Origin of the sequence: Mesorhizobium mediterraneum, from assembly GCF_002284565.1 — a bacterium.
GTDB classification, from domain to species: domain Bacteria; phylum Pseudomonadota; class Alphaproteobacteria; order Rhizobiales; family Rhizobiaceae; genus Mesorhizobium; species Mesorhizobium mediterraneum.
Genome location: NZ_NPKI01000051.1, coordinates 110,455 through 164,782, shown reverse-complemented (window position 1 = coordinate 164,782; position 54,328 = coordinate 110,455). Strand labels below are relative to the sequence as shown.

At 62.6% G+C, this 54,328-nt stretch carries 62 protein-coding genes and 1 pseudogene (2 of these 63 running past the window's edge); 37 read left to right on the top strand and 26 right to left on the bottom strand.

Annotated elements, in window-relative coordinates; genetic code table 11:
* The 8 genes from CIT25_RS34870 to CIT25_RS34835 all read left to right on the top strand — a co-directional run.
* Positions 1 to 931, top strand: partial view of a cupin domain-containing protein gene (locus CIT25_RS34870; RefSeq protein WP_245330145.1) — the 3' portion only. It extends 215 nt beyond the left edge of the window; 931 of the gene's 1,146 nt are visible here — the last part of the coding sequence; its start codon lies beyond the left edge, outside the window; it ends in the stop codon at positions 929 to 931.
* 76 nt (positions 932 to 1,007) lie between these two features.
* Positions 1,008 to 2,141: an LVIVD repeat-containing protein gene (locus CIT25_RS34865; protein WP_095489585.1), complete on the top strand. Its 1,134-nt coding sequence runs from the start codon at positions 1,008 to 1,010 to the stop codon at positions 2,139 to 2,141.
* Between the two features lie 9 nt (positions 2,142 to 2,150).
* Positions 2,151 to 2,558, top strand: coding sequence for a RidA family protein (locus CIT25_RS34860; protein WP_029353627.1), 408 nt, complete (start codon positions 2,151 to 2,153; stop codon positions 2,556 to 2,558).
* Between the two features lie 25 nt (positions 2,559 to 2,583).
* A complete protein-coding gene (locus CIT25_RS34855) occupies positions 2,584 to 3,204 on the top strand; it encodes a glutathione S-transferase family protein (RefSeq protein WP_095489584.1) in 621 nt (206 codons plus the stop codon).
* Positions 3,204 to 4,133, top strand: coding sequence for a 5-formyl-3-hydroxy-2-methylpyridine 4-carboxylate 5-dehydrogenase (gene fhmpcd1 / locus CIT25_RS34850; RefSeq protein WP_095489583.1), 930 nt, complete (start codon positions 3,204 to 3,206; stop codon positions 4,131 to 4,133). The genes CIT25_RS34855 and fhmpcd1 overlap by 1 nt, the downstream gene beginning before the upstream one ends.
* A 127-nt stretch (positions 4,134 to 4,260) precedes the next feature.
* Entirely contained in the window at positions 4,261 to 5,103 is an 843-nt protein-coding gene (locus CIT25_RS34845) for an ABC transporter ATP-binding protein (RefSeq protein WP_095489582.1), read from the top strand.
* Positions 5,100 to 5,915 carry an ABC transporter permease gene (locus CIT25_RS34840; RefSeq protein ID WP_095489581.1) on the top strand — a complete coding sequence of 272 codons (816 nt, stop codon included), beginning with the start codon at positions 5,100 to 5,102 and terminating at the stop codon, positions 5,913 to 5,915. The genes CIT25_RS34845 and CIT25_RS34840 overlap by 4 nt, the downstream gene beginning before the upstream one ends.
* Positions 5,916 to 5,952: 37 nt before the next feature.
* Positions 5,953 to 6,963, top strand: coding sequence for an ABC transporter substrate-binding protein (locus CIT25_RS34835; protein WP_095489580.1), 1,011 nt, complete (start codon positions 5,953 to 5,955; stop codon positions 6,961 to 6,963).
* Positions 6,964 to 7,002: 39 nt separating this feature from the next.
* Here the strand turns inward: CIT25_RS34835 and CIT25_RS34830 are convergent, their stop codons facing one another.
* Positions 7,003 to 7,428, bottom strand: coding sequence for a hypothetical protein (locus tag CIT25_RS34830; RefSeq protein WP_095489687.1), 426 nt, complete (start codon positions 7,426 to 7,428; stop codon positions 7,003 to 7,005).
* Between the two features lie 136 nt (positions 7,429 to 7,564).
* On the opposite strand from CIT25_RS34830, the gene CIT25_RS34825 reads away from it, so the two are divergent.
* The 10 genes from CIT25_RS34825 (at position 7,565) to CIT25_RS34780 (ending at position 16,796) form a co-directional block, all read left to right on the top strand.
* Positions 7,565 to 8,554 (top strand): putative B6 ABC transporter substrate-binding protein, encoded by a 990-nt coding sequence (locus CIT25_RS34825; RefSeq protein WP_245330143.1) that lies wholly within the window; start codon positions 7,565 to 7,567, stop codon positions 8,552 to 8,554.
* An 80-nt stretch (positions 8,555 to 8,634) separates the two neighbouring features.
* Complete coding sequence (locus CIT25_RS34820; RefSeq protein WP_095489578.1) at positions 8,635 to 10,203, top strand: putative B6 ABC transporter ATP-binding protein; 1,569 nt, start codon at positions 8,635 to 8,637, stop codon at positions 10,201 to 10,203.
* Entirely contained in the window at positions 10,200 to 11,297 is a 1,098-nt protein-coding gene (locus CIT25_RS34815) for a putative B6 ABC transporter permease subunit 2 (RefSeq protein WP_095489577.1), read from the top strand. The genes CIT25_RS34820 and CIT25_RS34815 overlap by 4 nt, the downstream gene beginning before the upstream one ends.
* A 4-nt stretch (positions 11,298 to 11,301) precedes the next feature.
* Positions 11,302 to 12,237: a putative B6 ABC transporter permease subunit 1 gene (locus tag CIT25_RS34810; protein WP_095489576.1), complete on the top strand. Its 936-nt coding sequence runs from the start codon at positions 11,302 to 11,304 to the stop codon at positions 12,235 to 12,237.
* 49 nt (positions 12,238 to 12,286) lie between these two features.
* Positions 12,287 to 13,093, top strand: a complete 807-nt coding sequence (gene pldA, locus CIT25_RS34805; RefSeq protein ID WP_095489686.1) for a 4-pyridoxolactonase — start codon at positions 12,287 to 12,289, stop codon at positions 13,091 to 13,093.
* 24 nt (positions 13,094 to 13,117) lie between these two features.
* Positions 13,118 to 14,296, top strand: coding sequence for a pyridoxamine--pyruvate transaminase (gene ppaT / locus CIT25_RS34800; RefSeq protein ID WP_095489575.1), 1,179 nt, complete (start codon positions 13,118 to 13,120; stop codon positions 14,294 to 14,296).
* A 40-nt stretch (positions 14,297 to 14,336) separates the two neighbouring features.
* Positions 14,337 to 15,083, top strand: a complete 747-nt coding sequence (gene pldH, locus CIT25_RS34795; protein ID WP_095489574.1) for a pyridoxal 4-dehydrogenase, SDR-type — start codon at positions 14,337 to 14,339, stop codon at positions 15,081 to 15,083.
* A gap of 248 nt (positions 15,084 to 15,331) precedes the next feature.
* On the top strand, positions 15,332 to 15,565 hold the full coding sequence (locus CIT25_RS37975; RefSeq protein WP_245330142.1) for a hypothetical protein: 234 nt from the start codon (positions 15,332 to 15,334) through the stop codon (positions 15,563 to 15,565).
* Between the two features lie 119 nt (positions 15,566 to 15,684).
* Positions 15,685 to 16,350, top strand: coding sequence for a GntR family transcriptional regulator (locus CIT25_RS34785; RefSeq protein ID WP_245330141.1), 666 nt, complete (start codon positions 15,685 to 15,687; stop codon positions 16,348 to 16,350).
* Positions 16,347 to 16,796, top strand: coding sequence for an OsmC family protein (locus tag CIT25_RS34780; protein WP_185928224.1), 450 nt, complete (start codon positions 16,347 to 16,349; stop codon positions 16,794 to 16,796). Before CIT25_RS34785 ends, CIT25_RS34780 begins: the two co-directional genes overlap by 4 nt.
* A gap of 47 nt (positions 16,797 to 16,843) precedes the next feature.
* On the opposite strand, the gene CIT25_RS34775 is transcribed toward CIT25_RS34780, so the two are convergent.
* A complete protein-coding gene (locus CIT25_RS34775) occupies positions 16,844 to 18,088 on the bottom strand; it encodes a multidrug effflux MFS transporter (protein ID WP_095489572.1) in 1,245 nt (414 codons plus the stop codon).
* Positions 18,089 to 18,261: 173 nt separating this feature from the next.
* Positions 18,262 to 18,597: a Grx4 family monothiol glutaredoxin gene (gene grxD / locus CIT25_RS34770; RefSeq protein WP_095489571.1), complete on the bottom strand. Its 336-nt coding sequence runs from the start codon at positions 18,595 to 18,597 to the stop codon at positions 18,262 to 18,264.
* 163 nt (positions 18,598 to 18,760) lie between these two features.
* Here grxD and CIT25_RS34765 point away from each other — a divergent pair, with 163 nt between their 5' ends.
* On the top strand, positions 18,761 to 19,555 hold the full coding sequence (locus tag CIT25_RS34765; protein ID WP_095489570.1) for a phosphodiester glycosidase family protein: 795 nt from the start codon (positions 18,761 to 18,763) through the stop codon (positions 19,553 to 19,555).
* A gap of 22 nt (positions 19,556 to 19,577) precedes the next feature.
* On the opposite strand, the gene CIT25_RS34760 is transcribed toward CIT25_RS34765, so the two are convergent.
* The 3 genes from CIT25_RS34760 to CIT25_RS34750 all read right to left on the bottom strand — a co-directional run bounded on the left by CIT25_RS34760 (position 19,578) and on the right by CIT25_RS34750 (position 23,702).
* Positions 19,578 to 19,811, bottom strand: a complete 234-nt coding sequence (locus CIT25_RS34760; RefSeq protein WP_023674714.1) for a BolA/IbaG family iron-sulfur metabolism protein — start codon at positions 19,809 to 19,811, stop codon at positions 19,578 to 19,580.
* Between the two features lie 86 nt (positions 19,812 to 19,897).
* A complete protein-coding gene (purL, locus tag CIT25_RS34755) occupies positions 19,898 to 22,138 on the bottom strand; it encodes a phosphoribosylformylglycinamidine synthase subunit PurL (RefSeq protein ID WP_095489569.1) in 2,241 nt (746 codons plus the stop codon).
* A gap of 148 nt (positions 22,139 to 22,286) precedes the next feature.
* Positions 22,287 to 23,702 (bottom strand): aminotransferase-like domain-containing protein, encoded by a 1,416-nt coding sequence (locus tag CIT25_RS34750; protein WP_095489568.1) that lies wholly within the window; start codon positions 23,700 to 23,702, stop codon positions 22,287 to 22,289.
* Positions 23,703 to 23,795: 93 nt separating this feature from the next.
* Between CIT25_RS34750 and CIT25_RS34745 the strand changes: the two genes are divergently transcribed.
* Entirely contained in the window at positions 23,796 to 24,041 is a 246-nt protein-coding gene (locus tag CIT25_RS34745) for a DUF1127 domain-containing protein (protein ID WP_095489567.1), read from the top strand.
* Between the two features lie 10 nt (positions 24,042 to 24,051).
* Here the strand turns inward: CIT25_RS34745 and CIT25_RS34740 are convergent, their stop codons facing one another.
* The 6 genes from CIT25_RS34740 to purC are packed head-to-tail and all read right to left on the bottom strand — an operon-like array spanning position 24,052 to position 27,199.
* Positions 24,052 to 24,714 (bottom strand): Pr6Pr family membrane protein, encoded by a 663-nt coding sequence (locus tag CIT25_RS34740; protein WP_095489566.1) that lies wholly within the window; start codon positions 24,712 to 24,714, stop codon positions 24,052 to 24,054.
* A gap of 4 nt (positions 24,715 to 24,718) precedes the next feature.
* Complete coding sequence (locus CIT25_RS34735) at positions 24,719 to 25,135, bottom strand: hypothetical protein (protein ID WP_095489565.1); 417 nt, start codon at positions 25,133 to 25,135, stop codon at positions 24,719 to 24,721.
* 47 nt (positions 25,136 to 25,182) lie between these two features.
* A complete protein-coding gene (gene purQ, locus CIT25_RS34730; RefSeq protein WP_095489564.1) occupies positions 25,183 to 25,851 on the bottom strand; it encodes a phosphoribosylformylglycinamidine synthase subunit PurQ in 669 nt (222 codons plus the stop codon).
* On the bottom strand, positions 25,848 to 26,102 hold the full coding sequence (locus CIT25_RS34725) for a hypothetical protein (RefSeq protein ID WP_091591367.1): 255 nt from the start codon (positions 26,100 to 26,102) through the stop codon (positions 25,848 to 25,850). The genes purQ and CIT25_RS34725 overlap by 4 nt, the downstream gene beginning before the upstream one ends.
* 18 nt (positions 26,103 to 26,120) lie before the next feature.
* The gene (gene purS, locus CIT25_RS34720) at positions 26,121 to 26,363 is read right to left on the bottom strand and encodes a phosphoribosylformylglycinamidine synthase subunit PurS (RefSeq protein ID WP_095489683.1); all 243 of its coding nucleotides are present in this window, start codon (positions 26,361 to 26,363) and stop codon (positions 26,121 to 26,123) included.
* Between the two features lie 41 nt (positions 26,364 to 26,404).
* Positions 26,405 to 27,199, bottom strand: a complete 795-nt coding sequence (gene purC, locus CIT25_RS34715; RefSeq protein ID WP_023674725.1) for a phosphoribosylaminoimidazolesuccinocarboxamide synthase — start codon at positions 27,197 to 27,199, stop codon at positions 26,405 to 26,407.
* Between the two features lie 274 nt (positions 27,200 to 27,473).
* Between purC and CIT25_RS34710 the strand changes: the two genes are divergently transcribed.
* Together CIT25_RS34710 and CIT25_RS34705 are read left to right on the top strand one after the other, a co-directional pair.
* Positions 27,474 to 27,794 (top strand): DUF1476 domain-containing protein, encoded by a 321-nt coding sequence (locus CIT25_RS34710; RefSeq protein ID WP_095489563.1) that lies wholly within the window; start codon positions 27,474 to 27,476, stop codon positions 27,792 to 27,794.
* A gap of 120 nt (positions 27,795 to 27,914) precedes the next feature.
* Positions 27,915 to 28,688: an HpcH/HpaI aldolase family protein gene (locus CIT25_RS34705; RefSeq protein WP_095489562.1), complete on the top strand. Its 774-nt coding sequence runs from the start codon at positions 27,915 to 27,917 to the stop codon at positions 28,686 to 28,688.
* On the opposite strand, the gene CIT25_RS34700 is transcribed toward CIT25_RS34705, so the two are convergent.
* On the bottom strand, positions 28,685 to 29,233 hold the full coding sequence (locus CIT25_RS34700; protein ID WP_095489682.1) for an RBBP9/YdeN family alpha/beta hydrolase: 549 nt from the start codon (positions 29,231 to 29,233) through the stop codon (positions 28,685 to 28,687). The genes CIT25_RS34705 and CIT25_RS34700 overlap by 4 nt on opposite strands.
* 250 nt (positions 29,234 to 29,483) lie before the next feature.
* Between CIT25_RS34700 and CIT25_RS34695 the strand changes: the two genes are divergently transcribed.
* Positions 29,484 to 30,296, top strand: coding sequence for a VOC family protein (locus CIT25_RS34695; protein WP_095489561.1), 813 nt, complete (start codon positions 29,484 to 29,486; stop codon positions 30,294 to 30,296).
* A 16-nt stretch (positions 30,297 to 30,312) separates the two neighbouring features.
* Here CIT25_RS34695 and CIT25_RS34690 read toward each other — a convergent pair whose 3' ends face one another.
* From CIT25_RS34690 to CIT25_RS34675, 4 genes are read right to left on the bottom strand one after another with little or no spacing between them, the layout of a single operon-like run.
* Positions 30,313 to 30,885 carry an RBBP9/YdeN family alpha/beta hydrolase gene (locus CIT25_RS34690; protein WP_095489560.1) on the bottom strand — a complete coding sequence of 191 codons (573 nt, stop codon included), beginning with the start codon at positions 30,883 to 30,885 and terminating at the stop codon, positions 30,313 to 30,315.
* The gene (purB, locus tag CIT25_RS34685) at positions 30,885 to 32,192 is read right to left on the bottom strand and encodes an adenylosuccinate lyase (RefSeq protein ID WP_095489559.1); all 1,308 of its coding nucleotides are present in this window, start codon (positions 32,190 to 32,192) and stop codon (positions 30,885 to 30,887) included. Before purB ends, CIT25_RS34690 begins: the two co-directional genes overlap by 1 nt.
* A 59-nt stretch (positions 32,193 to 32,251) precedes the next feature.
* Entirely contained in the window at positions 32,252 to 32,770 is a 519-nt protein-coding gene (locus CIT25_RS34680; protein ID WP_095489558.1) for a hypothetical protein, read from the bottom strand.
* Positions 32,767 to 33,492: a DUF2259 domain-containing protein gene (locus tag CIT25_RS34675; RefSeq protein ID WP_095489557.1), complete on the bottom strand. Its 726-nt coding sequence runs from the start codon at positions 33,490 to 33,492 to the stop codon at positions 32,767 to 32,769. Before CIT25_RS34675 ends, CIT25_RS34680 begins: the two co-directional genes overlap by 4 nt.
* Before the next feature lie 139 nt (positions 33,493 to 33,631).
* Between CIT25_RS34675 and CIT25_RS34670 the strand changes: the two genes are divergently transcribed.
* On the top strand, positions 33,632 to 33,886 hold the full coding sequence (locus CIT25_RS34670; RefSeq protein ID WP_095489556.1) for a DUF2171 domain-containing protein: 255 nt from the start codon (positions 33,632 to 33,634) through the stop codon (positions 33,884 to 33,886).
* A 46-nt stretch (positions 33,887 to 33,932) separates the two neighbouring features.
* Here the strand turns inward: CIT25_RS34670 and CIT25_RS34665 are convergent, their stop codons facing one another.
* Positions 33,933 to 34,952 (bottom strand): P1 family peptidase, encoded by a 1,020-nt coding sequence (locus CIT25_RS34665; protein ID WP_095489681.1) that lies wholly within the window; start codon positions 34,950 to 34,952, stop codon positions 33,933 to 33,935.
* Positions 34,952 to 36,025 carry a branched-chain amino acid ABC transporter substrate-binding protein gene (locus CIT25_RS34660; RefSeq protein WP_095489680.1) on the bottom strand — a complete coding sequence of 358 codons (1,074 nt, stop codon included), beginning with the start codon at positions 36,023 to 36,025 and terminating at the stop codon, positions 34,952 to 34,954. The genes CIT25_RS34665 and CIT25_RS34660 overlap by 1 nt, the downstream gene beginning before the upstream one ends.
* 191 nt (positions 36,026 to 36,216) lie before the next feature.
* Here CIT25_RS34660 and CIT25_RS34655 point away from each other — a divergent pair, with 191 nt between their 5' ends.
* The 7 genes and pseudogenes from CIT25_RS34655 to CIT25_RS34620 all read left to right on the top strand — a co-directional run bounded on the left by CIT25_RS34655 (position 36,217) and on the right by CIT25_RS34620 (position 42,900).
* Positions 36,217 to 36,711 carry a flavin reductase gene (locus CIT25_RS34655; protein ID WP_095489679.1) on the top strand — a complete coding sequence of 165 codons (495 nt, stop codon included), beginning with the start codon at positions 36,217 to 36,219 and terminating at the stop codon, positions 36,709 to 36,711.
* 28 nt (positions 36,712 to 36,739) lie between these two features.
* Entirely contained in the window at positions 36,740 to 37,669 is a 930-nt protein-coding gene (locus tag CIT25_RS34650; RefSeq protein WP_095489555.1) for an AAA family ATPase, read from the top strand.
* 4 nt (positions 37,670 to 37,673) lie between these two features.
* Entirely contained in the window at positions 37,674 to 38,924 is a 1,251-nt protein-coding gene (locus CIT25_RS34645) for a vWA domain-containing protein (RefSeq protein ID WP_095489554.1), read from the top strand.
* A gap of 28 nt (positions 38,925 to 38,952) precedes the next feature.
* The gene (locus CIT25_RS34640) at positions 38,953 to 39,291 is read left to right on the top strand and encodes an XdhC family protein (RefSeq protein ID WP_095489553.1); all 339 of its coding nucleotides are present in this window, start codon (positions 38,953 to 38,955) and stop codon (positions 39,289 to 39,291) included.
* Between the two features lie 87 nt (positions 39,292 to 39,378).
* Positions 39,379 to 40,083, top strand: coding sequence for an XdhC family protein (locus CIT25_RS34635; RefSeq protein WP_095489552.1), 705 nt, complete (start codon positions 39,379 to 39,381; stop codon positions 40,081 to 40,083).
* Positions 40,080 to 41,679: pseudogene (locus tag CIT25_RS34630) on the top strand (NTP transferase domain-containing protein); the annotation flags it as partial. The gene CIT25_RS34635 and the pseudogene CIT25_RS34630, both read left to right, overlap by 4 nt.
* Before the next feature lie 369 nt (positions 41,680 to 42,048).
* On the top strand, positions 42,049 to 42,900 hold the full coding sequence (locus CIT25_RS34620; RefSeq protein ID WP_095489550.1) for an alpha/beta hydrolase: 852 nt from the start codon (positions 42,049 to 42,051) through the stop codon (positions 42,898 to 42,900).
* Here CIT25_RS34620 and CIT25_RS34615 read toward each other — a convergent pair.
* On the bottom strand, positions 42,897 to 43,946 hold the full coding sequence (locus tag CIT25_RS34615) for a DUF1176 domain-containing protein (protein ID WP_095489549.1): 1,050 nt from the start codon (positions 43,944 to 43,946) through the stop codon (positions 42,897 to 42,899). The genes CIT25_RS34620 and CIT25_RS34615 overlap by 4 nt on opposite strands.
* Before the next feature lie 123 nt (positions 43,947 to 44,069).
* Here CIT25_RS34615 and CIT25_RS34610 point away from each other — a divergent pair, with 123 nt between their 5' ends.
* Positions 44,070 to 44,576, top strand: coding sequence for a DUF1993 domain-containing protein (locus CIT25_RS34610; RefSeq protein WP_095489548.1), 507 nt, complete (start codon positions 44,070 to 44,072; stop codon positions 44,574 to 44,576).
* Between the two features lie 42 nt (positions 44,577 to 44,618).
* Here the strand turns inward: CIT25_RS34610 and CIT25_RS34605 are convergent, their stop codons facing one another.
* A complete protein-coding gene (locus CIT25_RS34605) occupies positions 44,619 to 44,783 on the bottom strand; it encodes a hypothetical protein (protein WP_095489547.1) in 165 nt (54 codons plus the stop codon).
* Positions 44,784 to 45,162: 379 nt separating this feature from the next.
* On the opposite strand from CIT25_RS34605, the gene CIT25_RS34600 reads away from it, so the two are divergent.
* A complete protein-coding gene (locus CIT25_RS34600; protein WP_095489546.1) occupies positions 45,163 to 46,230 on the top strand; it encodes an aldo/keto reductase in 1,068 nt (355 codons plus the stop codon).
* A gap of 59 nt (positions 46,231 to 46,289) precedes the next feature.
* On the top strand, positions 46,290 to 47,555 hold the full coding sequence (locus CIT25_RS34595; protein WP_095489545.1) for a cysteine desulfurase-like protein: 1,266 nt from the start codon (positions 46,290 to 46,292) through the stop codon (positions 47,553 to 47,555).
* An 18-nt stretch (positions 47,556 to 47,573) separates the two neighbouring features.
* Here the strand turns inward: CIT25_RS34595 and CIT25_RS34590 are convergent, their stop codons facing one another.
* Genes CIT25_RS34590 through CIT25_RS34570 form a run of 5 tightly spaced genes read right to left on the bottom strand, consistent with a single transcriptional unit; the run spans position 47,574 to position 53,118 of the window.
* A complete protein-coding gene (locus CIT25_RS34590; protein WP_095489544.1) occupies positions 47,574 to 48,605 on the bottom strand; it encodes a histone deacetylase family protein in 1,032 nt (343 codons plus the stop codon).
* Positions 48,602 to 49,126: a GNAT family N-acetyltransferase gene (locus tag CIT25_RS34585; protein ID WP_425351776.1), complete on the bottom strand. Its 525-nt coding sequence runs from the start codon at positions 49,124 to 49,126 to the stop codon at positions 48,602 to 48,604. Before CIT25_RS34585 ends, CIT25_RS34590 begins: the two co-directional genes overlap by 4 nt.
* Before the next feature lie 47 nt (positions 49,127 to 49,173).
* Positions 49,174 to 50,094 carry a 3,5-dioxohexanoate:acetyl-CoA acetone transferase gene (kce, locus tag CIT25_RS34580; RefSeq protein ID WP_095489543.1) on the bottom strand — a complete coding sequence of 307 codons (921 nt, stop codon included), beginning with the start codon at positions 50,092 to 50,094 and terminating at the stop codon, positions 49,174 to 49,176.
* 2 nt (positions 50,095 to 50,096) lie between these two features.
* Entirely contained in the window at positions 50,097 to 51,476 is a 1,380-nt protein-coding gene (locus CIT25_RS34575; protein ID WP_095489542.1) for an aminotransferase family protein, read from the bottom strand.
* Between the two features lies 1 nt (position 51,477).
* Positions 51,478 to 53,118, bottom strand: a complete 1,641-nt coding sequence (locus CIT25_RS34570; RefSeq protein WP_095489541.1) for a N,N-dimethylformamidase beta subunit family domain-containing protein — start codon at positions 53,116 to 53,118, stop codon at positions 51,478 to 51,480.
* A gap of 157 nt (positions 53,119 to 53,275) precedes the next feature.
* Between CIT25_RS34570 and CIT25_RS34565 the strand changes: the two genes are divergently transcribed.
* The 3 genes from CIT25_RS34565 to CIT25_RS34555 all read left to right on the top strand — a co-directional run.
* Positions 53,276 to 53,524, top strand: coding sequence for a ParB N-terminal domain-containing protein (locus tag CIT25_RS34565; RefSeq protein ID WP_095489540.1), 249 nt, complete (start codon positions 53,276 to 53,278; stop codon positions 53,522 to 53,524).
* A gap of 139 nt (positions 53,525 to 53,663) precedes the next feature.
* The gene (locus tag CIT25_RS34560) at positions 53,664 to 54,149 is read left to right on the top strand and encodes an SRPBCC family protein (protein WP_095489677.1); all 486 of its coding nucleotides are present in this window, start codon (positions 53,664 to 53,666) and stop codon (positions 54,147 to 54,149) included.
* A 26-nt stretch (positions 54,150 to 54,175) separates the two neighbouring features.
* A protein-coding gene (locus tag CIT25_RS34555) for an alpha/beta fold hydrolase (RefSeq protein WP_095489539.1) crosses the window boundary here: on the top strand, positions 54,176 to 54,328 show its start. Its footprint extends 804 nt past the window's final position; only the first 153 of its 957 coding nucleotides appear in the window; the start codon lies at positions 54,176 to 54,178; its stop codon lies beyond the right edge, outside the window.

Genomic DNA, 54,328 nt, shown 5'->3' with positions numbered 1-54,328 from the left:
GGTCACCATGGACGATAGCGAGCGCCGCTCGCTGATCCTGGTCAATCCCGGTCTTGCGCCCAAGCGCGCATCGGTCAGCACGATGTACACCGCCTATCGCCTGAATGATCCAGACGAGATCATGCCGCCGCACAAGCACTCGCCGAGCGCCATACGTTTTGGCCTGACCGGAAAGGGCAACTTTACCGGCGTCGAAGGCGAGGATGTGGTTTTCGGCCCCGGCGACATGGTGCTGACACCCAATGATGCCTGGCACAATCACGGCACTGTCGGCGGCGAGCAGGCAGTCAACCTTTCGGTTCTCGACCTGCCGCTGGTCGAGACACTGCACGCCGTGCATTTCGACCACAAATACACCGAGATGGTCGACGGCAAGGAAGTCGAGAAGAAGGTGCAGACCGCCCGTTTCCCGAGCGATTATTCGCAACGCATCTATGGGGAGGGCGGCCTGATGCCGCGCTTCGTCGACCACAAACGCGGCGGCGGCCTGTCGTCGCCGATGTATGTCTATCGCTGGGAGAAGATGGAAGCGATCCTCGATGCCCACAAGGATTGGGACGGCGATCCGCACGAAGGTATCGTCATCGACTATGTCGACCCCACCACCGGCGGCCCGGTCTTCCACACGATCAACTTCTACGTCCAGATGTTGCGGCCGGGCGAAAAGACGCTGCCGCAGCGCGAGACCGCCAGCCTGCTGTTGGCGCCGTTCCGCGGCAATGGCCATTCAATCATCGACGGCAAACGCTACGACTGGAACCAGTTCGAGACGATCGCCATACCGGGTGGTTCCTGGGTCGAGCACGTCAATGGCTCCTCGTCCGAGCCGGTCATCTTCTTCGGCGCGACCGATGCGCCGACCCAGAAGGCGCTGCTCCTCTACAAACGCTGGGGCCGCAACCAGGCCGGCGATCTACTCCGCATCGTCTAGCTTTTGCAGCGGAAACCTGTCCGCGCCGCCATAGCGGCGCGGACACCGAAAAAGACGTTTTCAGCAGCAAGGGCGTATGCATTTGGTTTCGGCGTTCAACACAAAGCTGATCGGCCATATCGACTGTCCGGGCGGTGGTCAGGTCTGGGTCGACCGCAACATTCTCTATATCGGCCACATGCGTCCGCCGAGCGGCACGACGCTGGTCGATATTTCCGATCCGCGCAATCCGAAGAAGATCGCGACGATCGATGTTCCGCCGGGTTGGCATTCACACAAGGTGCGCGCCCAGGACGGTCTGATGATCATCAACCACGAGCGCTTCGGCGATGCGGGCCCTGCCGATTTCGGCGGTGGCCTGGCGCTTTACGACACGAGCCGGCCGGCAGAGCCGAAGCTCATCTCGAAGTGGATAACCGGCGGCCATGGCGTGCATCGCTACGACTATGACGGCCGCTACGCCTATATCTCGCCAACCGCCGACGGCTATGTCGGCAACATCGTAATGATCCTCGACCTGATCGATCCGGCGAGCCCGGTCGAGGTCGGGCGCTGGTGGATACCAGGCCAGTGGACCGGCGGCGGTGAAGAGTATCCGTGGCATGACTACGTCACGCCACGCTGCCACCATCCGCTGCGCATGGGCGACCGGCTCTATGTCAGCTACTGGCATCACGGCCTGTTCATCCTCGACATTTCCGACATTTCGAAGCCGAAGCTTGTCTCGCATATCAATTCGAGCCCAAGTTTTCCGCATCCCACGCATACGTGCCTGCCGATCCCGCAGCCGCTCAAGGGCCGCAACATCATGGTGGTGGCGGACGAGGATGTCGCCAAGCTCCGGCCTTCGCCGCCGGCTTTCACCTGGATCTATGACATCACCGACGAGACGAATCCGCTGCCGATCGCGACCTTCCAGGTGCCCGGCCTCGACCCGGACGGCGCACCGCAACCGCCGATGACCGGCTGCCATCAGCCTTCCGAACGGTTCAAGGGCACCATCATTCCGTTTGCATGGTTCGCGCAGGGGCTGCGGCTGGTCGACATCGCCGACCCGTTCGCACCCAAGGAGGTCGGCCATTTCATGCCCGATGCGCCTGAAGGCGCCGAGCGTTCCTCTTCCAACGACGTCACCATCGACGACCGCGGCATCGTCTACCTGATCGACCGTATCCGTGGCGTCGATATCATCGAAACCAGCGTTCTCTAGGGGGATAGGTTGAGCGACAGCACGCGAAAATCCGCCAGCCACTACGCCATCGGCAAGAAGAATCCGAACCTGCCGTTTCATCCGGCGGTGCGTGCCGGTGATTTCATTTTTGTCTCCGGCCAGGTGCCGAAGGACGAGAACAACAACATGATCAGCGGCACGATCGAGGAAGAGACGCTGGCGACGCTGAAGACCATCGCGCGCGTCATTGCCGACGAGGGTGCAACGCTCTCCGATGTCGTGCGGATCACCACCTATCTCGAGGATACGCGCGACTTCGGCCGCTACAACAAGGCGTTCCTCGAAGGGATCGGTGACGCGGTGCTGGCACGCACGACCGTCGAGGCAAAGGCGGTCATCAACACCAAGATCGAAATGGATGCCATCGTCTACAAGCCGCTGCCGGCCGGCAAATAGGCCACGACACAATCGAGGAGACGACATGTACAAGCTTTTGGGACGCCAGACATCGGGCAACGTTCAAAAGGTGCTCTTCATGCTCGAAGAGCTTGGTGCGCTATATAAGCGCGAGGATTACGGCCGCCAATTCGAAAACACCCAGACGGCCGAATACAAGGCACTCAACCCGACGTCCAAAGTCCCAACGCTGGTCGACGGCGACATCGTGATCTGGGAGTCCAACACCATCCTGCGCTATCTCGCGGCATCCGGCGGCGAACAGCTGAACGGCGCCACCCCTGCCGAAAAGACCGAGGTCGAGCGCTGGATGGATTTTCTGCTGGCGGCGGTCAATCCCGGTTATCTGGCCGCCTTCAAGGGTGCGAAGCTGACGCCCGAAGAGCAAACCGCCGAATATAAGGAACAGGTGAAGGACCTTGTGGCGCAACTCAAGATCATTGACGGGCATCTGGCCGGCAAGGATTTCCTGGCGCTGGGCAAGCTGACCATTGCCGACATCGCCTGCGCGCCGATCCTGAAGCGCTGCATCGACTTCAAGATCGACCGGCCGTCGCTGCCGAATCTGGAGCGCTGGGTGGCCGCAATCGCCGCTCGGCCGGCCTTCAAGGCGGCGACCGCCGCGGCTCCCGCAAAGGCCGCATGATGATCAAGCGCGCCGCCCTCATCGGACTGGGAACGATGGGTCCGGGCATCGCCGCGCGGCTTTCGCGCGGCGGGCTCGACGTGGCGGCGTATGATGTTTCCGAAGTTGCGGTCGAACGCGCCCGCGGCATGCTCGATTTGGCCGGCGGGGTTCTGGACCGGCTCGACATCAAGGGGCCGACTGCGGGCGCGGGCACGGCGCGGTTCGTCCGCACCCTCGCCGAGGCTGTCGATGGTGCGGAGCTGGTCATCGAGAACGTGCCTGAGAATATCGACATCAAGGCCGAGACCTATCGCGCCATCGACCCGCTGATCGGTTCTTCGGTGATCGTCGCCTCGGATACCTCAGGCATTCCGATCACCAAGTTGCAGGCCCATATCTCCCATCCCCAACGAATGGTCGGCATGCACTGGTCGAACCCGCCGCACATCATTCCAATGATCGAGGTGATCGGCGGCGAGAAGACCGCGCCTGAAACCGTGGCGACCATACGCGAGCTGATCCGCTCGATCGGCCTGTTGCCGGTGGTGGTGAAGAAGGACGTTCCCGGCTTCGTCGAAAATCGCGTGCTCTATGCGCTGCTGCGCGAAGCGGTCGATCTGGTTGAGCGCGGCGTCATCGAGCCGGAGGATCTCGATACCTGCGTCTCCTGGGGCATCGGCTACAAGATCGCCGTTATCGGGCCAATGGCGCTGCTCGATATGGCCGGCCTCGATATCTACAAATCCGTCTCGTCGTTCCTCAACGCCGATCTTTCCAATCGTGATGATGTCGCGCCGATGGTTCTGGAGAAGACCGGCGCATCGAAGTTCGGCATCAAGTCGGGCGAGGGCATGTTCTCCTACACGCCCGAGCAGATTAAGGCGCTGCAAGGCGAACGGGCGCGCAAGCTGGTCGCCGTGCGCCGCATCCTCGAAGGCCGGGAGTAGGCAATGGCACAAGTTGCGCGCAGCCGGGTTGGGAAGTTCTGCCGGTTGGCCGCTTGTGCGCATGGGGCCGGGAACATCGCCGTGAAGGCGGATGTTCAAGCAACGAACGTGCGTGGGACGACAAGCCATGCAGGTTGAAACCATTCGACCCGCCGGTGGCAGATCGACCCACATCCGCCACGACGACTTGATTTCCGCCAAGGGCGTTTCGGTGGTCATGGGCACCGATCAGAACCGGCAGCTGATCCTTAGGGATATTGACCTTTCGGTTCCGAAAGGTTCGTTCGTATCCCTCATCGGCCCTTCGGGTTGCGGCAAGAGCACATTGCTCAAAGTGCTGGCTGGGCTGGTCAGTCCGAGCAGCGGCAGCGTCTCGGTCGCCGGCGTTTCACCAGGCGAGGCGGCGCGCAAACGGATGATCGGTCTCGTCTTCCAGGACGCCAATCTGCTGCCGTGGAAAAACGCCGTCGACAATGCCTCGATGCTGCTCGGTATCGCCGACAAGTCGATGTCGCGCGCGGCGCTGCGAGCGCGTGGGCAGGAGATGCTGGAACTGGTCGGGCTTGGCGATGCCGCCCACAAGCGCCCAAACGAACTGTCTGGCGGCATGCGTCAGCGGGTGGCCATCGCCCGGGCTTTGGCGCTCGATCCGGCGGTCTTGCTGATGGACGAGCCGTTTGGCGCGCTTGACGCGATCACGCGCGATTCGATGGGCCAGTCGCTGCTGGAGATATGGCAGCGGACCGGCAAGACGATCGTCCTGGTGACGCATTCGATCGACGAAGCCATTCAGTTATCGCGCCAGGTTCATGTGCTGGGAATCAACCCAGGGCGCATTACCCAGAGCCTGGACATTCCGCTGCCTTATCCGCGCGACACTTCCGTGACCGAAGTCCCCGAATTCGTCAGGCTGGTGCTTCAGCTTCGGACCATGCTGCGATCCAGTCATGAGCCAGGAGACGCGACGTGAGCGAGCAACCTCTCATGAACCTCTCCCAGCCACAGCCGGTTTCCGGCTGGAACGCGGCGACAAGCAGCTGGCTTCCGGCGGTCATCCTTTTGCTGGTGACGATCGTGTTGTGGGAAGCCGCGGTGCGGATATTCTCCATTTCCTCCTTTATCGTTCCTGCCCCATCCGAGATTGCGAAATCGCTGGTCGCGCAATGGGGCACTCTCATGCAGGCGACGGTGGTCACGGCGGGCGAAATCCTGTTTGGCTTTCTTGTCTCGGTCATAGTCGGCATTGCGCTTGCTCTCGTCATCGTGCGTTTCGACTGGCTGGGCCGCGCTCTATACCCGCTCGTCGTGTTGTTCCAGAACGTGCCGAAAGTTGCGCTGGCGCCGATCTTCATCCTCTGGTTCGGCTACGGGCTTGCACCCAAGATAGGTCTGATCCTGGTCATCGCCTTCTTCCCGGTGACGCTGTCGATGCTGGCGGGCATGCAATCGGTCGACCGGTCGCTTCTGTCGCTGGTGAATTCGGTCGGTGCCAGCCCGACCCAGATCCTGTTCAGGATCCGCGTTCCCCACTCGCTTCCGAGCCTGATGGCCGGGACCAAGATCGCGGCAACCCTGAGTGTGATCGGCGCGATCGTCGGCGAATTTGCCGGAGCCTCGGACGGGCTCGGCTACGTCATCCAGTTCGCGTCGACCCAACTCGACACGCCCTTGGTCTTTGCGGCGCTGCTGCTCGTTTCCGTGCTCGGCATCGCCTTCTACTACGCAGCCGAAATTCTCGAACGCATCGTGGTGCCGTGGGCGCCGAAATTCAGCCAGGCCTAGGCTTCTCGAACAACCAAGATCAAAGAAGGGAACAAACATGCTGAGACGCTCTCTTATCAAGGCAGCCACCTTTGCGGCGTTTGTCGGCGCGCTTGGCTTCTCGAACGCGGCGCTGGCGGCGGATAAGGTCAACGTTCAGCTCGACTGGGTCGTGCGCGGCAATCACGCCATGTTCTTTGTCGGCAAGGACAAGGGCTTTTTCGCCAAGAACGACATCGATGTGAGCGAGGTCCGCAAGGGCTCCGGCTCGCCAGACGCCATGCGCCTGGTGGGTAACGGCAACGCTGAATTCGGCTTCGGCGATCTTCCCACGCTTGCCGTGGCAAGGTCGCAGAATGTTCCCGTCGTGGCGCTGGCGGCGGTCAACCAGCAGTCGCCGCTGGGCATTATCTCGCTCGCCAAGACGCTCAAGCTGACCAAGCCAACCGACCTCAAGGGCCTGACCATCGGCATCCACCCGGCAGGATCCACCTACATCTTCTTCAGAGGCTTCCTGGCTGCCAACGGCATGAGCGAGAAGGACATGACGCTCAACAGCGTCTCGCCGCCTTACGAGAGCTATCTGCTGCTCGGACGTGTGCAGACTGTGGTCGGCTATCTCGACGCCGAAGTGCCCGAACTCGAAGCCAAGGCCGGCGGCCCGGGGTCGCTGAGCATTATGCTCGGCGCGGATCACGGCTGGAAAGCCTACGGCTCGGGGTTGTTCACCTCTGAAGCGATGATCAAGGACAAGCCTGATGTCGTGCGCCGTTTCGTGAAGGCCTACAGGGAAGCTTTCGACTATGTCGCAGCTCATCCGGATGAAGCCGCCGAGATCACGGCCAAGGCCGTTCCGGGCTATGCCGAAAAGAAGGACGTGCTGCTGGCCCAGCTCAAGGCCGACATCGCCTCGACGTTCAACAGCCCGGCGACGAAGGAACACGGTCTCGGCTGGATGACGAAGGCCCAGTGGGAAGAGACCTTGAAGACGCTGACGGATCAGGGCGTGCTCAAAACGGCGCTGTCGGCAGACGACGTCTTCACCGACAAGTTCCTGGCGGTAGAGTGAAGGTTCAGGGCGATGTCTGAAGTGGCAAACAGTCAGCGTCTACCGGCAGGCCAACCTGCCGTCCGCGCTGACGCACGTCACGGCCACTTGCCCCCTTGCGGCGCTGGCCCGGTCGAGCGCGATCTGCACGCGCGTGGCGTATGCCTGGCCCGCCAGGCCGCACCACAGCCGCTCGATGGGCAGGTTTTCGCGCTTGTCGTTGAGAATCGCAAACGTCCCGGTCTTTGGATCGAACCACAGCTCGACACGTGCGCTCTTGCCAGGCGCCGCGGTGGCGATCGTGGCCGAATACCAGTGGGCGAAGTCGGCGCTGCAGGAAAGCGCCTCGCGCCCCGCATTCGAGATCGTCAGCGGCACGGGATCGAGCCCGTCGGTGCCGGTCCGCACAGTGATGTGCCGCAATTCAACCGCGTTGGCGAACGAGGTGAACGCCAGCGTTATCGGAAGGACATATCGCACAACCACCTTGCTTGAACTCCTGATATAATTGTTCAGGCAGTCTACCTCGCTTTTGCGCAATAACAATAAGAATATCTTGGGTCAACCGAACAGAGAGGGTAACATGTCTAAGTTTTTGAAGAGCAGCGTAAGCGCTGTTATATTGAGCGGATTCTTGCTCGGCAACGCACTTGCCGCCGAGGTCAAGTCCATTGCCATCCTGACGCCGGAAGAAGGCACCGATTATGGCTGGAACCAGCAAGGTATCGACGCCGCCAAGGCGGCGGCGAAAGCTGCCGGCGTCGAGATAGTCGTGGCCCAGGGGCTCGGCTATGGCGACGTACGGCCGACACTGCGCGAACTGGCGGCTGACGGCGCCAGCCTGCTTATCGCTCATGCCAGCGGCTACAACACCTCGGCTCCCGAAATCGCCAAGGAAACCAAGGTGCCGGTGGCGATCGTCGACACACCGACCGGTCTGGAGAAGGGTCTCGTCGCCGACTACACGCTGAGCGGTCACGAAGGCGCGTATCTTGCCGGCCGTCTCGCCGCCAAGATGTCGCGCTCCAAATCGGTCGGCATCGTCGTGTCCGGCGAGCCTCCGTCCTGGAATTCGCAGTCGGCGGCGTTCGCGCAGGGGGTGAAGGCCGAGAGCCCGGACGTCAAGGTTACCTATGCTGTGATCGGGCCCGCCGCCTACAGCGATGCGGCCGGCGGCAAGCGCGTCACCGAAAGCGTGATCGCATCGGGCGCCGACATCATCTTCGGCCAGGGCAACGGCTCGAGCTTCGGCATGCTGCAGGCGGTCGAGACGACCAAGGCCGGGGATGGCGGCAAGGTCTATTTCATCGATGTCATCGGCGACAAGACGCCCATCGACAAAGGTTTCCTGCTGTCGTCGGTGGTCTGGAACATCGAGCCGGTCTATGCGGCGATGATCGCAGACCTGAAGGCCGACACGTTCGGCACGAAGAGCTACTCGATCGGCCTCAAGGACGATTCCGTCAAGCTTCTGAAGACCGCTGCGATCCCGGACAATATTTGGGCTGAGATCCAGGCGCTGCGCGAAGACGTCATTTCCGGCAAGACCAAGGTCGATCCGGTCTATGATGCAGCCGCCGTCAGGGCGCTGATGACCAGCGTCGCCCAGTAAGGCGATTAACAGCAGGCTGCCGGAGGGGCGATCCGTTCGCCCCTCCGGACCGATTTCATATTTTCAAGGCCTTGGCTTTTATGAGCAGTGCTTCCTCATTGTCGGTCGCTAAGCGCGATATCGTCGCGCTTGAAGGCGTCACCAAACGGTTCCCCGGCGTCGTCGCCAACGACAGCGTCGATCTGGAGATCCGTCCAGGTGAAGTGCATGTGCTGCTCGGCGAAAACGGCGCCGGAAAATCCACTTTGATCGGCATGCTGTCGGGCCTGCAGCAGCCGGACGAGGGGCGCATATTGGTCGACGGCGAGCCGACCGCGATCACTTCGCCCCGCCATGCACTGGCGCTCGGCATCGGAACAGTATTCCAGCACATGATGCTGGTGCCGACGCTGACGGTGGCGGAAAACCTGTTGCTCGGCGGACCGTGGTGGCAGCGCCCCAAGACCGAAGAATTGGAAGCGCGCGTCGCCGAGATCACCAGAACGCTCGGTATCACGGTAAAGCTGCATGCCAAGGTGTCCGAGCTTTCGCTCGGCGAACAGCAGCAGGTCGAGATCCTGCGCGCGATGGTGCGCAATAGCCGGCTTCTGATCCTCGACGAGTCGACCTCGATGCTGACGCCGAAAGGCATCGACGAGCTGGGCGCCTTGATGCGCCGTCTGGTCGAGCAGGGGTTGGCGATCGTCTTCATCACCCACAAGCTCAAGGAGGCGGCGGCCTTCGGCGACCGCATCTCGGTGCTGAAACTCGGCCGCAAGGTCGGCGAAATTCCTCCCGAGCGGTTTCGCGCGCTGGGCGAGCAGGCGATCATTTCGGAGATCGTCGAATTGATGTTCGGCAAGCAGAAGGACGACCCGGAAGCGGCAGAGCGTCCCGTTCGCACCATCCGTGCCGAAGCGGCTCCCTTGCTTGAAGTGCGTGATCTTGCGGTTGCGCCGACAGACGATGCACCGGGCCTGTCGTCGATTTCCTTCGACATCTGTCCAGGCGAGCTGCTGGGCATCGCCGGTATCGACGGCAATGGCCAGAAGCACCTGGCGGAGGCGTTGGCCGGCCAGCGTGCGACGGTGGGCGGTTCGGTGCGGCTGCAGGGAACGCCGATCGAGGCGCTGAGCGTCGGCGAACGCCGCCAGAAAGGCCTGCGTTACCTGACCGACGACCGCCTCGGCGAGGGCACGGTCGGGACCTTCCCGGTCTCGATCAATTTCTTCCTGAAGCAGGTTGGCGCGGCGCCCTTCTGGCGCAAAGGCGTCGAGCAGCGCGCCGAAATCGACAAGCGCGCGGCCCAACTGGTCCGCGAATATGACGTGCGCACGCCAAGCCTGAAGACGCCGGTCGCCCGGCTCTCCGGCGGCAATATCCAGAAGGTGCTGCTGGCGCGCGAACTCGCCGAGGGCGCAAAAGTGGTGATCTTCAACAAGCCAACCTATGGGCTCGATCTCTCCAACACATTGGCTTCGCGCCAGCGAATCCGCGATACGGCGGCTCGCGGCCTTGCCGTGCTCCTCATCTCCACCGATCTCGAAGAGTTGCTCAGCATGTGCGACCGCATCGCCGTCATCTCGAACGGGTCGCTCGTCGGCACCGTCGAGAATGCCGACGACGCCCGCACCAAGGTCGGTCGCTTGATGATCGGGCTTGCCGCATGAGCATCGACACCGCACCAGCCGCCGGCGCAACCGCCCTCGATGCCACGGCCGCGGTGGCGACGCGCCGCGACATCCAGCATCGGCTGCTGATGACCCTCGGCCCGATCCTGGCCGCGTTGATCATCGCCGGCTGCATCCTGCTTGCCGTCGGCGTCGACCCGCTTGCCTATTATGGCTTTGTCCTCAAGAGAGGGCTTTTATCGCCGCTCGGCATCCAACAGACGCTGACGCGCATGGCGCCGCTGCTGTTTCTTGCCGCCGGCCTGATCGTGGCTTTTCGCGCCGGCATGTGGAATCTCGGCGGTGATGGCCAGTTCCTGCTCGGCGCGGTAACGGCGGCGGCCAGCGCTCCGGTTCTCGTGGAGGTCATGCCGGCCTGGCTGGCGCTGATCTGCTCGTTCGTCATCGCCATGTTGGTCGCGATGATCTGGTCCCTGGTGCCGGCGCTGCTGCGCGCCTATCAGGGCGTCAACGAGATCATCACCACGCTGATGATGACGTTTCTGGGCACCTCGCTTGCCAACGTGCTGGTCAAGCTGATGTTTCGCGATCCGGGCACAACCGTGCCGCAGACCCGCACCTTGCCGGTCGAGGACCGGCTGCCGCGCCTGTTCGACACGACCATCACAAGCGGATTGCTTCTGGGACTGGTGGCGATCATCACCGTGCATCTGGTGATGACGCGCACGGCCTTCGGCCTGAAGTTGAGGATCGTCGGGGCTAACCCACGCGCGGCCATCCATGCGGGGCTCGGCGTGCCGAAGCTCACCATTGCCGTCTTCGCCATTTCGGCCGGGCTGGCCGGTCTTGCCGGCGCTGTCGATATCCTCGGCGTCCAGGGCAATGTGCGCGCGGACTGGAACCCCGCTTACGGGCTGGCTGTCATCCCCGTCGTGTTCCTCGCCCGCATGAACGGCTTTGCCGCGATCGGTTTCGTGTTCCTGCTTTCGGTGCTGTCGATCGGCGGCGAGAGCGCGGCCCGCCGGCTCGGCGTGCCCAACCATTTCACGCTGGTGCTCGTCTCCATCGTGCTGATCGTGCTCGCGCTCGCCGAATACATTGATCACCGCTATAACCAGTCGCGAAAGGCCTGAAGCCATGACCGGGCTGTTCAGCGAAGTCTTTCTCAGCGCGCTTTTGTTCGGCGCGGTCACCGCGGCGATCCCTCTGCTGCTGGCCGGCCTCGGCGAACAGATGTCGGAAAAGGCCGGGGTGCTCAACATCGGCATCGAGGGCATGATGCTGGCCGGCGCCTATCTCGGTTTCGTCGGCGCCTTTTATTCCGGGTCGCTGTGGCTGGGCTTTCTCACTGGCGCCGGCGGCGGTGTCGCGGTGGCGCTGGTCATGGCGCTGCTTTGCGTGCGCATCGGGCTGAACCAGATCGTCATCGGCATCGCGCTGACCCTGGGGCTTGAGGGCCTGACGGCACTGCTCCACCATTTCCAGTTCTCGCGCAGCTATCCCCGCTTGCGGGCGGTGGACGTGACGGTCATTCCGTTGCTGTCGGACATTCCGGTCATCGGGCCGGCGCTGTTCAGGCAGCATCTCATCGTCTATCTGGCGGTCGCGCTGGTTTTCGCCATGGGCTACATCTACCGGCGCACGCAGCTCGGCCTCAACCTGCAGGCTGCGGGCGACAAGCCGGCAGCCCTTGACGTTGCCGGCATCGACGTCGTGCGAACCCGCACCGTCGCCGTGCTGACGACCGGGGCGCTGGCCGGGCTTGGCGGCGCCTATCTTGCCAATGTCGGGGCCGGCCTGTTCATTCCTTTCATCACCAATGGCGCGGGCTTTCTCGGCATAGTGCTGGCCATGCTGGCGCGCGGCCGGCCGGTCTGGGTGCTGTTCGGCGCCTTGCTGTTCGGCGTCTGCCTGTCGCTGACGACGGCCATGCAGGTGGCCGGCATCAACATACCGACCGACGTCATCCAGATGCTGCCGTTCCTTGCGGTGATGGTCATGCTGGTGCTGTTTGGCCGTCGGGCCAGCCTGCCGGCGGCGCTCGGCATTCCATACGAGCGCGGCGCGCGCTGATCACAGGTTCATGCGCGGACGGGACCCGCGCCAAAAGAGGAGACAAAAAATGTCGGATATCAAGGTCTACCTGCTCGACGGCGGCTCGCTTGTTCTCGACGGCTATCACGTGTTCTGGAATCGCGGCCCTGGTGGCGAAGTGCGCTTTCCCGTCTATTCGATCCTGATCGAGCATGCCGAGGGCCGGTTTCTCATCGACACCGGCTACGACTATGATCACGTGATGAAGGTGCTGCCTTTCGAAAAGCCGATCCAGGAAAAGCACCAGACCATTCCCGGCGCCCTGGCGCTGCTCGGCCTCGAGCCGAAGGATATCGACGTCGTCGTCAACTCGCATTTCCACTTCGACCATTGCGGCGGCAACAAGTATTTTCCGCATGCCAAGAAGATCTGCCACCGGACCGAGGTGCCGCAGGCCTGCAATCCCCAGCCTTTCGAGCATCTCGGCTATTCCGATCTGAGCTTTTCGGCGGAGGCCGCCGAAGCGCGTGGCGCGACTGCGCAATTGCTGGAGGGCACGACGCGGGCCAACTCGATCTTCGAAGGCATAGAGGGCGACGTCGAGCTTGCCAGGGGCGTCAAGCTGATATCGACGCCGGGTCATTCGATCGGCCATTACAGCCTGCTGGTCGAGTTTCCCAAGCGCAAGCCGATCATGTTCACCATCGATGCGGCCTACACGCAGAAGAGCCTTGAAACGCTGTGCCAGGCGGCCTTCCACATCGACCCGGTGGCGGGTGTCAACTCGATGCGCAAGGTGAAGAAGCTGGCCGAGGATTATGGCGCCGAGCTGATGTATTCGCACGACATGGAGAACTTCAAAACCTATCGGACCGGCACGCAATTCTACGGCTGATCGCCACCGACCGGAGACAAGATCATGCGCTATTTCGAACACGCCGAACCTGTCATCACGCTCACAGCGGGGCCGGTGAACGCCTATCCCGACGTGCTGCGCGGCCTCGGCCGCACGGTGCTCTACGATTACGACCCGGCGTTCCAGCTCTTTTACGAGCGTGTGGTCGACAAGGCGCAGAAGGCGATGCGGCTGTCGAATAAGCCGGTCATTCTTCATGGCGAGCCGGTGCTTGGCCTGGAGGCGGCCGCAGCCTCCCTGATCACGCCGGACGACGTCGTGCTCAACCTTGCTTCCGGTGTCTACGGCAAGGGGTTTGGCTATTGGGCGAAGCGCTATTCGCCGCATCTCATCGAAATCGAGGTGCCCTACAACGAGGCGATCGACCCGCAGGCGGTTGCGGCAATGCTGGAAGCGCATCCGGAAATCACCGTCGTTTCCGTCTGCCACCACGACACGCCGTCCGGCACTATCAATCCGATCGACGCGATCGGCGCGCTGGTTTCGGCGCACGGCGCCTATCTGATCGTCGATGCCGTTTCGTCCTTCGGCGGCATGAGGACGCATCCAGAGGAATGCAAGGCCGATATCTATGTCACTGGCCCGAACAAATGCTTGGGCGCGCCTCCCGGCCTCACGATGATGGGTGTCAGCGAGCGGGCGTGGGCCAAGATGAAGGCAAACCCGCTGGCGCCGAGCGCGTCGATGCTCAGCATCGTCGACTGGGAGCATGCGTGGTCGAAGGACAAGCCGTTTCCGTTCACGCCGTCCGTCGCGGAGATGAACGGGCTCGACGTCGCGCTCGACCTCTACCTCAACGAGGGAGCGGAGGCGGTGTGGGCGCGTCACGCGCTCACCGCCAAGGCCATGCGGGCGGGTGTCGCTGCCATGGGCCTGTCGATCTGGGCCGCAAGCGACAATATCGCGTCGCCGACCACGACCGCCATCCGGACGCCAGAAGGCATCGACGAGACGGCGGTTCGCCAGGCCGCGCGCGCCCGCTACGGCGTGGTGTTTTCGTCTGGCCGTGGCGAAACATTGGGCAAGCTGACACGCATCGGCCATATGGGCCCGACCGCCCAGCCGATCTATGCGGTCGCGGCGCTGACGGCACTTGGCGGCGCGATGAATTCCTTGGGCCAGAAACTCGCGGTCGGCAAAGGCGTCGACGCGGCGCTGGCCGTTATCGACGCCGACACATGAACCAGAACATCACCAGATCACAAATTGAGGGAGCGTTGTCATGACTGAACGGCTTGCGGGAAAGACGGCCCTGGTTACCGGGGCCGCGCAAGGCATCGGAAAGGCTATCGCCGCGCGCTTGGCCGCCGATGGCGCGACGGTCATCGTCAGCGACATCAACGCGAAAGGCGCCGAAACGGCGGCCGCGTCGATCGGCGGAAAAGCGAAGGCGATTGCCGCCGACATCTCCGACCCTGCATCCGTCAAGGCGCTCTTCGCCGAGATCCAGGCGCTGACCGGGGGCATCGATATTCTGGTCAACAATGCCAGCATCGTGCCGTTCGTCGCCTGGGACGATGTCGATCTCGACCATTGGCGCAAGATCATCGACGTCAATCTGACCGGCACCTTCATCGTCAGCCGCGCAGGAACGGACCAGATGCGTGCAGCGGGCAAGGCCGGCCGGGTGATAAGCATCGCCTCCAACACTTTCTTTGCTGGCACGCCGAACATGGCAGCCTATGTCGCGGCCAAGGGCGGCGTCATAGGCTTCACCAGGGCGATGGCCACAGAACTCGGCAAATACAACATCACCGCCAACGCGGTGACGCCGGGCCTGATCGAGAGCGATGGCGTCAAGGCCAGCCCGCACAACGAGGCGTTCGGCTTCGTCGAGATGCTGCAGGCGATGAAAGGCAAAGGGCAGCCGGAACATATCGCCGATGTGGTGTCGTTCCTGGCCTCCGATGACGCGCGCTGGATCACCGGTCAGACGTTGAATGTCGACGCCGGGATGGTGCGCCACTAAAAGCGCGTTGCGTCTGAAAGGGTTCATGCGAAGCTCGTTAATTATATTTGTTCGCGCGAAACCGGAGATCCGATATGAAACCTCGGCCCGCAATTGGCGCACTGGCCGTTGTCGTCGCCTTGGTTGCCGGCCCGAACGAGGCAAGATCGCAGGAACGCGCATGTCGCAGTTCCGCTCCCATCGACACCATAAACGAGATGTTCTCCGCGATCTTCGCCTGTTGGGAGCCACCGCCCGGAACCGCGGGCATGACCCTGACGCTGCAGTTCTCAATTCGCCGAAACGGCGCACTTATCGGCAAGCCTCGCGCCACTTACTCCCGTCTCGGGAATGATGGCGCCCTCAACCGGGCCTTCGTGGCTTCCGTCCTCGATGCTCTCGACAAGGCTCTGCCGCTGCCCGTTTCGGACAGCATGGGTGGAGCGATCGCAGGGCGCACGCTGTTCCCTCGCTTCACAGCGGCGAGTGGGCGTGCATCCTAAAGCGCGTCCGGCAATGTGCATTAGTGCATCGGCGCAACGGCCCTTGGTCATTTCCGTTTCTTGAGCCGAGGCAGAAGGGCGGGACGCCGCAATCCCAGGAGGACTATTGTGACTAGGGCTTGACCAACTTCGCCGGGGCATCGTACTTTGGATCCATGGATCCAAAGTCGATCTTTAGCGAACTCAAGGACGAGATTGAGTCAGGTGAATTGGCACCGGGCTCCGTTCTCAAGCAGGAATCGATCGCGGAGCGTTTCGGGGTCAGCCGCCAGCCCGTCCGGCAGGCCTTGGACCGGTTACTCGGGAGTGGCTTGGCCGTGCGGCGTCCCGATCGAAGCCTGGCGGTAGCGATCCTCTCAGTACGGGAGGCGACTGAACTTTGCGAAGTTCGGTCTATTTTGGAGGTCGCTGCCTTGGAGCAGTCGGTGCCGGGGCTTCAGCCTTCCGCTTTGCGTAAGGCTGAGAGGCTCAATGAAGAGCTGTTCGCGGAGTACGATCCGTCACGGATTCTGGAGCTCGACCAACAGTTTCACCTAGCCCTGTACAGCGGTTGCACGAATTCTCGATTGCTTAAGACCATCGGAGACCTTCGACGAGAATCCCGGCGGGCAACCCTTCACCAAGAGCGTGGCGCCCAGGAGCGAATTGATTTCTTCGAGGAACACGCGGCGATCGTTGCCGCTTGTGCGAGGCGCGATTTCGACGCTGCGGCGCAGCATCTTCGCTGCCATCTGACCCAGACGACTGCAAGACTTCTTTCCGTTCCGACAAAGGATCAATCATGAAAATGACCGTCGAAGTGCACTGGGAGCGAGAAGGAGCGGTATTCACCGACAAGCGCTACAGCCGCGCGCACATCTGGCGCTTCGACGGAGGCCAGGTGGTGCTGGCATCCGCTTCGCCGCATATCGTTCCGCTTCCTTATTCAGTGGAAGCCAACGTCGATCCAGAGGAGGCTTACATCGCGGCGATTTCCAGCTGCCACATGTTGACCTTTCTCTCGATCGCGGCGCCCCGGGGGATCGTCGTGGAGAGCTATACCGACAAGGCGGTCGGCATGATGGAGAAGGTGGACGGACGATTGGTAGTCAGCCGCGTTGACCTCAATCCGACTATTGTCTACGCCGGGGAAACGCCAACCGCCGCGACAGAAGCGAAACTGCACCACTCGGCGCATGAACAGTGCTTCATTGCCAATTCCGTGAAGACGGAAATCCAGGTAGCCACCTGAGATATCCATTTACCGGCGCGATTGACAACCACAATTGGGTTTCGAACCTAGACCGGCGGGTTCTGCGGCTGGAAGAATTTGCCGCGCTCCGCGATCAGCACCATCACCAATGCGCCAAGCGACACGCTGCAGAATCCGGCGGCCAAGGGCGTCACCGTGCCGTTGAAGGCTTGGCCGATCAGCGTGCCGAGCAGGCCGCCGAGGAAGGTCTGCATGAATCCCAGAATGGACGATGCCGTGCCGGCCAGTTGGCCGAGCGGCTCCATGGCGAGCGCGTTGAAATTCGCGCCCAGCGCGCCGAACGGGAGCATGGCGCCGGCAAAGAAGGTGATGAAGAGCCAGAGCGGCATCTTCATTTCCAGTGACACCACCAGCCACGCAAAGCTGATCACCAGGAAAAGCAGCAGCGCGCTCTGCGACAGGCGCCGCATGCCAATACGGCCGACGAGGCGCGAGTTCAGATAGTTGGAGAAGGCGAGCACCGCCGCGACCCCGGCAAAGATGACGGGAAACATCTCGCCGACTTTGAACACGTCGACGTAGATCTGCTGTGCCGAGGCGATGAAGCCGAACATGGCGGCGAAGATGAAGGTGCTGGCAAAGGCGTAGCAGAGCGCGATGCGATTGGTCAGCACGATGCGGAAACCGCCAAGGACGGATGATGCCGTCAGCGGCCGGCGATATTCGGGATGCAGCGTTTCCGGCAGCCGCAGCAGCGACCAGGCCGAGACGATCAGCGCGCCTGCCGCCATGGTGATGAAGATCCAGTGCCAGGAAGCAAACAGCATGATGAACTGACCGATGCCTGGCGCTACCACCGGAATGGCCATGAACACCATGAAGATCAGCGACATCACCTCAGCCATGCGTCGGCCTTCGAAAGTGTCGCGCACGATCGAGACGGCGATGACGCGCGTGGCGGCCGCACCAATGCCTTGCACCAGCCTGCACAGAAGAAGAATAGCGAATGACGGGGCGATAGCCGCGGCAGCCGCCGCTGCGACATAGATCACCAGTCCGACGACGAGTGGAGCACGGCGTCCAAAACGGTCCGAGATCGGTCCGAAGAAAAGCTGCCCGCCGCCAAAGCCCAGAATATAGGCGGCAATCACATATTGGCGGTGGTTTTCATTCTCCACGCCCAGCGAGGCGCCGATTTGCTGCAGCGCCGGCAGCATGATGTCGATGGCCAGCGAGTTGAGCGCCATCAATGCCGCGCACAATGCGATGAATTCCCAGCGCGGAATAGGCAAGGTGCTTGCCTGTTGCGGCGCTTGTGCATGCTGATCCACGGCAAAGTCCGATCTTCAAACGAAAAAGCGCCGGCGCGCCGGCGCATTCATTCGTCTTGTGCCCCGATAGCGGGGAGGTAGTCAGTTTACCGAGGTGGGGGCTGGCCCGGCGTTTAGCGCATGACCCCGAAAACCGGGACCGATTTTCGGAAAGGATCATGCGCAAACAGAATTCAGGCGGCGCCTTTGACGCTCACGCCCTTTTCGACGAGGAACGTCTGCAGCTCGCCCGCCTGGAACATCTCGCGGATGATGTCGCAGCCGCCGACGAACTCACCCTTGACGTAGAGCTGAGGGATGGTCGGCCAGTTGGAGTATTCCTTGATACCTTGCCGCAGATCGGCCGAGGTCAGCACGTCCACGCCCTTGTAGTCGGCCCCGATGTAGTCGAGGATCTGCACGACTTGACCGGAAAATCCGCATTGCGGGAAACCGGGCGTGCCCTTCATGAAAAGGACGACGTCGTTGCCCTTCACTTCGCTGTCGATGTAGTCGTTGATACCGCTCATAGAGAATCCTTTCATGCCCGCGGGAGTCGGGCTCGAAACATATCCTTTCAAATAAACCCATAGGTTGCCTGAAACAAGACGTTTGCCGCCTCGTCACGCAAATGGCGCAAAGGATGGCTTGATATTGGGCCAAGAGCATCGGCCAGCTATTTCCCGGGAAGCGATGAAAAGGCGACATAGCGCGGCGATCCTGATTGGTGTTCTGCTTGTCGCACTGGCCCTGATCTGGTGGTTCAGGCCGTTGGAGCACCCGCCTGTCACCGTCGGCGGCGAACTGCCCGGACCATGCCGGGATTTTAGCTTCGAGGCGGTTCCCTACATCGTCTGCGAGATCGATCTTCGCAGCTACGACGTCGCTGTCTTCCACGCCGGCGACGACGGCAGGGCCTTCGGTTCGCTGGAAAAGTTCGACAAGGCGATGTCGGGCGAGGGCAGGCCGGTGCTGCTCGCCATGAATGCCGGCATGTATCATGAGGATCTGACGCCGGTCGGCCTTCTCGTCGAAAATGGTCACGAGGTGGCGCCGCTCAACCTCGCTGTTGGCGAAGGCAATTTCTTCCTGAAGCCAAACGGCGTGTTCCTGATCCGCAAGGACGGCAAGGCGGCGATCATGGAAACGAACGCCTATGCCGCCGCAAAGCCGGACGTGGCGTTCGCCACGCAGTCCGGCCCGATGCTGGTGATCGACAGCCGGCTCCATCCCCGCTTCGAGGCGAACGGCACGTCGCGTTACATCCGCAACGGCGTCGGCGTGCGTGACGAAAACACGGTGGTGCTGGCGATCTCGCGCTCGCAAGTCAGTCTCGGCAGCTTTGCACGCCTGTTCCGCGACGAGCTAGATTGCCCCAACGCGCTTTTCTTCGACGGCGTGGTTTCGGCGCTGTCGAATGGCGAGAGGATGATCGTCGGCGGAAGCTATCCGGCAGGGCCGATCATTGCCGTGTCAGCGAAAAGGTGACGAAGGGGTTGGACGCGGAAACTCAGTCCGGCACGCTGGTCTGCAGGGCGAGCGCGTGCAGCACCCCGCCCATATTGCCCTTCAGCGCGTCGTAGACCATCTGATGCTGCTGGACGCGGCTTTTTCCGCGAAAGCTTTCGGCCACCACCTCGGCCGCATAGTGGTCGCCGTCGCCGGCTAGGTCGCGGATCGTCACCTTGGCGTCCGGAATGCCTTCCTTGATCAGCCGTTCGATGTCGTGCGCGTCCATTGCCATACGAGGATTCCTTGTTCAGGTCGTGATCTCATAGATATGATCGAAATGGCGGATGAACCACACCGAAACGGCCCCACTCGATCATATCACGGGTCCACGACCTCATTTGCCATGAAGCGAGGAAACCAGGATTCGTGGGCAGCGGTCAATTCTCCGACTGGGATCGCCCGTGCCTCGCCGAGTTTCAGGTCACTACCGCCGGTCGAGCCGATCCACGGCGCGAAGATACCGAGCTTGCTCTGCTCTTCGCGAATAGCGTCCCATTCCTTGCTTTGCGGATCGATCGACAGCGTCAAGAGATAGCGGCCCTGATCCTCGCCGAACCAGACCGGGATCGGATCGGCCCCGACCAGGCCGGGGACGGTCGCGCCAATACCGGACGCCATCGCCATCTCAGCCAGCGCGACCGCAATGCCGCCGTCGGAGACATCGTGTGCTGCGGTAACGACGCCGGAGGCGATCAGGGCGCGCACATGGTCGCCGACGCGCTTTTCATGGTCGAGGTCGACCGGCGGCGGCGGGCCGTCGGTGCGGCCATGGATGTCGCGCATATAGGCCGACTGGGCGAGATGCGTTCCCCACATGGACGGCGCGCCGACCAGTAGGATCATCTGGCCCTCGGCGGCAAAGCCGATCCGCGTCATTTTGGACCAGTCGGCGATCAGTCCAACGCCGCCGATGGTCGGCGTCGGCAAGATGCCTTGCCCGTTGGTTTCGTTGTAGAGCGAGACATTGCCGGAGACGATCGGAAAGCCGAGCGCGCGGCAGGCATCGCCGATGCCTTTCACGGCGCCGACCAATTGGCCCATGATCTCGGGCCGTTCCGGATTGCCGAAATTCAGGTTGTCGGTCGCGGCGAGCGGCAGGGCGCCAGTGGCGGTAAGGTTGCGCCAGCATTCAGCGACCGCCTGCTTGCCGCCCTCATAAGGGTCGGCCTCGCAATAGCGCGGCGTGACGTCGGAGGAGAAGGCGAGCGCCTTGGTCGGATGACCCTCGACACGCACCACGCCGGCATCGCCGCCCGGAAGCTGCAGCGAATTGCCCTGGATCAGCGTGTCGTACTGCTCCCATACCCAGCGGCGCGAGGACAGGTCGGGTCCGCCGAGCAGTTTCAGCAAAGCCTCGGCGACATCCGCTTGTGGTGCATCGCTGGCTGCCAGGGGCGCCGGCTTCTTCGGCTCGGTCCAGGGACGGTCATATTCCGGCGCCTGGTCGCCAAGGTCCTTGATCGGCAGATTGGCGACCTCATCGCCCTGGTGCAGCACGCGAAAGCGCAGATTGTCGGTGGTCTTGCCGACAATGGCGAAGTCGAGGCCCCATTTGTGGAAGATCGCCTCGGCTTCCTTTTCCTTTTCGGGGCGCAGCACCATCAGCATGCGCTCCTGGCTCTCCGACAGCATCATCTCATAGGCGCTCATGCGCTCCTCGCGCACCGGCACCTTGTCGAGGTCGAGCTCGATGCCGAGGTCGCCCTTGGCGCCCATTTCGACCGCCGAGCAGGTGAGGCCGGCGGCCCCCATGTCCTGGATGGCGATGACGGCGCCGGACGCCATCAGCTCGAGGCAGGCTTCGAGCAGGCATTTTTCAGTGAAGGGGTCACCGACCTGAACGGTGGGCCGCTTCTCGTCGATCTTGTCGTCGAACTCGGCCGAGGCCATGGTCGCGCCGCCGACACCATCGCGGCCGGTCTTGGCGCCGAGATAGACGACCGGGAGGCCGACGCCCTTGGCTTCCGACAGGAAGATGGCATCGGTCTTGGCGAGCCCCGCCGCGAAGGCGTTGACCAGGATATTGCCATTGTAGCGCGCGTCGAAATTGACCTCGCCGCCGACTGTCGGCACGCCGAAGGAATTGCCGTAACCGCCGACACCGGAAACGACACCGGCAACCAGATGTTTGGTCTTGGGATGGTCCGGCGCACCGAAGCGCAGCGCGTTCATCGCTGCGATCGGCCGCGCGCCCATGGTGAAGACATCGCGCAGGATGCCGCCGACGCCGGTCGCCGCCCCCTGATAGGGTTCGATATAGGAGGGGTGGTTGTGGCTCTCCATCTTGAAGACGACGCAGTCGCCGTCGCCGATATCGACCACACCGGCATTTTCGCCCGGACCCTGGATGACCCGCGGCCCGGTGGTGGGCAGCGTGCGCAGCCACTTCTTCGAGGATTTGTAGGAGCAGTGCTCGTTCCACATCGCCGAGAAGATGCCAAGCTCGGTGAAGCTCGGTTCGCGACCGACCAGGTCGAGGATGCGCTGATATTCGTCGGGCTTCAGCCCGTGCGCGGCAATAAGTTCCGGAGTGATCGGGGCGGAATTGGAAATGGTCATGGGCGGAAATTTATATCCTTGGGATCGAGTCCCGTCTTATCGCAAGCTTTGCAGCCGATACACCCCATCAAGCGACGAAAACGATGAATAGCCACAGGGGCAGCAAGTAGCGAAAGATCGCCACTCGACCCGCCTGTTTCAAGCCGGTTCAGGAGAAACTGTCGTAGCCGGCACGGCCTTCGTCCAGAAGCCGCCTGATCACCGCGAGACCATGCGCTAAGTCCTCTCGCCGTTCGGGCTGTGACACGCCAAAGCGGACGCCATGGAAAACCTGTTCGGAGCGCCCCGCCTTGAACTCGTCCTCATCGTCGATCAGCACGCCATGCTCGAGGCAGGCTTGCTTGAAGGTGCCGGAAAGCCATGGATCGGGCAAAGTGAGCCAAACGAACGGCACGTTATCCAACGCCTTGAAGTCGAAGCCGTCGAGTGTCTCGCGAACGATCCCTATGCGCGCGCTGATTTCGGCAATGCTGCGTTTGCGCATCTCGCTGGCCTGGCCGGACAGCACCAGCCGGCTGCCCACCTCTGCCAGCAGGAAGGCGAGGCCGCCGGTCATCATCTTGTGGGCGACCCTGATGCGGTGGCGATAGGCCGGCGGGCAGGCTAGCCAGCCGCTACGAACACCCGCCGCGACCGATTTCGACAGGCCGCCGGCAACGATTGTCCGTTCCGGCGCATATTCGGCGAGCAATGGTGTTGGGTCGTCTGTCATGCCGCCATAGAGATCATCCTCAATCAGGACGACATTGTATTGACGGGCGACGCGCGCGATGGCCTCGCGGCGCGTTGCCGACAGCGTCACCAATGTCGGGTTCTTGGCCGTCGGCATCAGGAACATTATTTTCGGATGTTTTTGCGCACAGACGCGCTCGAAATCATCGGGATCGATGCCTTCGTCGTCCGCCGCCACCAGTGCGGTCCGGCGCCCGATCAGGCCGGCGCTGCGGGAAATCTGCGAGTAGGTGAGGTGCTCGAAGACAACATAGTCGCCGGGAGTGGTGAGCCCCGCAATTGCTGCCATCACCGCGGCATGGGTGCCGAGCGTCGGAACGATGGTATCCGCGGTCGGGCGAAAGGAATTGCGCGACAGCCAGCTTCTGCCTGCCTCAAACCAGCGGTCCGGGAAATCGCGCGTGTAGCTTGAAATCTCGTGCGGATAGTCCTGCGTTGTGCGCGAAAGCACATCGGCGACAATGGCGCCCTGGCCAGTGTCGGGCGCGGCCGTGCTGTCGAGGCGCAGTTTGTCGCGAGGCGCATCGAAGTAGTAGCGCGTGCCTTGCTCGACAGGTTCCAGGAAATCCGGCTTCGCGACATCCAGGCGCTGCGTCAGGACATAGGTTCCGCGCCCAACTTCGCCGCTGACCAATCCGCGCTCCCGCAGCAGCTGATAGGCCCTGCCGACGGTGCCGACGGTCGTGCCGATATCGTATGCCAGATCCCGTTGCGGCGGCAGTTTTGTCCCTGCATCGATCACGCCCCGATCAATGTCCGTTTCAATGGAATCCGCCAACCGCTGATAGAGCGGGCCGGGGCCTGTGGTGAGATCTGGAAGCCAACTTGTCATGGTAACAATTTTCTATATTGCGCCGAAATATGAGTCAATACATATGAAGCATCTGGCAAAAAGGGTACAATCGCAGATATTGGCGGAAAAGCAATGGATACAATCGGCACAATTCGCTATGCGGAAGCTGAGTTACGGACTGCGCGGCCATCAGGTCGGAGGACCTATGTCAATCGTCTCGTCCGCGTGGTCAGGTCGCTCTTCAAGTGGATCGACACCATGGTCGATCGCCGGCGCAGCCGGCTGATATTGCTGGAGATGACCGACGATCAGCTCAAGGATATCGGCGTCTCGCGCTGCGATGCCCACCGTGAGGGTCTGCGGCCGTTCTGGGACTGAAAAGAAGGTCTCAGGAAGCCGTTTTCGTACCTTGATGGACGCCAGGGCTCCTCATCCGCGAGATGCCGTGATCGGCAAGCACGGCGACTACGCACAGCGCGAGAAAAAGCCCGGTGATGCCGAGCGCCGAGACGGCGACGCTGGCCGCGCCGTTCTTGGCGACATCGAGGAACGGGTAGGGCACTTCGCCCGATATCGGCGCCCGCGTCAGTGCATAGGCCAAATAGGCGACCGGATAGATCATCCACCAGGAGATGTCGCGCCACCGCGTCGAGCCATCGGCGCCTGCCACAAGCCACCACAGCACGAACAGCACCGGCGTCACATAGTGCAGCAGGACATCGCAGAGCAGGAACAGGCCCTGCGGCTGCCAAAGCTGCGCCAGGACCGTGGCATAGACGATGAAGACCAGCGTTATGGCAACCGCTACGCCGGCCCGTGTCCGCGGCCCGGCAAAGGCTGGGAACCAGGCGTAGCCACCGGGTGACAGCAGCGAAACATGCACGAGCACGGCGCCGATATTGGTCAGGATGGTGAAGAAGCTGAAATAGAAGACCAGCGAGCCAACAAAACTGCGGCCGGCTTCCATCGACGCCGGAACGGTTATGCAGATTTGCAGGACAAGCCCGGCCAGACCTATGACCAGACCCGCTATCTGCAGCAAGCGGGCCATGACGCTACGCCGCCGTACCGCAGGCCGGGTTGCCTGTCTGCCAGCGCGCGATGTCCGAGCCGATGCGTGCACCGAGCGGCTCGTCCATCAGCGGACCGTAGACGTCGATGCGGCGTGAATTGCCTTGCGCCTGCACGACCAGCAACGGCTTTCCGCCATAGTGTTTGACCGGGACTAGCAGGAAGCGCGGCGTGCCGGTGAACGAATTCAGCTCGTTGGCCATCTGATAGGGCTTGAAGGCAGGATCCTTGTTGGCGATCCAGCATTTGTGGGCGGCGATCGCCACCTGTTCCATGGCAAGCAGCGACGCGCTCTTGCCCGAAGGTGCCGGCGCGTTCTTCGGCTTCGATTGGCAGGAGGCGAGCACAAGGCCGGCGGTGGCGACGAGAGCGAGGCGGGCGATCGTCTGTCTCAGGCTCATGCGGCCGCCCTGTTTCGAGTTCGGGAAAAGGATGAATGCTGGAGATATCAAGCGGCGATGCCGAGGGCACTTTCGAACAGTGCCCGGCCGTCGCTGCCGCCATGTGCCGCTTCGATCAGGTTCTCGGGATGCGGCATCAGGCCGAGCACATTGCCCTGGCCGTTGATGATGCCGGCAATGTCGTTGATCGAGCCGTTGGGATTGGTGCCTTCGGCATAGCGAAAAACGACCTGGCCTTCGCCTTCGAGCCTGCGAAGCGTCTCGTCGTCGGCAAAATAATTGCCGTCGTGATGCGCCACCGGCGAGCGGATGATCTGGCCCGGCTGATAGCGGCGGGTGAACATGGTGTTGGCGTTGGCGATCTGCAGCTTGACTTGCCGGCAGACGAATTTCAGCGACGTGTTGCGCATCAAGGCGCCCGGCAAAAGGCCGGCCTCGACCAGGATCTGGAAGCCGTTGCAGACGCCGATGACCATGACGCCCTTGGCTGCTTTTTCAGCCACCGCCCGCATCACAGGCATGCGCGCGGCAATGGCGCCGCAGCGCAGATAGTCGCCGAAGGAGAAGCCGCCAGGGATGGTGATCAGGTCGACATCGGGGATTTCGGTGTCGGTCTGCCAGACCGTGACCGGTGGCATTCCCGAAATCTTGGTCAGCGCCGCGATCATGTCGCGGTCACGGTTGAGGCCTGGCAGGAGGACGACGGCTGATTTCATTTCGGTTCGTAAGGCCTCTGGGCTTCGGCAAGTTCACGCAGGTCTAAGCGGCGTTCGATATGTTCCAGGCGCTCGTCCTGGCGAGCCAGCACGCCGTAGATGTTCTTCACGTCACCCTCGGTGGCAATGAGATGGCCGCGGATAGAGCCAAGCTCGGACTTTACCTCCCCGAGCGTCAAATCCATCCTGTCCAGCCGCGACTGAATGGACTTGAGGACTTCAAATATCAAGCTTCCATCAATCTCGGCCATCTGCCCTCCTGCACAACCTCAGGTAATGGCCACACTATAGTTCTCAATCACCGTATTCGCCAGAAGCTTGTCGCACATCGCTTTGAGATCGGCTTCGGCCTTGGCCCTGTCGCTCTCAGCAAGCTCGACATCGAAAACCTTGCCCTGCCGCACATGGCCGACGCCGTCAAAGCCCATCCCGGACAGCGCATGTTCGATCGCCTTGCCTTGCGGGTCGAGCACGCCGTTCTTGAGAGTGACGGTAATGCGGGCCTTGATCACGCTGGACATGCTCCTGTTCAAAGTGTTGAGCGGCAAAAATCTCAGTGCGGCTTGCCTTTGACGCCATCGGTCGAGGCGACGAGCACTGGTCCGGCGGGACGCGGCGGCTCGTTCTCGTTCATGATGCCGAGGCGGCGGGCGACTTCCTGATAGGCTTCGACCAATCCGCCCATGTCGCGGCGGAAACGATCCTTGTCGAGCTTGTCCTGCGTCGCCACGTCCCACAGACGGCACGAGTCCGGCGAGATCTCGTCAGCAACGACGATGCGCATCATGTCGCCTTCGAACAGGCGGCCGCACTCGATCTTGAAGTCGACGAGCTGGATGCCGACGCCCATGAACAAGCCGGAGAGGAAGTCGTTGACGCGGATGGCCAGCGCCATGACGTCGTCGATCTCCTGAGGACTCGCCCAACCGAAAGCGGTGATGTGCTCTTCAGACACCATCGGATCGTCGAGCGCGTCGGCCTTGTAATAGAATTCGATGATCGAGCGCGGCAGCACCGTGCCTTCCTCGATGCCGAGACGCTTGGCCAGCGAACCGGCGGCGACGTTGCGGACGACCACCTCGAGCGGAATGATCTCGACTTCCTTGATCAGCTGCTCGCGCATGTTGAGCCGGCGGATGAAGTGGGTCGGAATGCCCATCCGGTTGAGATGGTTGAAGATATGCTCGGAAATGCGGTTGTTGAGCACGCCCTTGCCATCGACGATTTCGTGCTTCTTCTTGTTGAAAGCGGTCGCGTCATCCTTGAAGAACTGGATCAGCGTTCCCGGCTCAGGTCCCTCATAGAGGATCTTGGCCTTGCCTTCATAAATGCGGCGGCGATTTTTCATCTGATTTTTCTCTGGATTTCCGGGCAGGCGGCAAACGACCAGTTCCTGTCCGTATGCCTAAATTAGTGCGGCAACGGTAGGGGTTCAATGCCGGTGTCTATCCCAATCGCACTGTTTGCTCAATCGGCAAATCCTTTCAATCAACCGCTTTCCGGAATGAAATGCCGCAGCGCAGCAAGTGATGTAGCATATTGACCGGCCCGCGGCCTTTTGGTTTGTGCTTCGGCAACACATATTCAACCGCCAGCGAATCGGATTTGACCGGAGGGATGCCATGATCGATATGAAAGACCGCGAAGAGGGTTTCGAGCGCAAATTCGCATTCGACGAGGAGCTCCGGTTCAAGGCTTCGGCGCGCCGCAACAAGGCGCTCGGCCTGTGGGCCGCCGAAAAGTTGGGCAAGTCCGGACCCGATGCCGAAGCCTATGCCAAGCAGGTCGTGGTCGCCGACATCGAGGAAGCTGGCGATCACGACGTTTTCCGCAAGATACGCAAGGATTTCGACGAAGCCGGGGTCGACCAGTCGGACCACCAGATTCGCCGCACCATGGACGATCTGATGGCGCAGGCGATTGAACAGATCAAGAACACCTGATCTCTCTCTGAGCCAAATCGACTTGCTGGACCAATCGACCGCCCGGGTAGACCGGGCGGTTTTTCTTTGCCTTTGCAGCCATTTCCGGCTGAATTGCTGCAACCAAAGAGGAAACCGCCTATGTCCCTGAAGTCACGCCTTGCGGCCGATGAAACGTTGTGCACCGCATGGTCCGGCGTGCCTGATGCCCTTACGGTCGAGATTCTTGCCCGACAGGGTTTCGATGCCGTCACGCTCGACATGCAGCATGGCGGGCATCACGAGGACAGTGTGCTGCGCGGCCTTGGGCCGGTGCTGGCCGCCAACAAACCGGCGCTGGTGCGCATTCCGGTCGGCCGCTTCGACATGGCCAGCCGCGCGCTCGATTTCGGCGCTGAGGCGGTGATTGCGCCGATGGTGAATTCTGTGGCGGACGCCAGGCTGTTTGCCGCCGCCATGAAGTACCCGCCGCTCGGCGAGCGCTCCTGGGGTCCGACTTATGCCTTTCCGCGCCATGGCAAGGGCGATTATGCCGACTGGCTGCGCGACAGCAACGAGCGCACCATGGCTTTCGCTATGGTCGAGACGCGCGCCGCCCTCGATGCGCTCGACGGCATCCTCGACACGCCGGGTATCGACGGCATCTTCCTCGGCCCATCGGATTTCTCGATTGCCTGGTCGAACGGCGCCACCGTCAACTCGACGCTCGAAAGCATGATGGAAACCGTCGCCTCGATCGCCGAGCGGACACGCAAGGCCGGCAAGCATGCCGCGATCTACGTCGTCGAGCCGGCCATCGCCGGCCGCGTGGTATCGATGGGCTATCGGCTGCTGGCCATGGGCTCCGAGCATGCGCTGATCGGTCTGGGGGCAAAGACCCTGCTGAAGAGCGTCAAGGACTCGATCGGGTCCTAAAGATCCGTCAGGAATTTCGCAAAAGTCATCGATCCTTCGGGCCACGGCCCGAAACCGGAATCTGCATTGAGATGTCCGGCATCGCCGGCGTCGATGAACAGCGAGCCCCAGGCGCCGGCAATGTCCTCGGCGACGCCGAACGCGCAGAACGGGTCGTTGCGGCTGGCGATCACCACCGAAGGGAATGCCAGTGGCTCGCGCGGATAGGGGCCGAAGGTCATCAAGTGCCTGGGTTTTATCTTGGGATTGGCGACGTCGGGCGGCGCCACGAAGAAGGCTCCGGCGACCGGGCGCTGGAACTGCGGCATTGCCTGGATTGCGGCCGCGACCCCAAGCGAATGCGCGACGATGACGACCGGCCGCTCGGCCTCGTTAACCGCCTTCGCCACGCTCGCCGTCCAGTCCTGGCGCACCGGCTTCGACCATTCTGCCTGCTCGACGCGGCGTGCCGTCGACAATTTCGATTGCCAGCGGCTCTGCCAATGGTCGGGACCGGAATTGGTATACCCCGGCACGATGAGAATATCTGCATCTCTGACTTTCATGGCGCGCATGTAGCGAGCACCGTTGCTTCGCGCAACCGTGTCGAGCCGGCCTGGCGATCAAAATGGTGAACACCATGTTCGCTTCTTGCCATCTTGTGTGAACGATCGCGATCGACGATCTGTCGTCGAGAAAGAAACAGCCGTGTAAATGAGAAACAGGATTTTGGAACTGACACGACGTACAATGGTAGGTGGCGCCGGGCTCCTGGCTTTGGGAATCTCGTCGACGGCCGCCCAAACGGAGAGTTTGATGAGCGAACTGCCTTTTGCCGCCACGACCCCGGTCAGCGTTGCCCGCGTCGGGTTGCGGGCGCGCGATGCCGAAAATCTCGCTGCCTATTATCGCAACGTCGTCGGCCTGCAGGAGCTGAGCCGCGCAGGCGGCACGATTACGCTGGGCGCTGCCAATCGTCCCTTGCTCGACATCGAGGCGGATGCAGTGGCGAAGCCCGACGATCCGCGCAGTGCCGGCCTCTTCCACACTGCCTTCCTGCTGCCCAGCCGGGCCGATCTCGGCCGTTGGATCAACCACGCCATCGCCAACAAGATCGGCATCGAGGGCGCTTCCGACCATCTGGTCAGCGAGGCGCTTTACCTGACCGACCCTGAAGGCAATGGCATCGAGATCTATGCCGACCGCCGCCGTGAGGACTGGAAATGGAATGGCGACAAGATAGCGATGGCGACCGAACGGCTGAACATCTCCTCTGTCGTTGCCGAAGTGCCGGCCGGCGATGCCGGCTGGCAGGGTGCGCCGGACAACAGCATCATCGGACATGTCCATCTGCGCGTCGGCAGGCCGGAAGACGCCGAAGCCTGGTGGCATCAGGAATTCGGCTTTGACACAGTGGCGAAATATGGCAGCGCGGCGGTGTTCTTGTCGTCAGGCGGCTACCACCACCATATCGGCGCCAATGCGTGGCAGAGTGCCGGTGCCGGCCGACGCGATCCTTCTCGGTCCGGTCTAGCCTGGGTGGAAATGCGTTCAGACAATGTGGCTGATGCAACGGCCCGTGAGGACCCATGGGGCACGGTGATCAGGACCGTTCCCGGCAAGGCTTGAGCGTTTTGGAAGCCTGTTAGAGCCGGGCTTTTTCCAACAAGCGACCGAGCATGAGCAGGCCCGCCGGCCAAAGGCCGAGGCGGGTTTCGTTTCCCATATGGCCGAGATCGCCGGCATCGGCGAGATCCGCGCCCCAGGCCGCGGCGAAGGCCGTCGCCTGGTCGAAGGTGACGCGCGGATCGGTGCGGCTGGCCACCACCAGGGTCGGAAAAGGCAAGCGTTTCAACGGCATCGGCGCAAAGGGACGAACAAGGTCGAAGGACGGATCAGGGTCCTCGACATTGGTTGCGGCAACCAGCAACGCGCCCGCAACCTTGTTGAGCTGGCTTTCGCTGGCGCCGGCTGCCCATTTCACCGCCGTCGCCACCGCCAGCGAGTGTGCAAGCAGCACCACGCGCCGAGGTGCTGCGGCGATCGCGGCGTCCACCCGGCCAATCCAGTCCTCGGGGCTCGGCCTGTCCCATTCGGCCTGCAGCACGCGGCTCGAATTGGGGAGTGCCCGGCACCAATGCGACATCCAGTGATCTGGCCCGGAATTACCGCGCCCCGGCAGGGCGAGAAAATCGAATTCTCCAGCCGCCGAAATCATCACGCTTCTCCGAACACCCGCTTGAAGATCGTGTCGACATGCTTGGTATGATAGCCAAGGTCGAATTTTTCACGGATCTCGGCTTCGGGCAAGACTGCGGTGACCTCCTTGTCGGCGAGAAGTTCTTCAAGGAAATCAGCGCCTTGCTCCCAAACCTTCATGGCGTTACGCTGCACCAGCCGGTAGGCATCCTCACGGCTGACGCCCGCCTGGGTCAGCGCCAGCAGCACGCGCTGCGAATGCACGAGGCCGCGGAACTTGTTCATGTTCGTCAGCATGTTGTCGGGATAGACGAGCAATCTGTCGATGACACTGGTCAGCCGCGACAGCGCGAAATCGAGCGTCACCGTCGCATCCGGGCCGATCATGCGCTCGACCGACGAATGCGAAATGTCGCGCTCGTGCCAGAGCGCCACGTTCTCCATCGCCGGCAGCGCGAAGGAACGCACCATGCGGGCAAGCCCGGTGAGGTTTTCGGTCAGCACGGGGTTGCGCTTGTGCGGCATCGCCGACGAGCCTTTCTGTCCGGGCGAAAAATACTCTTCCGCCTCCAGCACCTCGGTGCGCTGCAGATGGCGGATTTCTGTCGCCAGCCGTTCGATCGACGAGGCGATGACACCCAGCGTCGCGAAGAACATCGCATGACGGTCGCGCGGGATCACCTGCGTCGACACCGGCTCCGGCTTCAATCCGAGTTTCTTCGCCACATGCTCTTCGACATAGGGGTCGATATTGGCGAAGGTGCCGACAGCACCTGATATGGCGCACGTCGCAATGTCTTCACGCGCGTGCACCAGCCGCTCGCGGCAGCGCGAGAATTCAGCATAGGCCTGCGCCAGCTTGACGCCGAAGGTGGTCGGCTCGGCATGGATACCGTGGCTGCGGCCGATGGTGACGGTATCCTTGTGTTCGAAGGCGCGACGCTTGAGCGCCGCCAGCAGCGCGTCGATGTCGGCCAAAAGGATGTCGCTGGCGCGACTGAGCTGCACGGCAAAGCAGGTGTCGAGAACGTCCGAGGAGGTCATGCCCTGATGGATGAAGCGGGCATCCGGCCCGACGAATTCGCTGAGATGGGTGAGGAAGGCGATGACGTCGTGCTTGGTGACGCGCTCGATCTCATCGATGGCCTCGACGTCGAACTTCGCCGCCCCGCCCTTTTCCCAGATGGTCTTGGCGGCCTCCTTCGGGATCACGCCGAGCTCGGCCAATGCGTCGCAAGCGTGGGCCTCGATCTCGAACCAGATGCGGAACCGGGTTTCGGGCGACCAGATGGCCACCATTTCCGGCCGGGAGTAGCGAGGGATCATCGGTCAGTCCTGACTTGCGAGGGCGTTCGACCGCGTCCTAACAGAGGCTGACAAAATGCTCAACGCTGCTGCCGCGCAAACCAGATGCTGGCGAGAGCGAGCGCTATGAAACCGAGCGGAAAATAAAGCCGGATGCCCAGAACGATGAATTGATAGAACGCCGTCGCCACAGTGTGCACGAACTGGATGGACCAGGCGATGGTCAGTGCCGGTTCATGCCACTGGGCATAGTAGGAACGGTAGTGCAGCGCAAAGAGCCCGCCGGTGAAGCTGATCGTAGTGGCAAGAAGACAGACAAACGCGGCCGCCAAGGCGACTTGCCAATGCCGTCCGAGCGAGACGAGCCGCGCCAGGAACAGGCCAACCGGAAAGGCGAGCGCACCGCCTGCCGCATAGAGCAACGAGACGAAGCGGATCTTTGCCGGGGTCTCCCAGTCGTCCAGCAGCAGATTGACAAGCGCGCTGGCGCCCATCGCTGCGGCCCACAGCAGGGCGCCACAGGCCGCGGCGCCCGGCGATGGCAAGGTCTTGCGGATGCGATCCCGGACGCGGTTGCGTATGACGGGGAGCGGCGTCACAGCCGGCCGGTCACCGCGATCCAGCGATAGTCCGGCCCTTCGAAGCCATATTGGCGCACCGCAATCAGCACGGCGTAGGCGCTGAGGCCTTGCAACGAAAATGTCTGCACCGCACCAATGCGGTAGCCGTTCGGGCAGCCTCTGCTTTTGGGGATCGACTTGTCCTCGTGCAGAAGCTCGGTCTTGCCGCCGTTTTTCGCCTCGATGCGCAGCAGGCGAAAGCCGTTGATCTCGCCCAGGCTCTGGCAGGTTTCGGTGTCGTTCATGCCGATCTCGTCGAGCCGGAACTCGAGCGGATCGTCGACCGGCGAGAAGATCGGCCGCGGGTTGACCACCATGCGGAACGGATCGGCCGAAAGTTCGGTCACCGGGTTGAAGCCGGCGGTGATGCCGCGGTTCGCGGTCAATTCCGACTGCTTGATGATGGCTTCGCCTTTCTGCCTGGCGGCAAGGCGCGCTGCCTCAAGCGTTGCGTTCTCGTCGTCAAGCCGCACCCTGATCGGCGTGCCCTTCAGAAAACTGTCGTCCGCGGTGTTGATGTAATAGCGATTGGCATAGGGGAATCCTGATCCGTCCTGGACGCCATATTCCTCGAAGGCGAAGACGCCGCCATCCCCGGTGAAGCCGAGGATTTCAAGCTCGGCGACGTCGCCGGCATGCGCGGCGAGCGAAGTCGTAAACTGGGCAAGGAGGGAAACGGCAAACAGAACAAGAATTCGCATGGTGTTACTCCCGGCAGCCAAGGTCGATTCATCACTATCACGACGCGGTCAAGACGTCGTGCGGTCTGAAACGCAACGCCGATGCATCCAATCGTGCCGTCATTTGTTATTGTCGGCAGCTTCAAATGGAGACCCCACCATGACCGATGCAGCCAAGATTCGCCAACACATGGAAGTGATCGGCGCCGACGGCGTCCATGTCGGCACCGTCGACAAAGTTGAGGGACAAAGAATCAAGCTGACCAAGCGTGACAGCGGCGAGGGCGCTCATAGGGGCCATCATCACTTCATTCCGCTCAGTCTCGTTGCCGAGATTGAGGGTCAGAAAGTGCGGCTGTCGGCAAATTCGGATGTCGCGGTCACCTTCGAGGAAGAAAAATCCGACCCCACCTGATCACGGGCCATTTGATTACGGCCCATTTGATTACGGCAGCGCGCATTCAGCGCGACGACCAGACCGGAAACAGGTCGCCTTTGGCAGGCGTCGCGGCAAAGACGCCGCGGCTGATGGCACGCGCCATGGTGGCGCCGGCCGCTGCGTAGAGGTCGATGGCGTCGTTGGGCGCCAGCTCGATGCCGCTCTTGCCGGTCGCCAGCGCGAAAACCAGATCCCCGTCGGCCGGCGTGTGTGTCGGCCAAATGGCGTGGACGAAGCCGTCATGCGCTGATATCGCCAGGCGTTTGGCGGCAGCCTTGGTGAGAACGGCATCCGTGGCGATGACGGCGATGGTCGTGTTGCCGCCGACCGCCGTCCGTGTCCCAACATGCTTGTCGCGAAACTTCAGCAGGATCCGTTTCGCGTCCTCCGGCATCGGCGAGGGATAGCCAAGCCCGCCGAACTCGTCGCCGATCTCGAAGGGTGCGGCCCAGAAATGCCTGCCACGGGCGATTGTCACCGAGCCGGTCGGGTTGACGGCGGCGAGCGCGCCGATGGTGACGCCGCTGTCGAGCACCGTCGAGGCCGATCCGAGGCCGCCCTTGAGGCCGGAACTCAATGCACCGGTGCCCGCGCCGACCGTGCCGAGCGGAAAGTCGCTGCCGACCGCCTGTGCCGCCTCATAGCCGAGATCGCGATAGGGCGGATACCGGCCCCAATCCTTGTCGCCGCCATTGCGCAGGTCGAACAGGATCGCCGCCGGGACGATCGGCACGCGAAAGCCGCCGACCTCCACCCCGACGCCGTTTTCGCGCAGCGCCGCCTGCACGCCGGAGGCGGCATCGAGACCGAAGGCCGAGCCGCCCGAAAGCACCACGGCATGGATCGCCTCGATCGAATTGTGCGGCTCGAGCAGGTCGGTCTCGCGGGTGCCCGGCGCACCGCCCAGGATCTGCACACCGGCCACCGCCGGTTCGTCGCAGACGACGGTGGTCACCCCGGACTTCAGCCTCACATCGGAAGCATTGCCGACGCGCAGGCCAGCGACATCGGTGATGAGATTGCGCGGCCCTGTACGAAACATCATTGGTCCTCGATCGGCACGAACCGGACGCCGTTGAAACGGAAGACCCGATAGAGGTTCTCGGTCAAGTCGCCCTTGCCGTCAAAGCGGACGGGCCCGATCGCGGTGCTGAAGTCATGCGCGGTAAGCGCATCGGCCAATGGCTTGCTGGAGGTTTCCGCCAGCGCCGAGGCCGCCTTGGCGATCTCGACCGCCGCATAGGCCGGCAGCGTGTAGCCGTCCGACACGATCTCTCGGGCGGCAAACGCCTCCAGCACCTTGGGGTCGGCGACATCGGCCCATTCGGGCGGCGCGATCATCAGCGTGCCCGTCGCATAGGGTGCGTCGCCGGGCAGCGTGCGCAGTGTTTCGCCGCCGGCAAAAATGATGCCGGCATCGAGCTGGCCGGCGTCGCGGCCCATGATGGCGACGTCGCTGCCGTCGCCGCCGGCGAAGACATGCGTTGCGCCGGCTTTCCTCAGCCGCCCGATCAGTCCGATCTGGTTATCGAGCTGCGGCCGGAACGTGTCGACGAACACTGGCTTCAGCGCCGCCTGTTCGGCTGCCGCCCGAAGCGTCTCGGCGATCTCGCGGCCGTAGATCGTGCCGTCGTCGACGACGGCGAACAGCTCGCTCTGCCACAGCCGTGTGAGGATGGTGGCGACGGCGTTGCGCTCGTCGTCGCCGCGCGGCCCGAGACGAAAGACCGGCCAGCCGGTCTTGGCGCGCCGGTCGGTCAGGCTTTCGGTGCGCACCCCGACGGTGATGACGGGTATGCTGGCCTCCTTCAGGATGGGCAGCGCCGCCTCGATCGCCTCGGTGCAGAGGAAACCAACGACCACGCCGACTTTCGCCGCGGCGAATTCCCTGGCTGCGGCAGCCCCTCCATTGGCCGTGCATCCGTCGTCGACCAACTTGAGCTCGACGCCGTTCGCCTTTGCCGCCAAGCTGGCGCCCGCCTCGATCTGCTTGCCGAGGATCGCCGACGGCCCGGATAGCGGTGCTGCAACGCCGACCAGCAGCGTCTCAGCGTTCGCATTGCCGGCGAGAGACAGCCAGGCCAGCACCGCTATTGTCGTTGTCCTGGGTCGCATGCGAGCGAAGAATTCCTCCGCGCCGGTCGCGTGTTTGCCGGCGCCACTTCCTGCCAAGACCTAAAGGCTGGCTAGCTTCCACGCAACACGCGAAATTCAGGATGCATGTCAACCACTTCGCTTGTGGCATGCAATATGCCGCCATATATAACGGTTGGGTTCACCTCGCTTCAAACCAATGGAAATCGCCGGTGCTGAAGAAGAACGACATAGGGCCGCAGGCCTATCGCGACGCGATGAGCCATTTTGCCGGCCACGTCCATGTGGTCACCACCGATGGCCCCAGTGGCAGGCGCGGTGCGACGGTCATTGCGGCCTGTTCGGTCTCGGACACGCCGCCGACCATCCTGGTTTGTCTCAATAGCGAAAATCCCAAGAACGAGCCGTTCGTCAGGAACGGCAAGTTCGCCTTGAACACGCTGGCTTCGCACCAGGAGGCGTTGGCGGTCGGCTTTTCCGGTCTCACAGGCCTGCCGGTCGAAGAACGTTTCGCGCTGGGCGAGTGGGACGTGATCTCGACCGGTGCGCCGACGTTGAAGGGCGCGCTTGCCGTGTTCGACTGCGAACTGATCGACATCAAGGATCTGGCCACCCACCGTGTGCTTTTTGGCAAGGTGACAGGCCTGCGCATCGGCGATAATTTGCGGCCGCTGATCTATCACGACCGCGACTACCACGTTCTGTGACGGGTATGGTTGCACTCACGGAGAGAGCATGACCGAGTTGAAACCGCGTCCCGCGCCGCGGACGATCGACGAGACGCTCGATCTCCTGACCGGCGCGGACTATGTGGCGGATCGGTCGTTGGCGACCGTGCTGTTTTTATCGCTGCGCATGAAACGGCCGCTGTTCCTCGAAGGCGAGGCCGGTGTCGGCAAGACCGAGATCGCCAAGGTGCTGGCGCAAGCGCTCGGCCGCCGGTTGATCCGCCTGCAGTGCTATGAAGGCCTCGATGTCTCGTCGGCCGTCTACGAGTGGAACTACGCCGCGCAGATGATCGAGATCCGCATGGAGGAGGCGGCCGGCAAGGTCGATCGCTCCGACATGGAGCGCAACGTCTTTTCCGAAAAATACCTGATCCGCCGCCCGGTGCTCGACGCGCTGACCGGCAAGGCGGGCGCCGCTCCGGTCTTCCTGATCGACGAGCTAGACCGCACCGACGAGGCCTTCGAGGCATTCCTGCTCGAGATCCTCTCCGACTTTCAGGTGACAGTGCCCGAACTCGGCACGATCAAGGCGGAGGAGTCGCCGATCGTCATCATCACCACCAACCGCACCCGCGAGATCCACGACGCGCTGAAGCGGCGTTGCCTCTATCACTGGGTCGATTATCCCAATGCCGAGCGCGAATTGGAGATCGTGCGCAGAAAAGTGCCGCAGGCCAACAGCCGGCTGTCGGCGGAGGTGGTTTCGTTCATCCAGAAGCTGCGCCAGATTGAGCTGTTCAAGGTGCCGGGTGTCGCCGAGACCATCGACTGGGCCGGCGCGCTGACCGAACTCGACAAGGTGGCGCTCGATCCGGAAACCATTTCCGACACGATCGGCGTGCTGCTGAAATACCAGGACGACATTGCCCGTATCGAGCAGGGCGAAGGCCGGCGCATCCTCAACGAGGTGAAGGCCGAGCTTTCGGCGGCGGAGTAGGGCGATGGCAACGTCGCGTCCCGAACCGAAAGAGGCCACGCCGGACGGGCGGATCGCCGACAACATCGTCTATTTCGCCCGCACCTTGCGCAAGGCCGGCATGCGGGTCGGCCCGGCCTCAGTCAAAGACGCGATCGAGGCGGTGCTGGCCGCCGGCATCGGTTCCCGCGACGATTTTTACTGGACGCTGCATGCCGTTCTGGTCTCGCGGCATGAGGATCACCCCACCTTCGACGAGACGTTCCGGCTGTTCTGGAAATCGCACGAGCTGATCGAAAAGATGCTGGCGATGTTTTCGCCGGTGGCGCCCGACATTAGAGAGAAGCAGAAGCCGCGCGCCGCGGAAAACCGCGTCAGCCAGGCGATGTTCGAGGGTCATCAGAAGAACCAGCCGGTGCAGGAAATCCCCGAGATCGAGGTCGACGCCCGCTTCACCTTTTCCGGCAACGAGGTGTTGAGGGGCAAGGATTTTGCCCAGATGAACGCCGCCGAGATGACTGACGCCAAGAAGGCGATCGCCGAGTTGCGGCTGCCCTTCGACATGGTCAGGACACGGCGCTTCAAATCCAATGCGCATGGCCGCCGCATCGATCCGCGCGCCATGATGCGCTCGGCCGCGCGCACTGGCGGCGAACTGATCCTGCCGAAATTCCGGTCACCGCGCGAGGTTCACCCGCCGCTGGTCGTGCTTGCCGATATTTCCGGTTCGATGAGCCAGTACACGCGCATCTTCCTGCATTTCCTGCATGCGCTGACCGAAAAGCGCCGGCGCGTGCACGCTTTCGTTTTCGGCACCAGGCTGACAAATCTGACGCGGCAGATGCGCCATCGCGATCCCGACGCGGCACTCGCCGATTGCTCGGCGACGGTGAAGGACTGGTCGGGCGGCACCCGCATCGGCGATACGCTGGCCGAATTCAACCGGCTGTGGTCGCGGCGTGTGCTGGGGCAGGGCGCTGTCGTTCTCCTGATCACCGATGGGCTGGAGCGCGACGACGTTGCCGGCCTGTCGGAGGAGATGGAGCGTCTGCACAAATCCTGCCGGCGGCTGATCTGGTTGAACCCGCTGCTGCGCTTTGACGGCTTCGAGGCCCGCGCCCGTGGCGTCAAGGCGATGCTGCCGCATGTCGACGAGTTCCGCTCGGTGCACAATCTCGATGCGCTCGCCGACCTCTGCGCGTCGCTGGACAAGAAGTCGGCGCGCTCCGTCGACCCACGCCGATGGATTGAGGGTGGCGCGAGAAGCGCCGCATAGCCATATGTTTTCTCCGGGAGAAACGGTGATGGAAAGCAGTATTTATCTCGACGAGGCACGCGATCCGCTGATCATCGCGGAAGGCTGGATGAAGGACGGCAAGCATGTCGCCATTGCCACTGTGGTCGAGACCTGGGGCTCGGCGCCGCGTCCGGTCGGCAGCCATCTTGTCATCGACGCGGACGGCAATTTCCACGGCTCCGTCTCTGGCGGCTGCGTCGAAGGCGCGGTGGTGACCGAGGCGGTCGACGTCATCGACAGCGGCCAGGCTAAGATGCTGGAGTTCGGCGTCGCCGACGAAACCGCTTGGCAGGTCGGCCTGTCCTGTGGTGGGCGCATCAAGGTCTATGTCGAGCGGTTGGGTTAGAAGCATGATCCCGAACCGAAGGTCCGCGTCAGCGAAAAGTGGGAACCGGTTTTCGGACAAGATCATGCTCAAACAAGAGATCTTTTGATGGATCCATTCGCCTTAAAGACGCTGAACGCCGAACGCCGCGCCCGCCGCGCGGCGATTCTGGTCACCGATCTCGGCGACGGCCGCGATCGCATCGTGCGCGAAGGCGATCAGGTTGCCGGCGAATTGGGCGCTGCGATCGCCAAGGCGTTTCGATCAGGCAATTCCGGGTCGGTCGAGGCGGAAGGACGAACCTTCTTCCTCAATGCCTATCTGCCGCAGCCGCGCCTGTTGGTGATCGGCGCCGTTCATATCAGCCAGGCACTGGCGCCGATGGCCAAGATCGCCGGCTATCCCGTCGAGATCGTCGATCCGCGCACGGCCTTTGCCACAGCAGACCGCTTTCCCGATGTGGCGCTGCATGCCGAATGGCCGGAGGACATCCTGAAACGCCAGCCGCTCGACAGCTATACGGCGCTGGCCGCCATCACCCATGATCCGAAGATCGACGACTTCGCGCTGAAGGCCGCGCTCGACGCCAACTGCTTCTATGTCGGGGCGCTCGGCAGCCGCAAGACCCATGCTAAGCGCGTCGAGCGCCTGCTCGCATTGGGCGCGACCGCCGACCAGATCGCCCGTATCCACGCGCCGATCGGCTTGGACATCGGCGCAGCGAGCCCGGCCGAGATCGCGGTAGCGGTGCTGGCACAGGCGATCCACGCCTTTCGCTCGCGCGGCCTCGAAGCCAAGGACGCGGTGGCGTGAAATTTGGTCCAATCCCCGTAGATACGGCCGAAGGCGCGGTGCTGGCGCACGCCACTACCGCCGGAGAACGGCGTTTCCGCAAGGCACATCGGTTAAGTGCCGATGACCTGTCACTGCTGAAAGCGGCCGGGGTCAACGAGGTTGTAGCCGCTGTCCTTGCGCCCGATGATCTTAGCGAGGACGCTGCTGCCGAAAAAATCGCCGAAAGCATGATCCACCGCAACATCGAGGCTAAGCCCGCCGCAACCGGCCGGGTCAACCTCCATGCTCAAGCGGCCGGCATCTTCACCGTCGATGCGGCGATGATCGACGCCATCAACGCCGTCGATCCGACCATCACCATCGCCACCTTGGCGCAGCACGCGCCGGTCGAAAAGGGCCAGATGGTCGCGACGGTGAAGATCATTCCCTTTGCCGTTGCCTCGGTCTTGGTCGATGCCGTGACAAAAATCTGCGCCGGCAGCGAGATCTTTGCCGTCAATGCCTATCAGCCGGTGCGCGTAGGCGTCATCCAGACGGTGTTGCCCGGCATCAAGCCGAGCGTGCTCGACAAAACGTTGCGTGTCACCGAAGCCCGCCTGGCGCGCTCGGGCGGCCGGCTGACGGCGGAGCGCCGCACGCCGCACGAAATTGGCCCCGTTGCGGAAGCTGCGGCCTCGCTGGCGCGCGACAACGACATGGTGGTGATCTTCGGCGCCTCGGCGATGAGCGATTTTGGCGACGTCGTCCCGGCGGCGATCGAGAGGGCCGGCGGGACCGTCATCCGCGCCGGCATGCCGGTCGATCCCGGCAATCTGCTGGTGCTCGGCACACTTGGCGGCAAGCGCATTATCGGTGCGCCTGGCTGCGCCCGCAGTCCCAAGGAGAACGGCTTCGACTGGGTTCTCGACCGGTTGATTGCCGGCATCGACGTGACGGCCAACGATATTGCCGGCATGGGTGTCGGCGGTTTGTTGATGGAGATCCCGACGCGGCCGCAGCCGCGCGAGCCGCTGCCGGCCAGGGCCGAGTTGAAGGTCGATGTCGTGCTGCTGGCCGCTGGCCGCTCCAGCCGAATGGGCGGCCCGAACAAGCTGCTGGCGCTGTTCGACGGCAAGCCGCTGGTGCGCCGCACCGCCGAGCGCGCGCTCGACTCGAAAGCCTCTGATACAATCGTCGTTACCGGCCATCAGCGCGAGCGGGTGCGGACGGTATTGTCGGGCCTCGACGTGACCTTCGCCGACAATCCGGATTTCGCTGACGGCCTGTCTTCATCGCTGAAGGTCGGCATCGCGCGGGTCAGCGGCGACGCCGCCGGCGCCATGATCGTTCTCGGCGACATGCCGGGCGTTTCGTCGGCCGACCTCGACAGGCTGATCGACGCATTCCGCAAGTCCGAGGGCCGATCGGTCGTGCGCGCCTCGCATGAGGGAAAGCGCGGCAATCCGGTGCTGTTGCCGCGCTCGCTGTTTGCGGCGATCGCTCATCTCGAAGGCGATACCGGCGCACGCCATCTGGTCGAGGCCGAGGGGCTTGATGTCGTCGATGTCGAGATCGGCAAGGGGGCGTCCATCGATGTCGACACCCGCGAGGCTCTGGAAGGTGCCGGCGGCGTGCNTCGAAGGCGATACCGGCGCACGCCATCTGGTCGAGGCCGAGGGGCTTGATGTCGTCGATGTCGAGATCGGCAAGGGGGCGTCCATCGATGTCGACACCCGCGAGGCTCTGGAAGGTGCCGGCGGCGTGCTGCAGGATTGACAAACCGAAGCCGAAAAACGCATGCCTGGGGGCATGGCTATTCGTACCGTCCTACCCCCCTCTGGCCTGCCGGCCATCTCCCCCTCAAGGGGGGAGATTGGCAGCGTCGATGCCGGCCCTCACTTTATAAGGCCGACGATTGGCGAAAGCTGGCGCGATATTCAATCTCCCCCCTTGAGGGGGAGATGGCCGGCAGGCCAGAGGGGGGCCTGCGCCCTGCTGATTTCGATGTTTTTCTTGTTTTCCTTCGCCGCTTACGCCGATGCCGTCGAATTGAAGCCCTTCAAGGACAATCTGTTCGCTTATCCGGCCATCCTCTCGTCCGCAAACAACGGCGCCTATACGGTCATCGACTATCGTGAACTGCGCGATATCAACGCCCGCGACGAAATACCGGAGCGCCGCGCGCAGGCGCAGTATGTCGACACCAGTGTGCGCAAGATGCAGCAGGATCTGTCGCTGAAGACCGATGCCGGCAGTATCCGCCACGTCGCCGTCGGCCGCACGCAAGGCGCCTCGATCATCGTGCTCTACCTGCACGGGCAGGGCGGCAGCCGCAAGCAGGGCGTCGACGACTTCACCTTCGGTGGCAATTTCAACCGCATCAAGAACCTGATGGCCAGCAATGGCGGCCTCTATCTCTCCCCGGACTTTTCCGATTTCGGCGACACGGGTGCTGCCCAAATCGCCGCGCTGATCGGCCACTATGCCGAACGGTCGCCAGGTGCGAAGATCTTCGTCGCCTGCGGCTCGATGGGCGGCGCATTGTGCTGGAAGCTTGCTGCCCGCAAGGATATGGGCGGCCGCATCGACGGGTTGCTGCTGCTCGGCTCGCTGTGGGATGAAACTTTCTTCTCCAGCCCCGCCTTCAAGCGCCGCGTTCCGGTTTTCTTTGGCCAGGGCAGCAAGGACCCGGTGTTTCCAGTCGAGAAACAGGAAGCCTTCTTCCGTTCGATACTGGCCAAATCGAAAACTTATCCGGCCCGCTTTGTCCGCTTCGAGACCGGCACGCACGGCACGCCGATCCGCATGACCGACTGGCGCGGCACGCTCAACTGGATGCTGTCGAAGGCCCCTTAAGGCGCGGTGTTGTAGTCCACCACCGTCTGCGGGTTGATCTCGCCGTCATAGGAGGCGTCGACATCGTACTGCACCAGCGAGAAATTGCCGTTGCGAAACAGATAGGTCCCGGCTGACGAGGCGTCACCGACGCCGCGCCACTTGTTGAGGGACGAGATCGTCTTGGTGCCGTCGTCATATTCGGAATTGACCAGCTGGTCGTCGGTCTCGAAGCCGATGACGTTGATCGCCTCGACCTTACCCTCGCTATCGTTGTTCTCATAGTGGATATCGAGCTCCGGCGAGGCGAACTGCAACTGCCGGACACCGGATACATCATCCGCGATGTAGTAGACGGCACTCTCATTGTAGGCAGCCATCGAGCAGAAGAAGCGGAATAGCCGCGTCTCGCGTTCGGGCTCGTCGGCCTCGGCGCCGGCATCCTTGTAGCGGAGGGAGTAGGCATCCGGCTCTCCCAAAGGCTCGCCGCCAGGCATTTCCTTGTCGCATTGTTCGCCATAGGTCGCTGCAAACGCCTTCTTGGCCTGCTCCAGCGCCGCATCCTTCTTCGGCGGCGGTGGTCCGTCGCCGCAGCTTTCTGGCATAGCGTTCTCGAAATCGGCCTTGGACGGCTTCAGTGCGCCCTTGTCGATGAAGATCGGGCGGAACGGCGGTTCCTGGATCGAGGCATTGACCTGGCGCAGCGTGTAGCAGCCGGCAAAGACATTTTCGCTGCCATCCTTGGCTGTCGCCCGGATGGCGACCGGAACATTGTAATAGATGCTGCCGGCCGCCCCGTCTTCCGACACGCCGCCGGTTTTGACATCGACGCTTTCGGTGCCGTCATAGCCTTTGACGAAGGCACCGAAATCCTTGGCCGGCTTGGTGTCGCCGAAATAGTCCCAGGCGCGCGCGAATTCTTGCCGGTTGATGGCACTGTAGAGCGAGCGGATGACCGCTTCGGCGTCCGACCTGTCATCGACATAGGGCGCTGCGGCGGCGAGCACTGGTTGGCCTGTCACGGCCAGGGAGAAAAAAGCGGTCGCTGCGAAAAGGGCGCTTCTCATCGGGAATCTCCACCAGATGGGAAATCCTATCATACCGATTGCGGCGACGTGGTGACGCTTGAAGAATCGGCTGCGAAGGCGCTACGTCCCGCCGTCGGCGTTCCCGCCGGATAGGAGATTCACGTGACCATATCGATGTACGAAGCGTCTGTGCCGGTGTTTTCGGCCAGGTTGAAGGCGCTATCCAACGTGCTGAGCATCGCCGAGCAGAATGCGCTCGACCGGAAGATCGATCCGCAGGTGTTTTTGACGTCGAGGCTGGCGCCGGACATGTACGCGCTGACGAGACAGGTGCAGATCGCCACCGACCACGCCAAGGGCGCCCCATCGCGGCTTGCCGGCCGCGAGGTGCCCAAATACGAAGACAACGAGGCGAGCTTTGCCGATCTCCAGGCGCGTATCGCCAAGACCGTCGACCATCTGGCGACATTCTCGGCTGCCGATATGGACGGCTCCGATGACAGAATGATCGAGCTGAAGCTTGGCCAGCGCGAATTCTCGATGGCCGGCATGCAGTATCTGCTGCATCTCGCCATGCCCAATTTCTATTTCCACCTGACCACCGCCTACGACATTCTGCGTCACAATGGCGTGCCGCTGAGCAAGGCGATTTTCATGGGATCGCGTTGAAGAATGGCGAGGAGATATCCCGGTCGGAGCCGGGATATCCGACTAGCGTGAGGACATTTCGCGGGCGACGCGCGGGAAGTCGGCTGGTTTGATGCCGATATCCGCACGGTCGGCATTGCTCATCGAATGAAGCAGCGCCAGAGCCGCGCGATAGCGCAGACGTTCCTGCGGACGAGGACGGGCGAACATTTCAGTGAGGAAACCCATGATTCAAGCCCCTGGTTGGTCCTCCCCGAGTCGCAATATAGGCAAATCATGACAATTGTGCAGTGCAGCATTTGCATGGCAGCCATGCTGCGCAGGCTTTTTTGATCACAATCGACCAACCGGTGAAACTTCCGGCGCGGGCCGACCGTATAGCTGAACGCCGGCACTGAGCCGGTTTTTCCTCGCCGTTCCTGGCGAAATTCCGGACTGCATGAAAATGCAGTCCGGCTTTTTGTTGACTGCCGCGCGGCCGTTGGCTGGATTCTACGGAAAAGTCGCTGGCGATTGGCGGCGGGCTTGGAGACAGCCCGGGCCCTCCTGTATGCTGCGGCTTCCTGCCCGCGCAGCCGCACAAAAATTTCCCGCCGGAGAAAGTTCCATGCACAAACGCCGCCTCGGTCGGACCGATCTTCTTGTTTCCCAGATCTGCTTGGGATCGATGACTTGGGGCCAGCAGAACACCGAAGCGGACGGCCACGCCCAGATGGATCTGGCCTTTTCGCGCGGCGTCAACTTCATCGACACTGCCGAGCTTTACCCGATCCCGCCCAAGGCGGAGACGCAAGGCTGGACCGAGAAGATCATCGGCAGCTGGATGAAAGCTCGGGGCAACCGCGATCAAGTGATCCTCGCCTCGAAAGTGGTTGGCCGCACCGCCAATGCATGGTTCCGCGGCGGGCGCCCGTCGAAGCTGGTGCGCGCCGACATTTTCGATGCCGTCGAAAAATCGCTGACCAGGCTCAACACCGACTATCTCGATCTCTATCAGATCCATTGGCCGGAACGAGACGTGCCGTGGGGTGCCAACCCGAACCGTATCGGCGCCGTGGCGCCACGGGCCGATTCCGTTGGCGCGCCGGCCGGCGAGACACCGATCGCGGAGACGCTCGCCGTCTTCGACGAGTTGGTGAAGGCAGGAAAAATCCGCCATTTCGGCCTGTCGAACGAAAGTTCCTGGGGCGTCATGCGGTTCGTCGCCGAAGCCGACAAGGGCGCCGGTCCGCGCCTGGTGTCGCTGCAGAACGCCTATAATTTCGTCAACCGCAGCTTCGAGGTGAATCTCGCCGAAGTCTGCGAGCGCGAACAGGTTTCCCTGCTCGCCTATTCGCCGCTGGGACAAGGCTACCTGACCGGCAAATACGATCATGGCGCACGGCCGCTGGGCTCGCGCTCGCAGCTTTTCAATCGCGGCCAGCGCTACGAGGCCCCGAACGCCGCGGAAGCGCAACTTGAGTACAACGAGCTGGCGCGCTCTTTCGGCATGGAGCCGGCTTTGTTTGCCAACGCATATGTCACGAGCCGGCCTTTCGTCGCCTCGAGCATCATCGGCGCGACGACCCTTTCCCAGCTCGAAATGGCGCTGTCTTCCGCCGATGTCGTCTGGACCGAGGAGATGCAGAAGGCGGTCGATGCAATCCACCAGCGTGTCGGTAACCCGTGTCCGTGAGCAGACTTCCGGCTCTGTAAAGTGTGATTACCCAATAATTACAATAGGGGGAGAAAAAAGTGAATTTTCCAATCGAGGTCGTGCGCGAGAAATTTCCAGCACTTTCGCTGACTGACAAGGGCCGTCGTCGCATCTATCTCGACAACCCTGCCGGCACGCAGGTGCCGCAAGCGGTTGCCGACGCGGTGTCGCACTGCCTGCTGACCACCAACGCCAATCTCGGCGGCTTCTTCGAAACCACGATCGCGGCGCAACAGGTTGTCGACGACGCCCATGTGGCGATGGCCGATTTCCTCGGTGCTGCGAGCCCGCAGGAAATCATCATCGGCGCCAATATGACGACGCTGACCTATCACATGTCGCGCACGCTCGGCCGCACGATGAAACCGGGCGACGAGATCATCCTCACCCGCATGGATCACGAGGGCAACGTATCGCCGTGGCTGCAGCTGGCTGAAGACGTTGGTCTTGTCGTACGCTGGCTGGCTTTCGACGAGCAGAGCTGGCAGATCGAGGAGGCGGCGCTTGCCGCGTTGCTCACCAACAGGACGCGGCTGGTCGCCCTGAACTACGCCAGCAATCTGACCGGATCGATCAACCGGGCGAAGGCGCTGACCGGCATTGCCAAGCAGGCCGGCGCGCTGGTCTATGTCGACGCCGTGCAGTTCGCGCCGCACGGACTGATCGACGTGCAGGACCTCGGCTGCGATTTCCTGATCTGCTCGGCCTATAAATTCTTCGGCCCGCATATGGGCATATTGTGGGGCAGGCTGGATGTCATCGATGCGCTGAAACCGTACAAATGCCGCTGTTCGTCCGACACTCTGCCGGAGCGGTTCGAACTCGGCACGCCGCAGATCGAACTGATGGCCGGACTGACGGCCGCGGTCGATTATTTTGCGGAGCTGGGAATTGCGGCAGGCGAGGGTGGCTCGCGCCGCGTCAGGATCGCCAAGGCGTTCGAAAGATCAATCGCTTACGAAAACCCGCTGACGCAAAGACTGATCGACGGGCTGTCGGACATTTCCGGCCTGACGATCCGCGGCATCACCGATCCGGCCCGTGTCGGGGAGCGCGTGCCGACGGTTTCTTTCACCGTCGACGGCATCGTGCCGGAGACGATCGTGCGGCAGATGAATGCTGAAAACATCTTCCTGTGGTCGGGCCACAACTATGCTTGGGAGATCGTCCACCAGCTCGGCATCCCCGCCGAGCAGGGCGTCGTGCGCATCGGCATCGCTCACTACAATACGGCGGCCGAGATCGAAGAGACGCTGGAGAGCGTGCACCGTGTCATCGCCATGCTGCGACAGGAGCGATGCTGACGCGACATCCGGCTGATATCAACGCTTCCTGCCGCAGCCGAAGCCGGTGAGGAACGCAGTAAGGTTGTCGCCGAGTTCGTCGCAGAGATAGCCGCCTTCCTGCACGATGACCGTCGGCAGGCCGAGCCCGGCGATGGCCTCGCCGATGCGCGAGAAGCCCGGCGTCGTCACCGACAGCCCGCCGAACGGATCGCCCTCGAAGGCGTCGAGGCCGAGCGCCACCACAAGTGCTTCGGGCGCAAAGGCGCGAATGCGCTGGAAAGCCACGTCCAGCGCTTCGAGAAACGCCGCATCGCCGGATTTGCGTGGCAGCGGCAGGTTGAGATTGTAGCCGAGGCCTAGCCCTTCGCCGCGCTCGTCGGCATGGCCCCAGAAGAATGGATAGAAACGCGCCGGATCGGCATGCAGCGAGACGGTGAGCACGTCCGGCCGCACATAGAAAACGCCTTGCGTGCCGTTGCCGTGATGCAGGTCGACGTCGAGGATCGCCACCCGCGCCGCACTCTTGCGCAGCGTCTGTGCCGCGACCGCCGAATTGTTGATGAAGCAGAAGCCGCCGGCGACATCGGCAAAGGCGTGATGGCCGGGCGGACGGCACAGCGCATAGGCGGCCGGCGCGCCCGCCATCACCGCCTCGGCGGCCTCGACCGCGCTCCAGGCGCTCCACAGCGCGCTCTGCCATGTCTCGCCGGAGATCGGGCAAGCGGTGTCGGCCATGTGGTAGCCGGCCTGGCCGACCGCCGAGGCCGGATAGGAGCCGTTCCGCGCGATCGGGTGGATGTTGGGGATCACTTCCGCCGAAGCGCCCTCGATGTGCTGCCAGCGCGCGAAGATGTGCTCGAGAAAATCGAGATATTCCGGCGTATGCACCGCCGCGACCGGTCCGAGCCCATGATCCCTCGGCCGTTCGATCGTGCAGCCGGCAGCCCTTGCGCCAGCGAGCAGCCGTTCGACGCGTTCCGGTTTTTCCGGATTGGGCTTTTGGGCGCCGCTGGAGAGGAACGCCTTGGGATCGTGGCGCTTCTGTTCTTCGGCATAGAAGGCTTTCATCTTGGATCCTCATCGTCCGGCGCATCGGCGAAGGCAAAGAACGCGTCGCCGACGATTTTCTGCACCTGCTCGTAGCTCGACCAGGCAATGCCTAGCCTTTCGTAGAAGGCCTTGGCGGTTTCATTGTCGGTGTCGACGGACAGTCTGAGGTAGGCGCCGCCGTCCTTCCGGCATTGCGCCGCGGCACGCCGCAGAAGACGTTCACCGATCTTGCGGCCGCGAAACCGGTCTTCGACATAGAGGTCCTGCACATAGACGCCGGGCCGCCCCATCCAGGTCGAGAAGATCGGGAAATGCAGGCACAGGCCGGCGAACTCGCCGCCGACCTCCGCAATCAGCGTCGAGAAGGCAGGTTTTTCGCCAAACCCATAGGTGCGGAGGTCTTCGGCCGTAGAAGTGATTTCCTCGGGCGCGCCGATATGGGCGCCAAGCCGCAGGATCGCGGCATGGATGGTTTCAACGTCCTCGACGGTGCCGGGCCGGATGATGATGTTTTTGGAGGCTGGATTGGCAATTGTCACGACAAGCGAGGCGGCAAGAGGGGAGTGAAAGCAACCATCTCAGAACGCTACCTATCGCCACCCTTGAGCGCCAGCATCTCGCGCGCCTCAGTGGGGGTAGCGATGTCCAGCGACAGCCCGTCGAGCACGCTGCGGATACGGCGCACCTGGTCGGCATTGGACTTCGCCAGCTGGCGGCCATCGTAAAGGCTGTCCTCCAGCCCGACGCGGACATTGCCGCCCATCGCCGCCGCAATCGAGATCATCGGCATCTGGTGGCGTCCGGCAGCCAGCACCGAAAACTGGTAGCTGTCGCCGAACAGTTTGTCGGCGATGCGCTTCATATGCACCAGATTGTCGGGGTCGGCGCCGATGCCTCCCAGTATGCCGAACACGAACTGGATGAACAGAGGTCCCGACACCAGCCCTCGGTCGCGAAAATGCGCCAGCGAATAGAGGTGCCCGACATCGTAGCATTCGAATTCGAAGCGTGTGCCGCAGCCGTCTCCAAGTCTTTCGAGCACGGTCTCCATGTCGGCAAAAGTGTTCTTGAAGATCGTGTCGCGGGTTGCCTCCAGCAGCTTGGGCTCCCACTCGTGCTGCCACTCTCTTGGCCGGTCGAGCATCGGGAACAGCGCGAAATTCATCGAGCCCATGTTGAGCGAGCACATTTCGGGCTCTGCCCTGAGCGGTGCGGCCAGACGCTGGTCGAGCGTCATCAGCGAGGAGCCGCCGGTGGTGATGTTGATCACCGCTGATGTCGCCTGCTTGATGCGCGGCAGGAACTGCATGAACACATCGGGATCGGCCGTTGGCCGCCCGTCCTTGGGGTCGCGGGCGTGAAGATGCAGGATCGAGGCGCCGGCTTCGGCGGCTGCGATTGCGTCTGCGGCGATCTGGTCCGGCGTCACCGGCAGATGCGGCGACATTGACGGCGTGTGCACCGACCCGGTGATGGCGCAGGTGATGATGACTTTTCGCGGCGCCATTTTCAGCCTTCGACCGGCAGGTCGAGCTCGCCGGCCAATACTTGCAGCGAGTCGCCGATGATGGCGACGATCTCGCCGATCTGCTCTCGGGTGACGATCATCGGCGGCGCCACCATGAAATTGTCGCCGTCGACGCCACCCTTGACCTTTCGCCCATAGATGATCAGGCCGCGCTCATAGGCGAGGTCGAGCAGGCGCTGGGTGGCTTTCTTCTCCGGCGCGATCAGTCTCAGCGTATCGGGGTCGGCGACCATCTCGGCACCTAGGAGCAGGCCCTTGCCACGCACATCGGCGATGAACGGAAAGCGCTTGGCCAACCCCTTCAACTCGCCCATCAAAAGGTCGCCCATGTCAGCCGCATTGGCGATCATGCCGAGACGATCCATCTCGCCAAGCACAGCGAGCCCGGCGGCGCAGGCGAGCGGATTGCCGGCATAGGTATGGCCATGCTGGAAGCCGCCTGATGCGAGCACCGGCTGTACCAGCCGCATCGGTGCCGCCAGCGCGCCGAGCGGCGCGTAGCCAGAGCCCAGCCCCTTCGACAGCGCGACAATGTCGGGCTTGCAATTCCAGTGGTCACCGCCGAGGAATTTTCCAGTGCGGCCCGCACCGCTCATCACTTCGTCATGGATGAGCAGGATGCCGTAGCGGTCGCAGATTTCGCGGATGCGCGGATAATAGCTGTCCGGCGCCACCAGCGCCGCGGTGGCAGCGCCGCCGACCGGCTCCATGATGAAGGCGAGGACGCTTTCCGGTCCCTCGGCCAGGATTTTCTCCTCCAGCATGTCTGCGTAGCGGATGCCGCGCTGTTCCAGCGAGAGATTGTCACGATCGCGCCATGCGGCCGGTGCCGGCACGGTTGGCATGACCTGCATCATCGGGGCGAAAGTTTCGGCCAGCGCATCGTCGCCGGTGACGGACAGCGAACCAAGCGTGCCGCCATGATAGGAGGGAAAGCGCGTGATCACTTTCCAGCGCTTGGGCTGGCCGGTGGCGACAGCCCATTGCCGGGCAAGCTTGATACAAGATTCCGTCGCTTCCGAGCCGCCCGAGACGAAAAAGATGCGGTCCATCCCTTCGGGGAGTTTGGTAGCCAATAGCCGCGCGAGCTCCTCGGCCGGCTCGTTTTCGAAATGCAGCCGGTAGGCGAAGGTGGCGCGGTCCATCTGCCGCTTCATCGCGTCGAGCACGTTGCGGTTGGAATGACCGATATTGGCGACCATCGGTCCGCTCGATCCGTCGATGAAGCGGCGGCCGTCCTGCGTCCAGATGTAAATGCCTTCGGCGCGATCAACCAGCGGCCGGCGCAGGCTGGACAGATAGAACAGATGCGACGGCGGGCGCGTCTCGGTGTCCGGAGCAGGGGTCTGGGATTTCAGCATGTCATGGCTTTCCAAGATAACGGTCGAGAACATTTTTGGTGACGCGCTCGACCATCGGGTCCTGCTTTAGCAGGCCGGCGACCCATTCGCAGCTTCCGGCGTGGAACACCTCGCCCTTGCCGCGCCGGAAATTGACTATCATGCCGTTGCTGTGTTTGACCTTGTCGAGATTGGCGTCACTCGCCTCGCCGAACAGCGTCTCGGCGGAAAAGCGGCCGTCGGCATCGCCGAGAAACTGGTCCTCGAACGCAATGTCGGCGCTCTCCTCGACCTGGCTAGCCATGCCGACGGCGAGAATTTGCAGCCCATCGGGTGCGCCGCTGTCGGGCGTGGGGTAGGGCAGGCCGCCGCGGATTTCGTGATCGAGCCCGTCGACCTCATAGCCATAGACATGGCTGTCGGCGCCGAGCAGGTCGCCATAGTAGATGCCTGTGCCGGCGAACGCCCAGTGCTCCGGCCGGTAGATCGGAAAGCCGCGCACGCCGCGCGGCGCGCAACCGCCCCAGCCGGCATAGAGGCCCCTCGTCGCATTGAGCCCGAAGGTCGCGGCACCCGGCCGGCCAATCTCAGGTGCTTCCCAGGAATTGGTGGCGCGGGTCACGTCGCCGCCCCGATAGGCCGGATCCTCGGCGCGGGCGCGGTATTTGTAGCAGACCTGCCGGCGGCCCTCGTCCTCCAGCCGCGTCTGCCACATGAAATTGCCGGCGAAGCGCGCCGCATGGCCGCCGCGCTCGACGTAGGCGTCGACCGCGTCGCGCATCTCCCAGGTCCAGTATTCGTCATGTCCGACGAAGACAACGCAGTCATAGCCGTCGAGGATTTCGGGCGAGAAATGCAGTTCGTGCTGGCTGGCAAGGTCGGCGGCATAGCCGGCGCGCTCGGCAAATCGAAAGAAGTGGCTGTCATAGCTTGCCCAGCCGGACGAGGCATATTTCTTCGAATGGCCGGTGGCGAAGGCCCATTCCATATGCGGATAGCGCGGCACGGTCTTGGGCGGCACGGCGACCTCGAGCGGCACACGCGGCGCCTCCTTCGGCAGAACCACAAAGCCGCGGCACCATGGCCGCTGCGTCGACACCATTGAGGCATACTGGTCGCGGTTCGGACCGGTGATGCCTTCGTAATGATTGGAGCCGCCCCACGTGTTGTAGGCAAGCCAGGTGCCGGTGGCTGCAACCTGCAGCACACGACCGCGTTTCTTGCCGGGCTGCGGGCCGACGATGAAAAGATGGTGGCAGCGGATCGGCTTGCCGTCGCGGCCGTCCGCCGTCAGCGTGACGCGGTAGGCTCCGGACGGCCAGTCGTCGCCGACGCGGAATTCAAACGACGCATCCCAGCCGCAGCCCACGACCGAACATTGGTCGGGTGTATCCTGCCAGCGCGCCGCGATCCCAGCCTTGTCGAACATTTTAGTTTCGGTGCCGCCGTCGCGGACGATCGACATGCTGCAGCTGGACGCCGTCGAGCTGACATGCAGCACCACCATCTCGCTCCGGCGGTATGAAAAACGATCGCTGTAGCACCAGATCTCGCCGTGTTCGCCATCCATCCCCGGCCACTCGTAATAGTGGCCGCGCACGGCTTGCCGGCGCTGGTGGGGCGTCAGTCCGAAATCGGGGAATTCGGTAGGAAGCTTGGTCATGAACGCCTGTGAAGGGTCGAACGCGTCATTTCGACCATCTGGCGGCCAACCGTCAATTGGAAACGATCGGGCCAGCGATAGCTCACAGCCGGCCTTGGCCTTGCCTGCCAAACAGATTATCTCACAAAGGGCGGCCTTTTCCGCCACAGGAGCCGACATGCTGAGAGTGCAAAAGGTCAGGGTGGACGACATCTACGTGCCGACCGCGCGCAAGAAGACACTGCATCCCGAAACCGTCCGGCATCTGGCCGAGGACATTCTGGAAAACGGCATGAAGACCCCGATCCAGGTGCGCCATGACGGCAAGCGCCATATCCTGGTCGAAGGCCTGCACCGGCTGGAAGCGGCGAAGTGGCTCGGCGAGACCGACATCGACGCCTATCTGGTGCAAGCCAAGCGCCACTAAGCTCTCATTCGGCGTTCGCCGGAGTCGGCCTGGCGAAGTTTTTCGCGAGACCCGTGTCGGGCTGCGCGTTGCCCGCTCGTCCTTGAGACGGAAACCGGCATTCAAGCCGACTCTTTTGCAAGCCAGTGAGGAGACCATCATGACCACCAAGCTCGATATCGCCCCCAGCTCGGACCGTGAACTGGTTCTTGCCCGCATCATCGATGCGCCGCGCGAGAACGTTTACCGCTGCTGGACCGAGCCGAAGCTCGTGACGCAATGGTTCGCGCCAAAGCCGTGGACGACGCCGCGCGCCGAAATGGATGTGCGCACCGGCGGCTCCAGCCTGGTTGTCATGGCGGGTCCCGACGGCAATGAATTCCCGAATCCCGGCATCTTCCTCGAAGTCGTGCCGGGCAAGAAGATCGTTCTCACCGACGCCTATACGAAGGCGTGGGAGCCGTCCGAAAAACCGTTCATGACGGTCGTGCTGACCTTCGAGGATGAGGGCGAGGGCAAGACCCGCTACATCGCCCGGGTTGCGCATTGGTCCGTCACTGACCGCGAAGAGCACGAGAAGATGGGCTTTCACGAGGGCTGGGGCCAGTGCGCCGACCAGCTCGAAGAAGTCGCCAAACGGCTTTGATATCAGCGGGACGGGAGGAGACCGACATGTCCAGATCGATTTTTTTCGCCATTTTCGCCTCGGCCGCAGCACTGTTCGCTGCGCCGGGCGCCACCAAAGCCGAGGAGGCAAAGCCCGCCATGACGACCGAAACGAAAGCAATGCCGAAGCCGGCGAAATCCGGCCTGCTGCCGATCAAC

Bases quoted from the DNA above. Each gene is read 5' to 3' on its own strand.
- CIT25_RS34865 (WP_095489585.1), top strand. From the start codon at position 1,008: ATGCATTTGGTTTCGGCGTTCAACACAAAGCTGATCGGCCATATCGAC.
- CIT25_RS34855 (WP_095489584.1), top strand. From the start codon at position 2,584: ATGTACAAGCTTTTGGGACGCCAGACATCGGGCAACGTTCAAAAGGTG.
- fhmpcd1 (WP_095489583.1), top strand. From the start codon at position 3,204: ATGATCAAGCGCGCCGCCCTCATCGGACTGGGAACGATGGGTCCGGGC.
- CIT25_RS34845 (WP_095489582.1), top strand. From the start codon at position 4,261: ATGCAGGTTGAAACCATTCGACCCGCCGGTGGCAGATCGACCCACATC.
- CIT25_RS34835 (WP_095489580.1), top strand. From the start codon at position 5,953: ATGCTGAGACGCTCTCTTATCAAGGCAGCCACCTTTGCGGCGTTTGTC.
- CIT25_RS34820 (WP_095489578.1), top strand. From the start codon at position 8,635: ATGAGCAGTGCTTCCTCATTGTCGGTCGCTAAGCGCGATATCGTCGCG.
- CIT25_RS34815 (WP_095489577.1), top strand. From the start codon at position 10,200: ATGAGCATCGACACCGCACCAGCCGCCGGCGCAACCGCCCTCGATGCC.
- CIT25_RS34810 (WP_095489576.1), top strand. From the start codon at position 11,302: ATGACCGGGCTGTTCAGCGAAGTCTTTCTCAGCGCGCTTTTGTTCGGC.
- pldA (WP_095489686.1), top strand. From the start codon at position 12,287: ATGTCGGATATCAAGGTCTACCTGCTCGACGGCGGCTCGCTTGTTCTC.
- ppaT (WP_095489575.1), top strand. From the start codon at position 13,118: ATGCGCTATTTCGAACACGCCGAACCTGTCATCACGCTCACAGCGGGG.
- pldH (WP_095489574.1), top strand. From the start codon at position 14,337: ATGACTGAACGGCTTGCGGGAAAGACGGCCCTGGTTACCGGGGCCGCG.
- CIT25_RS37975 (WP_245330142.1), top strand. From the start codon at position 15,332: ATGACCCTGACGCTGCAGTTCTCAATTCGCCGAAACGGCGCACTTATC.
- CIT25_RS34780 (WP_185928224.1), top strand. From the start codon at position 16,347: ATGAAAATGACCGTCGAAGTGCACTGGGAGCGAGAAGGAGCGGTATTC.
- grxD (WP_095489571.1), bottom strand. From the start codon at position 18,597: ATGAGCGGTATCAACGACTACATCGACAGCGAAGTGAAGGGCAACGAC.
- CIT25_RS34765 (WP_095489570.1), top strand. From the start codon at position 18,761: ATGAAAAGGCGACATAGCGCGGCGATCCTGATTGGTGTTCTGCTTGTC.
- CIT25_RS34760 (WP_023674714.1), bottom strand. From the start codon at position 19,811: ATGGCAATGGACGCGCACGACATCGAACGGCTGATCAAGGAAGGCATT.
- purL (WP_095489569.1), bottom strand. From the start codon at position 22,138: ATGACCATTTCCAATTCCGCCCCGATCACTCCGGAACTTATTGCCGCG.
- CIT25_RS34750 (WP_095489568.1), bottom strand. From the start codon at position 23,702: ATGACAAGTTGGCTTCCAGATCTCACCACAGGCCCCGGCCCGCTCTAT.
- CIT25_RS34745 (WP_095489567.1), top strand. From the start codon at position 23,796: ATGGATACAATCGGCACAATTCGCTATGCGGAAGCTGAGTTACGGACT.
- CIT25_RS34740 (WP_095489566.1), bottom strand. From the start codon at position 24,714: ATGGCCCGCTTGCTGCAGATAGCGGGTCTGGTCATAGGTCTGGCCGGG.
- CIT25_RS34735 (WP_095489565.1), bottom strand. From the start codon at position 25,135: ATGAGCCTGAGACAGACGATCGCCCGCCTCGCTCTCGTCGCCACCGCC.
- purQ (WP_095489564.1), bottom strand. From the start codon at position 25,851: ATGAAATCAGCCGTCGTCCTCCTGCCAGGCCTCAACCGTGACCGCGAC.
- CIT25_RS34725 (WP_091591367.1), bottom strand. From the start codon at position 26,102: ATGGCCGAGATTGATGGAAGCTTGATATTTGAAGTCCTCAAGTCCATT.
- purC (WP_023674725.1), bottom strand. From the start codon at position 27,199: ATGAAAAATCGCCGCCGCATTTATGAAGGCAAGGCCAAGATCCTCTAT.
- CIT25_RS34710 (WP_095489563.1), top strand. From the start codon at position 27,474: ATGATCGATATGAAAGACCGCGAAGAGGGTTTCGAGCGCAAATTCGCA.
- CIT25_RS34705 (WP_095489562.1), top strand. From the start codon at position 27,915: ATGTCCCTGAAGTCACGCCTTGCGGCCGATGAAACGTTGTGCACCGCA.
- CIT25_RS34700 (WP_095489682.1), bottom strand. From the start codon at position 29,233: ATGAAAGTCAGAGATGCAGATATTCTCATCGTGCCGGGGTATACCAAT.
- CIT25_RS34695 (WP_095489561.1), top strand. From the start codon at position 29,484: ATGAGCGAACTGCCTTTTGCCGCCACGACCCCGGTCAGCGTTGCCCGC.
- CIT25_RS34690 (WP_095489560.1), bottom strand. From the start codon at position 30,885: ATGATTTCGGCGGCTGGAGAATTCGATTTTCTCGCCCTGCCGGGGCGC.
- purB (WP_095489559.1), bottom strand. From the start codon at position 32,192: ATGATCCCTCGCTACTCCCGGCCGGAAATGGTGGCCATCTGGTCGCCC.
- CIT25_RS34675 (WP_095489557.1), bottom strand. From the start codon at position 33,492: ATGCGAATTCTTGTTCTGTTTGCCGTTTCCCTCCTTGCCCAGTTTACG.
- CIT25_RS34670 (WP_095489556.1), top strand. From the start codon at position 33,632: ATGACCGATGCAGCCAAGATTCGCCAACACATGGAAGTGATCGGCGCC.
- CIT25_RS34665 (WP_095489681.1), bottom strand. From the start codon at position 34,952: ATGTTTCGTACAGGGCCGCGCAATCTCATCACCGATGTCGCTGGCCTG.
- CIT25_RS34660 (WP_095489680.1), bottom strand. From the start codon at position 36,025: ATGCGACCCAGGACAACGACAATAGCGGTGCTGGCCTGGCTGTCTCTC.
- CIT25_RS34650 (WP_095489555.1), top strand. From the start codon at position 36,740: ATGACCGAGTTGAAACCGCGTCCCGCGCCGCGGACGATCGACGAGACG.
- CIT25_RS34645 (WP_095489554.1), top strand. From the start codon at position 37,674: ATGGCAACGTCGCGTCCCGAACCGAAAGAGGCCACGCCGGACGGGCGG.
- CIT25_RS34640 (WP_095489553.1), top strand. From the start codon at position 38,953: ATGGAAAGCAGTATTTATCTCGACGAGGCACGCGATCCGCTGATCATC.
- CIT25_RS34635 (WP_095489552.1), top strand. From the start codon at position 39,379: ATGGATCCATTCGCCTTAAAGACGCTGAACGCCGAACGCCGCGCCCGC.
- CIT25_RS34620 (WP_095489550.1), top strand. From the start codon at position 42,049: ATGTTTTTCTTGTTTTCCTTCGCCGCTTACGCCGATGCCGTCGAATTG.
- CIT25_RS34615 (WP_095489549.1), bottom strand. From the start codon at position 43,946: ATGAGAAGCGCCCTTTTCGCAGCGACCGCTTTTTTCTCCCTGGCCGTG.
- CIT25_RS34605 (WP_095489547.1), bottom strand. From the start codon at position 44,783: ATGGGTTTCCTCACTGAAATGTTCGCCCGTCCTCGTCCGCAGGAACGT.
- CIT25_RS34600 (WP_095489546.1), top strand. From the start codon at position 45,163: ATGCACAAACGCCGCCTCGGTCGGACCGATCTTCTTGTTTCCCAGATC.
- CIT25_RS34590 (WP_095489544.1), bottom strand. From the start codon at position 48,605: ATGAAAGCCTTCTATGCCGAAGAACAGAAGCGCCACGATCCCAAGGCG.
- kce (WP_095489543.1), bottom strand. From the start codon at position 50,094: ATGGCGCCGCGAAAAGTCATCATCACCTGCGCCATCACCGGGTCGGTG.
- CIT25_RS34575 (WP_095489542.1), bottom strand. From the start codon at position 51,476: ATGCTGAAATCCCAGACCCCTGCTCCGGACACCGAGACGCGCCCGCCG.
- CIT25_RS34570 (WP_095489541.1), bottom strand. From the start codon at position 53,118: ATGACCAAGCTTCCTACCGAATTCCCCGATTTCGGACTGACGCCCCAC.
- CIT25_RS34565 (WP_095489540.1), top strand. From the start codon at position 53,276: ATGCTGAGAGTGCAAAAGGTCAGGGTGGACGACATCTACGTGCCGACC.
- CIT25_RS34560 (WP_095489677.1), top strand. From the start codon at position 53,664: ATGACCACCAAGCTCGATATCGCCCCCAGCTCGGACCGTGAACTGGTT.